The 57,671-nt window shown below is 41.7% G+C and carries 45 protein-coding genes (2 of these 45 running past the window's edge); 29 read left to right on the top strand and 16 right to left on the bottom strand.

Going from position 1 to position 57,671, the window contains the following annotated elements; translation table 11 throughout:
• The 4 genes in view from AB1A65_RS09875 to AB1A65_RS09890 are tightly spaced (each overlapping or abutting the next) and all read left to right on the top strand, a layout consistent with a single transcriptional unit that may run on beyond the window.
• Positions 1-1,026 carry the 3' portion of an AarF/UbiB family protein gene (locus AB1A65_RS09875; protein ID WP_366588427.1) on the top strand. It extends 288 nt beyond the left edge of the window, so 1,026 of the gene's 1,314 nt are visible here — the last part of the coding sequence; its start codon lies off the left edge, out of view; its stop codon occupies positions 1,024-1,026.
• On the top strand, positions 1,023-1,655 hold the full coding sequence (locus AB1A65_RS09880; protein ID WP_366588429.1) for a flavin reductase: 633 nt from the start codon (positions 1,023-1,025) through the stop codon (positions 1,653-1,655). The genes AB1A65_RS09875 and AB1A65_RS09880 overlap by 4 nt, the downstream gene beginning before the upstream one ends.
• Positions 1,656-3,074 carry an SDR family oxidoreductase gene (locus AB1A65_RS09885; protein ID WP_366588432.1) on the top strand — a complete coding sequence of 473 codons (1,419 nt, stop codon included), beginning with the start codon at positions 1,656-1,658 and terminating at the stop codon, positions 3,072-3,074.
• Positions 3,071-4,549 carry a cryptochrome/photolyase family protein gene (locus tag AB1A65_RS09890; protein ID WP_366588434.1) on the top strand — a complete coding sequence of 493 codons (1,479 nt, stop codon included), beginning with the start codon at positions 3,071-3,073 and terminating at the stop codon, positions 4,547-4,549. The genes AB1A65_RS09885 and AB1A65_RS09890 overlap by 4 nt, the downstream gene beginning before the upstream one ends.
• A gap of 100 nt (positions 4,550-4,649) precedes the next feature.
• Here AB1A65_RS09890 and AB1A65_RS09895 read toward each other — a convergent pair whose 3' ends face one another.
• Positions 4,650-6,521: a fasciclin domain-containing protein gene (locus AB1A65_RS09895; protein WP_366588436.1), complete on the bottom strand. Its 1,872-nt coding sequence runs from the start codon at positions 6,519-6,521 to the stop codon at positions 4,650-4,652.
• Positions 6,522-6,806: 285 nt separating this feature from the next.
• Between AB1A65_RS09895 and AB1A65_RS09900 the strand changes: the two genes are divergently transcribed.
• The 3 genes from AB1A65_RS09900 (at position 6,807) to AB1A65_RS09910 (ending at position 11,845) form a co-directional block, all read left to right on the top strand.
• Entirely contained in the window at positions 6,807-8,996 is a 2,190-nt protein-coding gene (locus AB1A65_RS09900; protein WP_366588438.1) for a PAS domain-containing protein, read from the top strand.
• 413 nt (positions 8,997-9,409) lie between these two features.
• Positions 9,410-11,128, top strand: coding sequence for a GMC family oxidoreductase (locus tag AB1A65_RS09905; protein WP_366588440.1), 1,719 nt, complete (start codon positions 9,410-9,412; stop codon positions 11,126-11,128).
• A 3-nt stretch (positions 11,129-11,131) separates the two neighbouring features.
• On the top strand, positions 11,132-11,845 hold the full coding sequence (locus tag AB1A65_RS09910) for a gluconate 2-dehydrogenase subunit 3 family protein (RefSeq protein WP_366588442.1): 714 nt from the start codon (positions 11,132-11,134) through the stop codon (positions 11,843-11,845).
• Between the two features lie 47 nt (positions 11,846-11,892).
• On the opposite strand, the gene AB1A65_RS09915 is transcribed toward AB1A65_RS09910, so the two are convergent.
• Together AB1A65_RS09915 and AB1A65_RS09920 are read right to left on the bottom strand one after the other, a co-directional pair.
• Positions 11,893-12,621: a response regulator transcription factor gene (locus AB1A65_RS09915; RefSeq protein ID WP_366588444.1), complete on the bottom strand. Its 729-nt coding sequence runs from the start codon at positions 12,619-12,621 to the stop codon at positions 11,893-11,895.
• Positions 12,618-13,700: a histidine kinase gene (locus tag AB1A65_RS09920; protein ID WP_366588446.1), complete on the bottom strand. Its 1,083-nt coding sequence runs from the start codon at positions 13,698-13,700 to the stop codon at positions 12,618-12,620. Before AB1A65_RS09920 ends, AB1A65_RS09915 begins: the two co-directional genes overlap by 4 nt.
• A 191-nt stretch (positions 13,701-13,891) precedes the next feature.
• Between AB1A65_RS09920 and AB1A65_RS09925 the strand changes: the two genes are divergently transcribed.
• The 5 genes from AB1A65_RS09925 (at position 13,892) to AB1A65_RS09945 (ending at position 22,570) form a co-directional block, all read left to right on the top strand.
• A complete protein-coding gene (locus AB1A65_RS09925; RefSeq protein ID WP_366588448.1) occupies positions 13,892-14,962 on the top strand; it encodes a carbohydrate-binding family 9-like protein in 1,071 nt (356 codons plus the stop codon).
• A gap of 9 nt (positions 14,963-14,971) precedes the next feature.
• A complete protein-coding gene (locus AB1A65_RS09930) occupies positions 14,972-15,379 on the top strand; it encodes a hypothetical protein (protein WP_366588450.1) in 408 nt (135 codons plus the stop codon).
• Positions 15,380-15,737: 358 nt separating this feature from the next.
• Complete coding sequence (locus AB1A65_RS09935; RefSeq protein WP_366588453.1) at positions 15,738-18,857, top strand: SusC/RagA family TonB-linked outer membrane protein; 3,120 nt, start codon at positions 15,738-15,740, stop codon at positions 18,855-18,857.
• 12 nt (positions 18,858-18,869) lie between these two features.
• On the top strand, positions 18,870-20,558 hold the full coding sequence (locus tag AB1A65_RS09940; RefSeq protein ID WP_366588456.1) for a SusD/RagB family nutrient-binding outer membrane lipoprotein: 1,689 nt from the start codon (positions 18,870-18,872) through the stop codon (positions 20,556-20,558).
• 200 nt (positions 20,559-20,758) lie between these two features.
• Positions 20,759-22,570 carry a sodium:solute symporter family protein gene (locus tag AB1A65_RS09945; protein ID WP_366588458.1) on the top strand — a complete coding sequence of 604 codons (1,812 nt, stop codon included), beginning with the start codon at positions 20,759-20,761 and terminating at the stop codon, positions 22,568-22,570.
• Between the two features lie 44 nt (positions 22,571-22,614).
• On the opposite strand, the gene AB1A65_RS09950 is transcribed toward AB1A65_RS09945, so the two are convergent.
• The 6 genes from AB1A65_RS09950 to AB1A65_RS09975 form a co-directional block, all read right to left on the bottom strand.
• Positions 22,615-23,697, bottom strand: a complete 1,083-nt coding sequence (locus tag AB1A65_RS09950) for a serine hydrolase (RefSeq protein WP_366588461.1) — start codon at positions 23,695-23,697, stop codon at positions 22,615-22,617.
• A 1-nt stretch (position 23,698) separates the two neighbouring features.
• The gene (locus AB1A65_RS09955) at positions 23,699-25,321 is read right to left on the bottom strand and encodes a serine hydrolase domain-containing protein (protein ID WP_366588464.1); all 1,623 of its coding nucleotides are present in this window, start codon (positions 25,319-25,321) and stop codon (positions 23,699-23,701) included.
• Between the two features lie 3 nt (positions 25,322-25,324).
• Entirely contained in the window at positions 25,325-26,623 is a 1,299-nt protein-coding gene (locus AB1A65_RS09960; protein WP_366588466.1) for a M20/M25/M40 family metallo-hydrolase, read from the bottom strand.
• A gap of 11 nt (positions 26,624-26,634) precedes the next feature.
• Positions 26,635-28,224, bottom strand: coding sequence for a D-aminoacylase (locus AB1A65_RS09965; RefSeq protein ID WP_366588468.1), 1,590 nt, complete (start codon positions 28,222-28,224; stop codon positions 26,635-26,637).
• On the bottom strand, positions 28,224-29,102 hold the full coding sequence (locus AB1A65_RS09970; protein ID WP_366588470.1) for an aminotransferase class IV: 879 nt from the start codon (positions 29,100-29,102) through the stop codon (positions 28,224-28,226). Before AB1A65_RS09970 ends, AB1A65_RS09965 begins: the two co-directional genes overlap by 1 nt.
• A 153-nt stretch (positions 29,103-29,255) precedes the next feature.
• Positions 29,256-30,218 (bottom strand): YafY family protein, encoded by a 963-nt coding sequence (locus AB1A65_RS09975; protein ID WP_366590189.1) that lies wholly within the window; start codon positions 30,216-30,218, stop codon positions 29,256-29,258.
• A gap of 219 nt (positions 30,219-30,437) precedes the next feature.
• Between AB1A65_RS09975 and AB1A65_RS09980 the strand changes: the two genes are divergently transcribed.
• Genes AB1A65_RS09980 through AB1A65_RS10005 form a run of 6 tightly spaced genes read left to right on the top strand, consistent with a single transcriptional unit; the run spans position 30,438 to position 34,146 of the window.
• Positions 30,438-30,938: a DinB family protein gene (locus AB1A65_RS09980; protein WP_366588473.1), complete on the top strand. Its 501-nt coding sequence runs from the start codon at positions 30,438-30,440 to the stop codon at positions 30,936-30,938.
• A 13-nt stretch (positions 30,939-30,951) separates the two neighbouring features.
• Positions 30,952-31,170, top strand: a complete 219-nt coding sequence (locus AB1A65_RS09985) for a hypothetical protein (RefSeq protein ID WP_366588475.1) — start codon at positions 30,952-30,954, stop codon at positions 31,168-31,170.
• A gap of 59 nt (positions 31,171-31,229) precedes the next feature.
• On the top strand, positions 31,230-31,751 hold the full coding sequence (locus AB1A65_RS09990) for a 5'(3')-deoxyribonucleotidase (RefSeq protein ID WP_366588478.1): 522 nt from the start codon (positions 31,230-31,232) through the stop codon (positions 31,749-31,751).
• A gap of 8 nt (positions 31,752-31,759) precedes the next feature.
• On the top strand, positions 31,760-32,488 hold the full coding sequence (locus tag AB1A65_RS09995) for a PHB depolymerase family esterase (RefSeq protein WP_366588480.1): 729 nt from the start codon (positions 31,760-31,762) through the stop codon (positions 32,486-32,488).
• A 5-nt stretch (positions 32,489-32,493) separates the two neighbouring features.
• Complete coding sequence (locus tag AB1A65_RS10000; protein WP_366588482.1) at positions 32,494-33,201, top strand: M15 family metallopeptidase; 708 nt, start codon at positions 32,494-32,496, stop codon at positions 33,199-33,201.
• Between the two features lie 15 nt (positions 33,202-33,216).
• On the top strand, positions 33,217-34,146 hold the full coding sequence (locus tag AB1A65_RS10005; protein ID WP_366588484.1) for an alpha/beta hydrolase: 930 nt from the start codon (positions 33,217-33,219) through the stop codon (positions 34,144-34,146).
• Between the two features lies 1 nt (position 34,147).
• Here AB1A65_RS10005 and AB1A65_RS10010 read toward each other — a convergent pair whose 3' ends face one another.
• From AB1A65_RS10010 to AB1A65_RS10020, 3 genes are all read right to left on the bottom strand, one after another.
• Positions 34,148-35,263 carry a class I SAM-dependent methyltransferase gene (locus AB1A65_RS10010; RefSeq protein ID WP_366588487.1) on the bottom strand — a complete coding sequence of 372 codons (1,116 nt, stop codon included), beginning with the start codon at positions 35,261-35,263 and terminating at the stop codon, positions 34,148-34,150.
• Positions 35,264-35,336: 73 nt separating this feature from the next.
• Entirely contained in the window at positions 35,337-36,437 is a 1,101-nt protein-coding gene (locus AB1A65_RS10015; RefSeq protein WP_366588490.1) for an AI-2E family transporter, read from the bottom strand.
• Between the two features lie 3 nt (positions 36,438-36,440).
• Positions 36,441-37,091, bottom strand: coding sequence for a DUF4159 domain-containing protein (locus AB1A65_RS10020; RefSeq protein ID WP_366588493.1), 651 nt, complete (start codon positions 37,089-37,091; stop codon positions 36,441-36,443).
• A gap of 39 nt (positions 37,092-37,130) precedes the next feature.
• Here AB1A65_RS10020 and AB1A65_RS10025 point away from each other — a divergent pair, with 39 nt between their 5' ends.
• Positions 37,131-37,907: a DUF1223 domain-containing protein gene (locus AB1A65_RS10025; protein WP_366588495.1), complete on the top strand. Its 777-nt coding sequence runs from the start codon at positions 37,131-37,133 to the stop codon at positions 37,905-37,907.
• On the opposite strand, the gene AB1A65_RS10030 is transcribed toward AB1A65_RS10025, so the two are convergent.
• Entirely contained in the window at positions 37,904-38,608 is a 705-nt protein-coding gene (locus AB1A65_RS10030) for a 16S rRNA (uracil(1498)-N(3))-methyltransferase (RefSeq protein WP_366588497.1), read from the bottom strand. The two genes, AB1A65_RS10025 and AB1A65_RS10030, sit on opposite strands and share 4 nt — an antisense overlap.
• Before the next feature lie 27 nt (positions 38,609-38,635).
• The gene (gene tsaD / locus AB1A65_RS10035; protein WP_366588499.1) at positions 38,636-39,667 is read right to left on the bottom strand and encodes a tRNA (adenosine(37)-N6)-threonylcarbamoyltransferase complex transferase subunit TsaD; all 1,032 of its coding nucleotides are present in this window, start codon (positions 39,665-39,667) and stop codon (positions 38,636-38,638) included.
• 101 nt (positions 39,668-39,768) lie between these two features.
• Between tsaD and AB1A65_RS10040 the strand changes: the two genes are divergently transcribed.
• The 4 genes from AB1A65_RS10040 to AB1A65_RS10055 all read left to right on the top strand — a co-directional run bounded on the left by AB1A65_RS10040 (position 39,769) and on the right by AB1A65_RS10055 (position 47,279).
• Positions 39,769-44,205: a translocation/assembly module TamB domain-containing protein gene (locus AB1A65_RS10040; protein WP_366588502.1), complete on the top strand. Its 4,437-nt coding sequence runs from the start codon at positions 39,769-39,771 to the stop codon at positions 44,203-44,205.
• 134 nt (positions 44,206-44,339) lie between these two features.
• A complete protein-coding gene (gene pfkA / locus AB1A65_RS10045) occupies positions 44,340-45,326 on the top strand; it encodes a 6-phosphofructokinase (protein WP_366588504.1) in 987 nt (328 codons plus the stop codon).
• 22 nt (positions 45,327-45,348) lie between these two features.
• The gene (gap, locus tag AB1A65_RS10050; protein WP_366588505.1) at positions 45,349-46,350 is read left to right on the top strand and encodes a type I glyceraldehyde-3-phosphate dehydrogenase; all 1,002 of its coding nucleotides are present in this window, start codon (positions 45,349-45,351) and stop codon (positions 46,348-46,350) included.
• A 77-nt stretch (positions 46,351-46,427) separates the two neighbouring features.
• On the top strand, positions 46,428-47,279 hold the full coding sequence (locus AB1A65_RS10055; RefSeq protein WP_366588508.1) for an N-acetylglucosamine kinase: 852 nt from the start codon (positions 46,428-46,430) through the stop codon (positions 47,277-47,279).
• Here the strand turns inward: AB1A65_RS10055 and AB1A65_RS10060 are convergent.
• The gene (locus AB1A65_RS10060; RefSeq protein WP_366588511.1) at positions 47,272-47,652 is read right to left on the bottom strand and encodes a RidA family protein; all 381 of its coding nucleotides are present in this window, start codon (positions 47,650-47,652) and stop codon (positions 47,272-47,274) included. The two genes, AB1A65_RS10055 and AB1A65_RS10060, sit on opposite strands and share 8 nt — an antisense overlap.
• Before the next feature lie 39 nt (positions 47,653-47,691).
• Entirely contained in the window at positions 47,692-50,391 is a 2,700-nt protein-coding gene (locus AB1A65_RS10065; protein WP_366588514.1) for a putative LPS assembly protein LptD, read from the bottom strand.
• Between the two features lie 130 nt (positions 50,392-50,521).
• On the opposite strand from AB1A65_RS10065, the gene AB1A65_RS10070 reads away from it, so the two are divergent.
• From AB1A65_RS10070 to AB1A65_RS10095, 6 genes are all read left to right on the top strand, one after another.
• Positions 50,522-51,739 carry an N-acetylmuramoyl-L-alanine amidase gene (locus AB1A65_RS10070; RefSeq protein WP_366588516.1) on the top strand — a complete coding sequence of 406 codons (1,218 nt, stop codon included), beginning with the start codon at positions 50,522-50,524 and terminating at the stop codon, positions 51,737-51,739.
• Positions 51,740-51,803: 64 nt separating this feature from the next.
• On the top strand, positions 51,804-52,775 hold the full coding sequence (locus AB1A65_RS10075) for an MlaD family protein (RefSeq protein ID WP_366588519.1): 972 nt from the start codon (positions 51,804-51,806) through the stop codon (positions 52,773-52,775).
• Positions 52,776-52,781: 6 nt separating this feature from the next.
• Positions 52,782-54,110 carry a (Fe-S)-binding protein gene (locus AB1A65_RS10080; protein WP_366590191.1) on the top strand — a complete coding sequence of 443 codons (1,329 nt, stop codon included), beginning with the start codon at positions 52,782-52,784 and terminating at the stop codon, positions 54,108-54,110.
• Positions 54,111-54,120: 10 nt separating this feature from the next.
• Positions 54,121-54,912, top strand: coding sequence for a (Fe-S)-binding protein (locus tag AB1A65_RS10085; protein ID WP_366588521.1), 792 nt, complete (start codon positions 54,121-54,123; stop codon positions 54,910-54,912).
• A 74-nt stretch (positions 54,913-54,986) separates the two neighbouring features.
• A complete protein-coding gene (locus AB1A65_RS10090) occupies positions 54,987-55,469 on the top strand; it encodes an ABC transporter ATPase (protein WP_366588524.1) in 483 nt (160 codons plus the stop codon).
• Between the two features lie 297 nt (positions 55,470-55,766).
• A protein-coding gene (locus tag AB1A65_RS10095; RefSeq protein WP_366588526.1) for a glycoside hydrolase family 3 N-terminal domain-containing protein crosses the window boundary here: on the top strand, positions 55,767-57,671 show its 5' portion. 957 nt of this gene lie beyond the right edge of the window; only the first 1,905 of its 2,862 coding nucleotides appear in the window; it begins with the start codon at positions 55,767-55,769; its stop codon lies beyond the right edge, outside the window.

Genomic DNA, 57,671 nt, shown 5'->3' on the forward strand with positions numbered 1-57,671 from the left:
CCACCACTTTCAGGACCTTTGGTGAACAAGACCTTCCGAAAGTATTTTGGAAAATCCCCATCAGAAGTTTTTGATTCCTTCAACCCTGAAGCTGTTCATGGTGCCAGTATTGGGCAAGTACACCAAGCCACAAAAAATGGAAAGAAACTTGCCGTAAAGATTCAATATCCAGGTGTATCCGATAGTATAGCCACGGATTTGGCCCTTGTAAAGCCCATCGCTCTAAAAATGTTCAATATAAAAGGAAAGGACAGCGACAAATATTTTAAGGAAGTACGGGATAAATTGATGGAAGAGACCAATTACCTATTGGAAATTGAGCAAAGCCAAAATATGGTAGATGCTTGTAGTCACTTGCCCAATCTTAAATTCCCGACCTATTACAAAGACCTTTCTTCGGAAAAAATCATAACCATGGATTGGATGGAGGGGGAGCATTTGTCTGAATTCACCGCGTACAACCAAGACAGCATCGTATCCAACATTTTGGGCCAAGCGTTGTGGGATTTTTACATGTTCCAAATCCATAAGTTGAAAAAAGTACATGCAGACCCTCACCCTGGCAATTTTTTGGTATCGAAGGACAACCAACTTGTAGTTTTGGATTTTGGCTGTATCAAGTCGATTCCCGATTCGTTTTATGTTCCCTATTTTGAATTGGCCAAAAAAGAGAATATTTCCAATCCGGAATTCTTTAAAAAGAAACTTTTTGAGCTGGAAATTTTACGACCTGAAGATTCCCCAGAGGAAATTCAATTCTTCACCAACATGTTTAGGGAAATGCTGAGCCTTTTTACCCAACCGTTCCATAATGAGGTATTTGATTTTTCAGACACTGTCTTTTTTGGAAAAATAGCCGAGTTGGGCAAAAAATATGCACAAAATACTGAGTTGAGACGAATGGATGCCAACAGGGGCTCCAAACACTTTATCTACATCAACCGAACATTCTTCGGTCTGTATAATCTCTTGCACGACCTCAAGGCAAATCAGGTCAAGGCGGGCAATTTCAACACCTTGGTATGAGATGTTTTACACAAAGGGACTTGGGCTCTCTGGACAAGCTGTACCGCATCAATTTAATCAATAGCTTGTCCGGGTTTAAATCGGCCAATCTTATTGCAACCGTCGATGATCACGGTAATGAAAATGTAGCCGTTTTCAGTTCGGTGATTCATTTGGGTTCCGATCCTGCCGTGTTGGGATTTATTTTGAGGCCGACTACCGTGGCCAGAAATTCCTATGACAACCTAAAACAGACTGGTTTTTATACTATAAATCACATATCCCAAGAAATCATGGAGGATGGACACCATACTTCGGCAAAGTATCCAAAAGAAGTATCAGAGTTTAAAATGACCAACCTCAAATCTGAATATATCAACAATTTTAAAGCCCCTTTCGTGACCCAATCACCCATAAAGCTGGCTATGAAATTTGTGGAAGAATACCCCATAAAGCTGAATGGGACAATTCTTGTAGTGGGTGAAATACTTTCTGCGTATATTCAAGATGATTTGTTGGAAAAAGATGGTTTTGTGAACCTTTCCAAAGGAAATATCGTCAGTATCAACGGTCTGGATGGCTATGTTTTACCCAAATTGCAGACGAGATACCCATACCAACGCCCGAAAAACACAAGCAAAACGGTTTAAATGCGGATTCTCATCACAGGAACAACAGGATATATAGCCAAACGTTTGGTGATGAACCTATTATCTGAAAAACATGAACTTATCTGTTGTGTCCGGGATTTGAACCGCATTCCCGATGAAATTGAATCCAAGGAAGGTATTGAGTTTATCAAGGTGGATTTTTTGGATACCGAAGATGTTGTTTTTCCCAATAACATTGATGTGGCCTACTACTTAATTCATTCCATGACCGCCACAGGAGACGATTTTGAAGAATTGGAAAAACAATGCGCAGAAAATTTTAAGAATCTAATTGAGGAAACTACGTGCAACCAAGTTATTTATTTGAGCGGCATTGTGAATGATGAATCACTGTCCAAGCACCTTAAATCCCGTTTGGCTGTTGAGAACACCTTAAAATCGGATTCGTATGACTTAACCACCTTTAGAGCAGGCATTATTGTGGGTAGCGGCAGTGCTTCCTTTGAAATTATCAGGGATATTGTGGAGAAACTACCGGTAATGGTAGCACCTAGATGGCTCAACACCCGAACGCAACCTCTAGCTATTCGCGATGTGCTCCGCTTCTTGCAACGTGCAGCGGGAAAAGAAGAAGTAAGGAACCAATCCTTTGACATTTGTGGTCCCGAGATTCTAACGTATAAGCAAATGCTGTATCAATTTGGTGAGGTTCGGGGATTAAAAAGATACATTTTGACGCTCCCAGTGCTTACCCCGAGATTATCATCGTATTGGCTGTATTTTGTGACCTCAACCTCCTTCAATCTGGCCAAGGCATTGGTAGATAGTATGAAGGTTGAGGTTATAGCCAAACCCAGCCAAATCAATGAAATTCTTAACGTAAAACCGATGCCGTATAAGGAAGCCGTTAGGTTCGCCTTTCAAAAAATTGAACAGAACTCTGTCATTTCCAGTTGGAAGGATGCCATTAGTAGCGGGGTGTTCCATGACCAGTTGTCCGATCACATTCAAGTGCCCAATCACGGTTGCTTTAAAGATGTGCGTTCCAAAATTGTAAAGGATGAAACGTATACCCTTAACAGAATCTGGTCCATCGGCGGGAAAAACGGTTGGTACGGTTTTAACCTGTTGTGGCGCATTCGGGGATATCTGGATAAATTATTTGGCGGAGTGGGACTGCGTCGTGGACGTAGGCACGATACCAATCTGGAAGCTGGCGACCCCTTGGATTTTTGGCGTGTATTGCTTGCAGACAAAAAACAAAAGCGATTGCTTCTTTTTGCCGAAATGAAACTACCGGGCGAAGCTTGGTTGGAGTTCAAAATAATAGATAACACCTTGTTCCAAAGAGCGGTATTTAGGCCCAAAGGACTTTGGGGCCGCTTGTATTGGTATATGGTGCTGCCTTTTCATGCCTTTGTATTTAAAGGGATGATCAATTCCCTAACAAAAAAATGAGAAAAGTAAGCCTACGTTTTCCGCATCAGCTTTTTCAAAATCTGGATTTGCTTCCAGAGGGTGTTCCTGTGTTTTTGGTGGAAGAAACCTTGTTTTTTAATCAATATAATTTTCATAAACAGAAAATTTTGTTTCATCGGGCTACGATGAAATTCTATGCAGATTTTCTTTCCGAAAAAGGATATGATGTCCATTACGTTGATGCGAAGGAAGAACGCGCCGATATCCGGATATTATTGAAGGAATTGGTTGCCGAAGGATGGGAAGAGTTCCACATAATTGACCCAACGGATAATTGGTTGGAAAAGCGAATTAAGTCTTGTGCCTCAGGGGCTACCGTAAAGTGGTATGACTCCCCGCTTTTTTTGAATTCAACAGATGATTTGAAGCATTTCTTCAAACCAGACAAGAAGAACTTTTTTCAAACGACATTTTACAAACAGCAGCGGAGAAAACGGGAAATCTTACTGGAGGGTGATAATCCAAAAGGAGGGAAGTGGACCTACGATGTTGACAATCGAAAAAAGTATCCAAAAAACAGAACCCCACCGTCCATTTCCTTTCCTGATGCCGATGCTTATTTTGAAGAAGCAAAAAGCTATGTGGAATCCCATTTTGCAGACAATCTTGGGTCGCTTTCCCAATCCCCTTTGTATCCCATGAACTTTGAATCAGCGGACCGGTGGTTCATGGATTTCTTGGAAAACCGGTTTCATAAGTTTGGGGATTATGAAGATGCACTTGTCAAAGATGCTTCATATTTACACCACAGTGTATTGACACCTATGCTCAACGTGGGTTTGATTTCTGTAGAAGATGTGCTACATGAGTCCATATCATTTGCTGAAGAAAATAAGGTGCCCATTAATTCCTTGGAAGGTTTTGTACGACAGATTATGGGCTGGCGTGAGTTTATCCGCGGGATTTATCAGGTAAAAGGTACGGAGGAACGTACCCGTAACTTTTGGGGCTATTCCCGAAAGATTCCAAAATCATTTTATGATGGCACAACCGGAATAACCCCAGTGGATATCACTATCAAAAAAGTATTGAAAACTGGGTATGCCCACCATATTGAACGTTTAATGGTACTCTGCAATTTTATGCTATTGTGCGAATTTCACCCAGATGACATCTACCAATGGTTCATGGAACTTTTCATTGACGCTTATGATTGGGTCATGGTGCCCAATGTGTATGGCATGGGGCTCTTTGCCGATGGCGGACTTATGAGTACCAAACCCTATATCAGTAGTAGCAACTACATCAACAAAATGGGGGATTATGATGGTGGTGAATGGGAGGAAATTTGGGATGGACTCTTCTGGAATTTCATGGATAAGAATCGAGATTTCTTTGAACAGAATCCTAGACTTGCAATGTTGCTACGCAATTTTGACAAAATGAATCCGGATACCAAAGCGGGCCATCTGCAAAACGCACAGAAATTTTTGGAAGAATTGGATGCTTCATAAATTTTAAAAGCACAACTATTTAAATTGAAAAGCTCCCAAGAAATTAATCTTGGGAGCTTTCTTATTAACTATAAACTAAACAAACTTAACGGAATCTATATTAATTCGTAGTATCAGGAATCAATATGGCATCCAGTACATGGATAACACCGTTTATGGCCTGAACGTCCACTGCATCGATACCGATTCCTGTATTTCCAGCGCCGTCGGTTACATCTGCAATGTTGTCTCCAGTTCCAGGTAGATTTATGGTAATGGCATCACCTTCAAGAGTTGTGGCCGTAATACCATCAGAAAGATCACCAGAACGGACATTGGCTCCTGCCACTACATGGTGTTGTAATACGGGTATTAAGTCATCCTCAGCTGGAATGGCCGCAAGGGCTTCAAATGCAGCGTTGGTTGGAGCAAATACGGTGAAGGGGTCATCTCCAGCACCACCTTGGGCAGACAAGACGCTTACAAAGTCCGTGCTTGGGGTAAGCTCGGTCAATGTCTGAACCAGAGTGGAGAAATTAGGGTCAGCTACAGCGAATGTTACAACAGTTGGCAAATCAATTACGGCATCTACGGCATGGATTACACCGTTGGTCGCCACAATATCAGCGATGGCTACGTTGCTCACGCCATTTAGGGTTACCCCATCATCTGTATTAATATATAGGCTCAGATTCTCATCGGTATCAAATTCAGCAGCTGTGTTCACGTATGAGTTCATCAATCCTGATGAGAAGGCTGCTGCTCCAACAACTACATGGTTGGACAAGATAGCATTGATATCGTTGGAATTCGGATTTGTAAATGCAGCGAAGGCATCATTAACTGGTGCAAAAACGGTAAACTCTTCCTCTTCATTGGAAAGAAGGTCCGTGAATGTAGTGTTGCCTCCGTCTGTAAGGGCGGCCACCAAAGAAGTAAGATTAGGATTGGCCACAGCATGATCTACAATATTGGGCAAATCAATCACGACATCCACAACATGAATTACGCCATTCAATGCTTTTACATCTGGAGTAACTACAGAAGATACACCGTTAAAGGTAACTCCGTCCGACGTATCAAAGAAGATGCTGATATTGGCATCCTGCACTCCTCTTGCTAAAGTTGAGGTATATCCAGCGCCCAAACTTTGCAAATCTGTACTGTACAATTCACCTTCAATTACATGGTTCAATAAAACCTGTGTTAATACTTCAGTTGGAATGTCATCAAGTGAGGCACCATCCAAAAAGGTTTCAAAGGCTTCATCAGTAGGAGCCAATACAGTAAATGGACCATCACCTCGCAAAGCGGTCGGTAAGTCGCCATCAGCGGCTACAAGGGCAGCCACCAAATTTTCAAGATTCTCGTTGCCCAATGCCAAGTCGGTGATGGGTACAAGAATAACATCTGCCAAGGCATCTAAAATGGCTTGTGGTAAGAGTACTTTGTCAATAATATGAACAACGCCGTTGGATGTTTCCACGTCTGCTGTGGTTACTTGCGCAGCAACATCTGTGGCATCACTTATAAAAACCCCTCCGGTGGTGCTCACCTCTAAGGAGGAACCTTGCAAGGTGGTCAGCGTTTGTCCATTACTTAAATCTGTGGACATTGCAGCTGCACCCGGCACAACGTGGTAGGTTAGGATAACGGCCAAAAGGTCTTGAAGTTCTTGTGAACTGAAATCATCAAGGGAATCATATCCGTCCAATTGCGCCAATAGGTCTGCAAAGGCTTGATTAGTTGGGGCAAATACGGTGAAAGGTCCATCACCACTAAGTGCAGTGATCAAATCATTGTTGGCACTTTCATCAGCTTTCTGTAGTGCGGCCACCAATGTGCTCAAATCTGAGGTGGCTTGGGCCGCCTCTACAATGTTGGCTGTAGGTTCTGGTGGTGGTGCCATTCCATTGTCATCATCTGAACAAGATGCAAGAGTAAATAGCATAACCAGTGAAGCAAGTTTGGTTATTCTCAGTAGTGTTTTCATGTGACTGTTGTTTTAAAATGTTTAAGAAATACATGGTAAACTTAAACAAAAATATTTTTGTTTAACTTATTTTTTTAAAAGTTTAACAAAATAAAGTGCAATTTGGTTTTGCAACTGACGTTGTAGCTAGGATATTGAACACAAAAGGGTTATACTTTAAACAAAACAACTATGGGTCAGTGTCCGGTACTAAGCTTTTTAAATTATCGTTATTAGCTAAGCGCCTGAAATATTCTTATAGGGTTTTAGTTACTTTTGCCCTCAACAATAATCGAACTGAACTGGATGACAATTGATCAATCTCTTTGCCACAAAGCTCCAATCTCCTTTGCGTTTTTGGATGCAGAGTTGAACTTGGTGGATTTTACGGATGCTTGGTTAGAGCAGTTCAAGCAATCTAGAGACATAAAAGGGGAGCCTTTTTATCAATCCATGCCTACGCTGCCAGACGAATTGAAAATGGACATCAACTATTGCTTGGAAGGCGTGGACCAGCGGTCTGATATGATGCGCGTGGTTCTGGAAAATGGCGATGCTGTGTGGTACGAATGGAAAATCAATTCCATTTCTGATAAAAATGGTGCTGTAGAGGGATTGATCCTTTTTCTAGAGGACATAACCGATAAAAAAGTTGAAGAGTCACTTTTAATAAAGGCCCAAGACGTAGCGCGTATAGGAGGATGGGAAGTAGACTTGGTAAAAAATAGAATATTCTGGTCCAAGATCACACGAGAAATTCACGAAGTACCTGAGGATTATGTTCCCAATCTTGAGCAGGGCATTCTCTTTTATAAGGAAGGTCATAGCCGGAAAACCATATCCAAGTTAGTCCAAAATGCAATTGATCATGGAACTTCTTGGGATGTGGAACTTCAAATTGTTACTGCAAAAAAAAAGGAGGTATGGGTAAGGGCCATTGGGGAACCTGAAATCATAAATGGCAGGTGTGTTCGACTAACGGGAACTTTTCAAGACATAGATGTTCGAAAAAAAGCTGAATTTGAATATAAACGCGTAAGCGAAAGATTGGCCCTGGCTACCAAAACAGCGGGTATAGGTATTTGGGAGTATAATATTCCAGAAAACCAGGTACTATGGGATCATAACATGTACGAACTCTACGGCCTTGAAGAATCGGATTTTGATGGGGTGTATGAAGCCTGGGAGTCTTGCATTCTTCCAGAGGATAAAGAAAGATCTGCTCAAGAGGTAAAGGACGCCGTTGAAGGGAAAAAAGATTTCAATACCACTTTCCGAATAAAAAGACCCAATGGGGAAATACGATGGATAAAAGCAGAGGCAGGAATTATTTGGGACGATGATGGACAGCCGTTGAAAATGATAGGGGCCAACGAAGATGTTACCGAATTGAAGACCACCCAAATGCAACTTGTTAAGAGTGAAGAATCACATCAAGGGGCTTTTGAGAATTCTTCCATTGGAATGGCCTTGGTAGGACTGGACGGTAAGTTCATGCAAGTGAACCGAAGCCTATGCAATAGTTTGGGATATACAACCGACGAACTATTGAACCTTACATTTCAAGATATAACCCATCCCGATGACTTGGAAATTGATTTAACCCTCCTCGGCGAACTTGTTGACGGAAAACGGTCCACCTATCAAATTGAAAAACGATATTTTGACAAGGAGGGGCAGTTGGTCTATGTTTTTCTGACGGTTACCGCGGTACTTAAAATAGATGGTACAATCTCTCATTTTATATCTCAGATTGTAGATATCTCATCCCGAATCATTGCGGAGAAAAAATTAAAGAGTCTGTTGGAATTGACCACTAATCAGAACAGTGGACTTTTAAATTTTGCCCATATTGTTTCCCATAATCTAAGATCCCATGCCGCCAACCTCACCATGATAAGTGGGTTTCTTTTGGATGATACCTTGGAAGATAAAGAACGAAAAGATACCTTGGATATGTTGGGTAGGGCATCCAACGGTCTCAATGAGACCATTGCCCATCTAAACGAGGTGGTTCAAGTAAAATTGGAGACGGAAAAGGAATTGGATACCATCCCGCTTCGTAAAACCATTACTAAAGTTTTGCAAGACATCAATGCCTTGATCAATGAGAATAAGGTTGAGGTTATAGTAGAGGTTTCTTCTCAACTAAAAATAAAAGGAGTCCCCGCGTATATAGAAAGCATCATCCTAAATTTGGTCACCAATGGTATTAAGTATAGAGATATAAAAAAGAAGTGCCATATTATCCTTACAGTCTCTGAAGAGGACCAACATCATGTATTGTCAGTTGAGGACAATGGCAAAGGAATAGACTTGGCCAGACATGGTGAAAAAATCTTCGGCATGTACAAAACGTTCCATGGTAACAAAGATGCCCGCGGAATTGGACTATTCATTACCAAAAACCAGATTGAATCCATGGGGGGAACCATCTCGGTGGAGAGTCAGATTGGCGAAGGGTCTACGTTTAGGGTTAAGCTTTTAAAAGCTTAATTTTTTGAGGACCCCATTATATTTTCTACAAAAATAGAGCGCCAATCCCCGTCGTTTTTAAATTTTAACGATATTTAGCTGCACAGCGGAATTTCCCAGCTTAGAGATAGTTTTTTTGATATAATCAAGATACGTTTCAGAGAATAATCGATAAGGAGGAAATGAAACTTTCATTCATTCTGAATCAAAAAAAGGTAGGCTTACAAGTATTTTATCCTTTAGCTTTTTTGTTGTTATTAAGCTTCGTAAGAGGGTCGTTGGTCTAAAAATTACGGATTCTAATTTGAAAATTTTGAATATTCATCATTTACCCAAAACGAATCAAATAGTGTAAGGGACCCATAAAGGTTCAATTTCGCTTTTTTGGGTTCAATGAAAATAGAATCAGTGTTAAATAAGAATTTAAGAACACAATGCAGATAATTGAAAATTCAACGGTCTATGATGCCATTATTGTTGGCTCTGGAGCCGGTGGAGGAATGGCCACAAAAGTATTGGCCGATGCAGGTCTAAAAGTGGCTGTTGTTGAAGCAGGTCCATTTTTTGACCCAGCAGACCCAGAACAGCGAACCCAACTACGATGGCCATACGAGTCCCCACGAAGAGGGGCAGGAACCGTTAGGCCATTTGGTGATTTTGATGCTGCTTACGGTGGCTGGGAAATTGAAGGGGAGCCCTATACTCATGCAGAAGGTACAAAGTTCGATTGGTTCCGTTCCCACATGCTGGGTGGGCGTACCAACCACTGGGGGCGTATTTCGCTTCGTTTTGGACCAGATGACTTTAAGCATAAAAGTATTGATGGTTACGGTGACGATTGGCCCATTGGTTATGACGATGTAAAACCCTACTATGACAAGGTCGATAAATTAATTGGAGTCTTCGGTACCAATGAGGGGCTTCCTAATGATCCAGACGGTTATTTTCTACCGCCGCCCAAACCTAGGTTGCATGAACTTTTCTACATAAAAGGAGCAAGAAAATCTGGCATTCCGGTGTATCCATCACGGATGTCCATGCTAACCAAAAGAATAAACAATGAAAGGGGGGTCTGCTTTTATTGTGGACAGTGTTCAAGGGCCTGCCAGGTGTATGCCGATTTTTCAGCCGGTACCTGTTTAATATTCCCTGCCCAAAAAAGTAAAGGTCAGGTAGACCTGTTTGTCAATTGTATGGTGCGCGAAGTCACGGTTAATGATGAAGGTAAGGCTACCGGGGTGTCGTATATCAACAAAGAGGACAGAAAAGAATATAAGCTCAAAGGAAGAGTAGTGATATTGGGTGCTTCGGCCTGTAGCACCGCACGAATTCTTATGAACTCCAAAAGTGCTCAGCACCCCAATGGTCTGGGGAACAGTAGTGACCATGTGGGTAAATATCTACATGATTCCACAGGGGCGGACCGAATGGCCTTCATTCCAGATTTGATGAACCGCGATATGTCCTACAATGAAGATGGTGTAGGTGGCATCCATGTGTATTCACCATGGTGGAACGATAAAGGAAGTGATTTTCCCAGAGGATATCACATTGAACCATGGGGCGGGGGTGGAATGCCCAGCTATGGTACCGGGTTCAACGTCAACGATTTCAATAAGTTCTTTGGCACTAAGGCAGGAGGTTACGGAGACGTACTCAGAAAAGATTTGAAGAAGTACTACGGTGCCGTTGTGGGCATGAGTGGTAGGGGAGAATCCGTTGCCCGTAAGGAAAATTATTGTGAAATAGACCCCAGCACCGTTGATGAATGGGGTATTCCGGTATTGCGCTTCCGCTACAAATGGTCAGATTTGGAACGTAAACAGGCTAAGCACATGCACGATACTTTTGAAGAGATATTGACCAACATGGGCGGAGAGCTCATTGGTGAGAAACCAGGTCCCGAAGCTGATTATGGACTTCATGCACCCGGCCGTATTATTCATGAGGTGGGTACTACCCGAATGGGCGATGATGCAAAAACATCGGTCACCAATAAATACCAACAATTGCATGATGTTGAGAATGTTTTTGTTGTGGATGCAGGGGTTTTTACCTCACAAGCCGATAAAAACTGTACATGGACCATCTTGGCGCTCTCTTGGAGGGCATCGGATTATATCGTAGATCAATTGAAAAAGCAAAATTTATAGGCAATGGATAGAAGGAAAAGTTTAAAATCAATTGTGTTGGGTTCTGTGGCTGGAGGTCTGGCCCTAAATGGTTGTAAACCTGGAACCGAAGTTACCATTGATGAAAAGACAATTGAGAGCACTGCGGTAAAATGGCGAACCGAAAAAGAGAATGAGCACGTTGCCGAACTGTATGATGAGCAATTTTTTAATGAACATGAATTGGCCACCATGACCGTTCTGTGCGATTTAATATTGCCAGGCAGCGAAGAGTTCAAAAGTGCTTCGGATGCCGATGTGGTTTCTTTTATTGAATTCATGGCGAAAGACATTCCTGAAATGCAGACCGACCTTAGGGGAGGGTTAATGTGGTTGGATCACAAGAGCAATACCGAGTTTGAGGTGGAATTCAAGTCAGCCGCCGAAGCGCAACAGAAAACCATTTTGGATGAAATTGCCTATTATGATGCTAATATTCCAGAGAGTGAACGACCCTTTGAGGTCAATTTTTTCTCATTGGTCCGTAATCTCACCATGACCGGATTCTACACCACAAAAATTGGAATTGAGGAACTGGGCTACAAAGGTAATATGCCCAATGTATGGGACGGTGTGCCCGATGATGTCTTAAAGAAGCACGGGGTTTCCTATGACCCGGAATGGGTGGCTAAATGTGTGGACCAGAGCAAACGTAATGACATTGCTGAATGGGATGAGAATGGAAATCTCATCACATAATTTATCAAGTACATAGACAAAAAAGCTTGCCATTACGGCAAGCTTTTTTAATCTGAATTTTTGCTTCCTGTTGAAGAGATGGAACGTTCTAAAATAATACCCTTTACATCTTCAAGATAGCTACGGCCAATAACGTACCGTTTTCCAGCAATTTCAACACTGTTGCCTTCCAGGGCATCTATTTTATCCAAAGAAACAGTATGAGATCTATGAATTCTTATAAACCTGTCACCTGAAAGTTCGTCTGTGAAAGCACTCAAGGTTTTATGCACTATATGGTTTCCCTTGGTGGTAATGATTTTGATGTAATCTTTTAGACTTTCCACCAAAATAATCTCATCCAAATAGATTTTTTTCATTTTCTTTTTGTCCACCTTCACAAAGATATGGTCTCGGGTGGTATCCCATTTAGGGTGTTCCTTGCATTTGGCAATGGCTTTGTTCACCGCTTTTATGAATCGGGGCAAGGAAATGGGCTTTACCAGATAGTCCAAAACCTCTTGATCAAACCCTTTGGCCGCATGCTCCGCATGAGCAGAAGTTATGATGACCATGGGCTTTTCATCCAAACTGTCAAGGAAACTGAAGCCATCAATGATAGGCATGTTCACATCCAAAAAAAGAAGGTCTGGTTTATTCTCGCGCAAAAAGGCAAGGCTGTCAATGGCATTATTGAACACGGCCATTTCCTCTAGTTCTTTGATTTGTTCAATATAATTTTGAATAACCTTTACCGCCAAGGGTTCGTCATCAATAATTACACATTTAATATTCATCTGAGTTTGAGCTTTAAGTTCACAATATATTCATCCAATTCCTCATGTATGTCAAGTTTGTACTCATCTTCACCATACCGTAATTTCAATCTTTTCTCAACATTCAAAAGCCCTATACCACCGGCATATTTTTCTTTGGTGTGTAAGTGGTTTTTTGGTTTGGTGTTCCTGATCTCAAAATAAAGAAACTTTTCTTCAATTCTTATATTTATGCTTATCCTAACCTTGCGTATATTTTGATTTGCCCCATGTTTAAAGGCATTTTCAATAAATTGGACCAATAACATTGGTGCGATTTTCTTTCCCTTTGGATTTCCGATTATCCTAAATTCAAGTTGAAGATTCTCATTGTACCGAATCTTCTCAAGGTCTAGGTAATTCTGTATAAAGACCAGTTCTTTTCGTAAACTTTGATTCTTGTCCTTGGTTTCATAGAGGACATAACGCATCAAATCTGAGAGTTTAATAATGGTCTCGGGTGTTTTGTCCGATTTTTCTAGACTAAGCGAATATATATTGTTCAAGGTGTTGAAGAAAAAATGAGGAGAGATTTGAGCCCGCAAAAACCGAAGTTCGCTTTCCAGTTGTTCCTTTTCCAATCGGGCGGCCCTTCCGGTTTCCCTGAGCCAATCAATGGTCAATTTTATGGAGGCCACAAAGGTGATTACATAGAGTTCGCCTAACATCATTACAACAGTATAGTTAAGGGTAAGGCTATGGGTTTCTGGACCTTCTGGCCAAACATCCTCTCTGATCAAGAAATAAGTGAGAAGATATTTGATGACCACCATAACAAAAATGGAGGAAAATAGGATGACAATGAACTGTATGATTTTCCGCTTAAAAATAAAACGTGGAATCAAATAATAAATGGTAAAATAAGTCAGAAAAATATGTATGGGAAACCCCAAAAGATTGGACTTCAAAGAATACACATAATCATTGAAATAACTGCCCCATCGCAAAAAATTGAAGGTAAAATAGATAAGCCAGAATATTACATGATGCAAGGGGGTAATCTTGAACTGTGTTGCAGCATTTACCAAGAACCTATTTTTGACCTTTTTTTGAAGTTGCATCTGGCTAATGATTACATTTTTTGAACATTTGGCTTCGCTTAGCTGTCATTGGTCTAATAAAGCGCATAAATCCCGATGAAATTAGGAATTTTTACAAATAACTAAATATTGAACGGATTTATATCGACTTAAACAGCTTTCAAATGTAACCAAAGCAATCGTTATAAATCCTTGAAATAGATTTCGGTCAAATGTCAAAAATATTTCAAATAGTAGTGTTGTGTCTATTCTTGGTAATGGGAGTCTCCTGTTCTGGACAACAAATTGAAAGACCGCAATCCATTATTGTGTACAAAACCAATGAGGCCATTAAAGTTGATGGGCTGGCCAATGAAACCTCTTGGGGCAAGGCGGATGTATCCCATGATTTTATTGATATTGAAGGTGTAAAAACGCCAAGGTATAAGACCAATGTACGGATGTTATGGGACGAAAACTACCTATACTTCTATGCTGAAATGGAAGAACCCCACGTTTGGGCCAACCTAAAGCAAAGGGATACGGTTATTTTCTATAACAACGATTTTGAAATCTTCATTGACCCCGATGGTGACACCCATAATTATTATGAGTTTGAAATGAATGCCCTCAACACCGTTTGGGATTTACTTCTGGTTAAACCCTATAGGGAAAGTGCTCCTGTGGTAGACAGTTGGGAAATTTTGGGATTGAAGTCCGCTGTGCATGTCAATGGCACTTTAAATGATGCTTCGGATACAGATACTGGATGGAGTGTTGAAGTGGCTATGCCGTGGGAGGTGTTGAAAGAAGCGAGTGGCAGCAATATGATTCCTGAAGATGATTTCTGGCGTATTAATTTTTCTAGGGTAAACTGGGATTTTGACCTGATTGACGGGAAATATTCCCGAAAAAAGGACGAAAACGGCAAATTTCTTCCTGAATACAATTGGGTGTGGTCTCCACAAGGGGTGATTAATATGCATGAACCCGAACATTGGGGATACGCTTATTTTTCGCCAAAAGTGGCTGGGGAAGTAGATAGTTTTATGATTCCAGAGGATGAACAAATCCGATGGATGTTGTATGGACTTTATCGAGCACAGAAGAAATATCATTCTCAGAATGGTTCATGGGCAAACCAATTGGATGCGCTTGGGAAGGAATCTATTTTAAAGGATGGTACCAAAGTGAATCTTGATATGGAAGTACATCGGATGGGGTGGTCCATTCAAGCAAAGAGCCCATTTACCGGCAAAATATATGCCATAACACAAGATGGAAAATACCATGAGATTAATTAAAAAGACAAGATGAGAGGATTTCATGTTATCATATTACTCCTTTCCATTTCCCTGTTTTCCTGCATGGACAATATTGGTATGAAACCCAATGCAAAAATTGTGGCAAAGGGTGGTAACGATTTTGTCTATTGGGTATGTATCGCGGTGGATTCAGAAAAAGAAACTGACGCTTACATAGCTGAATTTAAGCGGTATCGGTCCAATGGGTTAAACATTATTTTGGTTAATAACAACGAAGATTCTGTATTCCTGAACCATTTAATTGCTAGGGCAGAGACTGAAGACTTGGAAGTCCATACTGCCCATAACGTTTCTGAAATGACCTCCGACAAACTAAGCGAGGCTGTGGAGCAGGCCAAGAAAAATGGTACTAAGAAAGCCTTTTTCTTTGATTATTCTGTTTTGCAGGACCAGTAGGCAATTACCCCCTTTGAGTGTGCTTGGCTGGACGTAGAAATTTATCAACCATTAAACTGTTCATCTTACCGCCATTCTGATTGCTTGGTTTTTTGTCAAAAATCACTCCTTATTGCATTTTTTTTGGTCAAACTTGGAGTCTGGTTAAAATCCAATAAAAAAAACAAACCTATTTTATGTATCTCACTTTTTGCACGGCTACTTTAGGAGTTATTCATAAACAAAACCTCCCTTCGGCTTTTCACCATTGTTGTTGGTCGAAATTTTTTCTACAATGCCTAACAAATAAGGATTTTCACTACATATGTTAACTTTAAATTAACGTATTTCTTAATTACTAACTGTCAAATAAACTAACATGATTCAAAAACTTAAGTATGTATTTGTTTTTGTTGCTTTGGTATCTATCCATGGTGCTATGGCGCAAACAATTACCGGAACGGTTTCTGACGAAGCTGGTGTGCCGTTACCTGGGGTCAACATTGTTGAAAAAGGAACCAGCAACGGGGTTACATCCGATTTCGATGGAAATTATGGTATTACTGTATCCGACAGCAATGCCACTTTGGTATTTTCCTATTTAGGCTACCAAACCTTAGAGATCCAGGTTTCGGGAAGAACAACTATTGATCTGACCTTACAAGAAGATACTGAGCTTCTTGATGAGGTGGTGGTAACCGCCTTGGGTATCAGTCGAGAGAAAAAATCACTAGGTTACGCCGTAACCGAGGTGCAAGGAGATGAGGTTTCCTTGGTTAAGGAGCCCAACGTGGTAAACTCCCTTGCTGGTAAAGTGGCTGGGGTTGTGGTTTCCAGAACCACTTCTGGTCCTGCTGGTGGTACCCGTGTGGTTATTAGGGGTAACAACTCCATTAGTGGAAACAACCAACCTTTATATGTTGTGGATGGGGTGCCAATTGATAACAGTGCCCTAAGTGCTCCTGAAGGTGCAGGGGAATTCAGTATTCCCGATTTAGGTACTGGTATCTCGGATATAAACCCTGATGATATTGAGTCCATTTCTGTGTTGAAAGGTCCAAACGCAGCGGCATTGTACGGTTCAAGAGCTAGTAACGGTGTTGTGATTATCACTACAAAGAGAGGATCCATGAAGAAAGGATTGGGTATTTCCTTTACTTCTAGTGCTACATTCGAGAATCCTTTTGTTTTGCCAGAATACCAAAATGAATATGGTAGAGGAACTGATGGAATTTTTCCACAGGTAAACGCCAATGATCCTTTGGTTACCCAAGTAAATACAGTAACAAGTACCAACTCATGGGGTCCCCGCTTTGATGGAACCCAACAATTGGAGTTCAATGGACAACAAAGGGCTTATGTTGCCCAGCCTGATAACGTAAAGGATTTCTTCGAAACAGGTACAAGCTTTATCAATACACTGGCCTTGAGCTCAGGTAATGATAACGCTTCCGTACGGTTTTCCTATACCAACTCTGATTTGGATGCTATTTTGCCCAATTCAAGTGTGGATAGGGATAACTTTAACCTTCGTGCTTTTTCCAAGCTTTCAGATAAATTAAGTTTGGATACCAGGGTGACCTATTTCCTTCAAAAGGCTAAAAACAGACCAACACAAGGTACCGAAGGTGTAATGGCCTATCTATGGCCTTTGGAAAGAAATGTAAGTATTGAGGATCTTATGGTTTTTCAAGATATTGAAAACCCAATTGATCCGGCCAACCCGTATCGTGTAATTGCACCATCATCTGCAGGAGGTAACCCATACTGGATTTTGAACAATGACTCCAATATGGACAGAAGGACCAGAGTGTCTGGTTTCGCGAAACTACAATATGAGTTCACGGATTATCTTTCCGCTTTTGTGCGGGTAGGTACTGATGCCATTACCCAGGACACGGAGGCAATCACAAGAACTGGACATCACTTTTTTCCTTCAGGTAGGGTGAACTATGGTCAGAACAAGAGAACGGAAACCAACTACGATTTTCTTTTGATGTTCAATAAGGACCTTAGTGATAAGTTCAATCTTAACGCAAACGTAGGTGGAAATGCATTGCGTTTTTCTACCATTAGCTCCAGCACACGAGGTGAAAACATAAAAATTCCAGGAAGACCTTTCTTGGACAATACCGAAGAATTGTTTGCCGAGCAGAGCGCATTGATAAAGAAAAATGTGAACTCCTTGTATGGAGCCGTCTCATTGGCTTATGATAATATGATCTACCTGGACTTTACAGGAAGAAACGATTGGTCATCAGCTCTAGCCGCAGAGAATCGTTCCTATTTCTACAGCTCTGCAAGTTTGAGTGTTTTGTTGAACGAAGCATTTGATCTAGGAAACAAAATTGATTTGTTTAAATTGAGAGGTAGTGTTGCCAGTGTTGGTAACGATACGGACCCACAGCAATTGGTGAATCTATTCAGAATTGCAGCCAATGGCTTTTTGGATAATGTAACCGTAAGCCGAGAAAGAACTCTTTTTAGCCAAAGCTTGCGTCCAGAGGATGTTAAGTCAACAGAATTTGGTTTAGAGCTAAGAGCATTCAACAATAGATTCTTTACTGATATCTCTTATTATGATATTAGTTCAAAGGATTTGATTTTTGATGTGCCGTTAGATCCAGGTGCAGGTTTTGATAATTTCAGGACCAACGTAGGGGAGATCACCAACCAAGGTTTTGAAATATTGGTCGGAGGTAGACCTATTCAAACCCAAAACTTCTCATGGGATGTCTCTGCCAATGTTTCCAGAAACAAGAACAAGCTGGAAAGCTTGATTGATGGTCAGGACTTCTTCGAATTTAGTAGCAGTAACTCAGGAACTGTTTCCACAGTGGCTAGAGTAGGCGAAGGATTCGGGGATATTGAGGCTACTACTTGGCTGCGAAATGATGCCGGGGAAATTGTAGTAACCGCAGAAGGTAGGCCGCAAGCCACTTCAGAACGTGTTAAGGTTGGAAATTACCAACCTGATGCCGTGGGTGGTTTTACCAATACCTTCCGTTATAAGAACCTTACCCTGAATACTCTTATTGATTTTAGAATTGGTGGAGAAGTCTATTCAGGTACCGATGCCGGTTTGGATGCCCAAGGGGTTTCAACAAGATCTTTGGAGTTCCGCGAAGGTGGGGTTTTGGTTGATGGTGTTGTGGATAATGGTGATGGAACTTTCTCTCCGAATACCACTACAATAAGTGCTCAGGATTACTGGGGGTCAGTAAGTGGTATTGGGTCTGAATATGTGTACGATCAAACCAACTTTAGGTTGAGAGAGGTAAGCCTTACCTATAATTTCCCTAAGAAACTCCTGGATAAAACATTCCTAACGGGAGCTTCATTGAGTGCAGTTGGAAGAAACTTGTTATTTTTATATAAGAAGGTCGATAATTTTGACCCAGAGTCAAGTTACTCCACGTCAAACTTTAGTCAAGGGGTACTTTTTTATGCCTTGCCTACTACACGAAGTTTTGGACTTACTCTAAACGTAAACTTTTAAAAACTTGCTACGATGAAAAAAATTAAATTTTTAGTATTTGGCCTTCTATGCATGGTCACAATACTTTCCTGTACAAAGAATTTTGATGAGATCAATACCGATCAAAATGGATTCCTTCCCTCTGAGGTAAGTGCTAAATTCTTTTTGACGGATACACAGTACAAATTGTACTCCCCGGACCGTTTCCCATATTGGAGGGCACATTTAATCCATGCCGATAGATTTGCAGGCCACTTTACTTTCGGATTCAGTGGTTGCTGGTGGGCTGATGATTTGGGATATAACTATAATGCCGGATATACAGATGCCGCTTACGGATGGCTTGCCGGATATTTGGGTAATATCAAGGGATTCACAGACTTTGTAAAAGAAGGTGGAGAACTTGAGAATGAGTACATGTATGCCATGGCACTTATAATTAAAGGTCTGTATTATCAAATGTATACGGAAACCTTTGGTATGGTACCTTACAGCGAAGCAGGTGTTGACGGTATTCTGACCCCAAAATATGACACCCAACAAGAAGTTTATAAAGGAGTGATCGCCGAGTTGGAGGAAGCCATAGCAATTATTGGTTCCACCGAAAGAACCGGTGTAGGTGTGGATGATGCCGGTGAGAACGATGTGTATTGTGGCGGAGACCTACAAAAATGGAAGCGTTTGGCCAACACCCTAAAATTGCGAATCGGAATGAGAGCCTTGGGCGCACCAGGGGATGATTTTGCAGCAACTGCAATTAGTGAGGCTTTGGCAGCTCCTTTATTGGACGAAACCACTGGAAGTGTGGTCATGAACAAGGATTTTGTGATAAGCCAGTGGGCCGCTGCCGCCTATGGTGATGTTTGGTATAACTTTGGAACAGGCTCAGATTGGACCGTAAGTAGTACTTTGGTTAATCTGTTGCAGGATAATAATGATCCTAGATTGGATGCATATGTGAAACCAGCTAAAGGAGGAACCTTTACTTTTTCCAATAATCCTGACACACCAGACCCTAATTATCAAGAAAGACTAGACTTTATCATCTCCGCCCTTGATGGAGCAGGTGCAGAGTACACGCTTTCTACTGTGGGTGATGAAACCATAATTGAAATGCCTGCAGGGCAATACGTAGGACAACCCTCTAGGATAAATGGCGACACGTACCCTTATGTTCGTTATGATCTTTTTAGCACGCCAAGTGAGCAAGTAATTCAAGCTAAGGGTGCCCAAGTGGATGCTTATCCAGAAATTATTTTGACCAGTGCTGAAGCGTATTTTTTACAAGCTGAAGCTGTCTTAAAAGGATTGCAAGGAGCCACTGGTGATGCACAAGAGTTGTTTGCCTTGGGTATTAAAGAGGCTATGAGGCTTTGGGATGTTCCTGATGGTGATGCCGATACGTACATCGCTAATGAAGCAGCTGCGGATATTACCGTAGGAACCTTGGATGAAAAACTTGAAAAGATAGCCCATCAAAGATGGTTGATGAGCTATACAGATGGATTTGAAGCTTGGGCCGTGGTTCGCGACACAGGCTATCCAGCGGAATTAGCCGCAGGGGTGTCAAATCAGACCATCTTTGCTTTGGGTACCTTGAACGGAGCTTACCCACAACGTTTACGTTATGGTTCCGGAGCTCAGGACAATCCCAACTTCTCAGCGGTTGAACCCGTACAAGGAGCAGATATGCAAGGAACTACCCTTTGGTTTGCGCAATAGGCCAAAGATTTATGAAAACAATCCAAGTGATTACTTCATAATTTGAGTTAGTTTAATTTTGAGTTAAGTAAGGTAAAGGAAGAGTTGCTCTTCCTTTACTTTTTTACGTGTACAAATCTTGGCTATCATTTCTATTTTGATATGTCATTTTTGTTGTACTTTACTTTTCTAACCTAATCCAATAAATAAAGCAGTATAGTATGATATCATTGAATACATGGGATATACTCATCATCTTCGGCTTTTTTGCCATAACCTTGGGCATTGGCATCTATGTGTCAAAAAGCTCAGGAAAGAACAGTTCCGAGTTTTTCTTATCGGGTAAATCCATGCCTTGGTGGTTGCTGGGAATCTCTATGGTGGCCACAACGTTTTCTACCGATACACCCAATTTGGTGACCGATATTGTCCGGACCAATGGGGTTTCCGGAAACTGGGTCTGGTGGGCCTTTTTATTGACAGGTCTGCTTACTGTTTTTATTTATGCACGCCTCTGGCGGAAATCCAACGTAAATACGGATCTCGAATTTTATGAATTGCGATATGGCGGAAAACCAGCTCGTTTTCTTAGAGGTTTTCGAGCCATTTATTTAGGTGTGATTTTCAATGTCATTACCATGTCCGCGGTGACATTGGCTGCCATAAAAATAGGTGGTATCATGCTTGGGCTGGAACCATGGCAAACGGTTGTAAGTGCCGGACTCATTACGGTTATCTTCAGTGCCGTGGGAGGATTTAAAGGAGTTGTCTATACCGATTTTCTCCTGTTCTTCGTGGCAATGGGCGGCGCTATTGGTGCAGCCTATTATTTGGTGAACATCCCAGAAGTTGGTGGATTGGAAGCTTTACTATCCAACGAAAACGTAAAGGATAAGCTGGATATCTTACCCGATACCAGCAATACCCATACTTTAATAACCTTATTAATTATTCCATTGGCAGTGCAGTGGTGGAGTTCGTGGTATCCGGGTTCAGAACCTGGAGGGGGTGGATATATTGCCCAGCGGATGCTTTCGGCCAAAAATGAAAAGCACGCCATTGGTGCGACCTTCTTTTTCAATATCATGCATTATGCCTTGCGTCCATGGCCTTGGATTTTGGTCGCACTTGCATCTTTGGTGGTATTTCCCGATTTGGAGAGCCTACAACAAGCCTTTCCTATTGTAGCGGATGATAAGTTGGGGCATGATTTGGCGTATTCCGCCATGTTGACCAAACTACCTGCTGGATTGTTGGGATTGGTTTTGGCCTCTTTGGTGGCTGCCTACATGTCAACAATATCAACACAGCTCAATTGGGGCTCCTCCTATATTGTGTATGATTTTTACAAGCAACGCATCAATCCAGAAGCATCTGAAAAACGATTGGTGGCCGTAGGCCGTATTTCCACGGTTGGCCTGATGGTCTTGAGTGCACTCTTGGCCCTTTTGTTGCAAAATGCCCTTCAACTTTTTGAGGTGTTATTGGTTTTTGGAGCTGGTACCGGATTGATTTTTATCTTGAGATGGTTTTGGTGGCGTATCAACGCGTGGAGCGAGATTACCGCGATGTTCGTATCTGGAATACTATCCTTGCTGTTCAAATTGACTCCATTGGGAGATTATTTGTTTGCTACGGAGACAGGACTTTTACCCGATTGGATGGAATATCCCACCGTGGTAATCGTGACTACAGTGGCTTGGTTGATCGCGACCTACAGCACTTCTCCAGAAAGTACCGAAGTATTGAACAGCTTTTATAAAAAGATAAATCCCGGTGGTCCCGGTTGGAAAAAGGTTGTACAAGAGGCCAAAGCGGAGGGCACTGAACTGGATACAGGTGAAAAATGGAGCGTGCCTAAGGGTATTCAGGCTATGCTATATGGTACCGTGTTGATTTATAGCCTTTTATTCGCCACTGGATATTGGATTTATGGAAGGTGGACTGGAGCATTGATATTGACGGCTGTGGCCCTAATTTCGGGTTCAGTTTTAATATTGAAATGGCGACAAATCAAAGCTACGATTACCTAACAGCACAGCCAATTAAATAAATTCTAGAGCGACCCAAAAGACGGTTAGTTTTCCATAGTGAAGATTTCTGCCGATTTTTGGGCCACTTTTATGCGTACAGCAGAAGGATTTACGCGACCATAGGCCGCCTTGGTCTTAAATACCAAAACGGTTTCAATGGCAGGATACACCGTAATATTTTGACCCATGGCACCTTTTCCAGAATAAGCACCTTCAAAACGCGGGTCGCTCACATCTTGCCATAACCACCACATATAACCATACCCATAATTGACCCCTGTGCCTTCAAAAACAGGAACATTTTTGTTCAACTCGATATGGGAAGTGCGGGATTTCAACATCTCATCCACCCAAGCTTCACTAATAACCTGAACATCTTTCCACTTTCCTTTGTTCAACATTAAAAGACCTAGACGGGCCATATCACGTGTTGAAAACCACATGGGGTACGCCAAGTATTTAGAGATGGAGGTGTTACCTTGTTTGTGCTGTAGCGAACGGTCCCAATCTTGCATATGCAACGGATTGGCCAGTTGTCGTTCTACTTCGTCATAAATGTTTTTTCCGGTTTCTTGTTCAAAAATGTATCCAGCAACGTTGAAATCCCAGTTGCTGTACAACCAATAGCTTCCCGGTTGAACCGAACCACGCTTTGGCGCATATTCCTGCATCCCTCCGCCATACCCTTCTGGGTGGTACACCCCGGACCTAGCAGAGATAATATCCTGGATGGTGGCCGACTGCTCAATGGGAAGAATCCCCTCAACATCATCAATGCCCAGTTCTTTTATGGTTTTATTGAGACGAATTGTGCCATCTTCAACATATTGGCCGTACAGCATCGAGAGCACGTTTTTTCGGATGGAGGCAATGTAACTGACTTCTTCAAGGTCCCCATAATCAAAAACAACTTTGCCTTTATGGATAATCATAAGCCCGGTGATTTTTGTACTGTCCACCAAATACTCATGAAAGGCTTCTTTTTTGGGATTGTTCCATGCTTTGGCCTCAGCTTCGGAAGCCCAATGCCAGACCCGGTCTGGAAAGACCTGTGCTTTTGTCCCAATAAAACAAAGGAGAAACAATAGCGTAAAAAGTAAAGATGAGCGTTGTGAAATAGATTTCATATTAATTTGTTTTTTTGAACCAAAGATTGCGTACTCTTCCATTGGAAATCCACATCCCTGTGATTTTACCATCCTCTCGTTTAAATTTCAAAACCTCCAGGGGATAATCACCTACAATTAGATCCTTGAACTTTTGCTTTACTGCCAATTCACCGTGCCTAATGTGAAACGCATATAACTTTTCTTTTTTGATGAATAGGGAATACGCGGTATGGATTTCTGGACTGTAGTACGAACCAACATATTCATGTATAGATTCTTCTGTAAGTGGTTCTTCCTTAAATTTTTTAAAAGTCTGGGGCTTACCGCTATGGGGAATATAGGTGAACTGGTCGCCCTTAAACTGAATTCTGATATCTCGTTTTAAGGCTTCAAACTCATTTTCCTGAACCGGAAAAAAAGGGGTTTCTGATTTGCCAACGAGCAGGGTGTCCCCTCGAATACCAAGTTCCAGTTCTTCGTAGGTTTCGTTGTCCCAATAGCTTCCCCGATACAATTCCATGGTGCTTTTTTCGACTTTGATGGTTTTTAGCTGTTTGCCGGTAAGCTTTACATCAAACAAAATACCGGCCACCTGATTGGATTTATCCGAGGGACCAGAAGATGAAAAATTGGTGATGATGGCAATACTGGTCTTAGCTTCAGGGTAAACCGCAATATTGGACCTAAACCCACCAATGGACCCGCCATGGGTTATCCTTTTTTTGCCATACATCTCTTCAATGTTTACACCAAACGCATATTGATTGTAACTTCTATCATTCAATGGGTCCAATGTCAACATGGTTTCAAAGACCTTTTCCCAATTTGGTAATGGCGCATAGTAATTCCTCAGATATTTTAGCAAATCCCCAGTAGTTGTATGCATGTTGCCAGAACCAATATAGCCCCAATATTCCACGGCACGGGTAAACCCATTTTCTTTGGTATAATAGGATGTGGCATTATTTGGAACGATGGCATCATAATGGGGTTCAACATAGGTGTTTTTCATCCCAAGGGGCTCAAACACCTCCTTTTTCATGTAGTCCACAAAGCTTTGGCCAGTGACTTTTTCAATGATGTCAGCCAAAAACATATACCCAGTATTGCAATACATGTATTCAGAACCGGGTTCAAAATTCAGGTCAGTCTGCATGGCAATAATCCGATTTAGATCAGTATTGCTCCTTGCATCATCATTTCGCCATCCTGCTAAGGCAAACAAAGCATGGAGACTGCGAAGCCCACTGGTATGGTGCAACATTTGCCGAATGGTAATCTTATTTCCAAATTCTGGAAGACCATCTATATAGGTATCGATGGTTTCGTCCACAGAAAGTTTTCCTTGCAGGTGAAGCAGCACAATTCCCAAAGCACTGAACTGTTTGGATACCGAAGCCACATTAAATAGGGTTTCTGTAGTATTGGGGATCAAGTATTCCATACTGGCCAAGCCATACGCTTTGGAGAAGATAACTTCATCGCCTTGCATTATGGCCACGGCACCCCCTGGGTGGTTTGGACGGTCCCAATCCAAAAACAAGCTATCGATTTGGGAAATTTTAGCTTCTAATTGGGCTGAAACGAGACTCGCCCATAAAAGTGCAACTGAGAAGAGCAGGTTGGCAAAAGTCTTTGTCATAAATTAGTTTTGAAGTCCGGCTTGGGCCAATGTGATCAGTAAGGCCAGTTGAATGGATTCTGCGCCAGTCTCGTCATTCATATACCATTCATGAAGGGAGTGTGCACCTCCTCCTTGTCCGCCGCGACCAATACAGACCGATGGAATTCCTTTGGAAACCGGGATATTGATATTGGTAGAACCTCTTCCCAAAGAGGGTTCCACGCCAAAATACTGTGTGGCGGCCATAGCTCTTTGAATCAAGGGCAAGGAAGCGGGAAGCTCCCCGGAAGGGCGATCACCAATTTTTATAAGTTCATAGGTTACTTCTCCTTTTACACCACTGGTATTGTAATCTGAAATGGCTTTTTCGACGGATTTTATGAAGATGTCTTCAATCCTGTCCAAATTTTTGGGGTCGATGGCGCGCATGTCCACTTCCATCCACGATTCAAACGGAATGGAATTGACTGAGGTTCCGCCTCCAATTCTGCCCACGTTAAAGCTGGTTTTGGAAATATCCCCTGCAGTGAAGGCCCAAGCATCTTTTGAGAACACATCAATAGCTTTGCCTAGGGCGTGATGCGGATTGGCCAACTCAAAATCGCCCCACGAATGCCCTCCTTTTCCACTGATTACCAGTTTATAACGTTTAGAACCTAAACCGGCATTGCTGATTCTTCCAATACTACCACCATCAATCGCAATCCAAGAATCGATTTTGAGACCAGATTCGTTGAACATATATTTCATACCACGAAGGTCCCCAAGGCCTTCTTCGCCCACCGTTCCAACGATAAGCACATCTTTTTCGGTCTTAATATCTGCTTTGTTCATGGCCTTGAGCATACTGAGGAGCATGGTGAGTCCCCGTGTGTTGTCCCCTATGCCCGGGGCTTTTAAGGTGTCGCCGACCTTTTTAACGGTTACATCGGTTCCTTCAGGGAAAACTACATCCATGTGTGCATCAACGCCAACGTAGCCCGGCGTGCCTGAGGTTCCTTTCCGCAAAGCGATGACATTCCCTACTTTATCGGTCCAAATGCTATCGACACCAGCATCCACTAGCATCGAAGCAAAGACTTTCCCTCTTTTATCTTCTCCGAAGGGTGGCGCCAATACTTCGGTTAAGGTGACCAAATCCTTCATGGTCTGGTCCTCTTGTTCGATAATGTGGTCAAAAGCGGCTTGAACTTTCTTGGCCTTGGCCAATTTGTCAATTTCTTTGGTATACTTCTTTTCAATAGCTTGATTTCCTTGAGCGATGATTAAAGTTGGCATTAGGAAAACAGCCCATACCAAGATTGAAATAACTTGTTTCATATTTATTGCATCTATTTTTTTCGTAATATCATTCCAGACCTTAGGTCGTGAAATTCCCCATTATCCACAGCAAAAAAACCATTTACAATCACAAAATCAATTCCTTCGGGATATTGATGGGGTTTTTCAAAAGTGGCCTTGTCTATTATCGTTTCTGGGTTGAAAATGGTGATATCAGCTCGCATTCCTTCTTTAATTAAACCTCTGTCCCTTAGGTTTAGGCTTTGGGCGGGCAATAGGGTCATTTTACGAATAGCTTCGGTCAATTCCAAAGTCTTTCTTTCTCTTACATAATGCCCTAAAACCCTTGGAAAAGTACCATACCAACGTGGATGGGGATGACCCATGCCAGGTTCTACCAATCGGCCATCGGAGCCAATCATGGTTTGTGGATGTTGCATGATTCGGGTTACGTCTTCTTCGGCCATAGCATGGAAGACGCAGGATGCACCACCATTTAATTGTGCTTCAATGACCAAATCAGCCCCATTTTCTACGGTAGGTTCCAAACCTTTCTGTTCAGCCCAATATTTTAAGGTTTTACCCTCCAATTCGGGTTGCCATTCCACTTTGGCAAATTGAATTCGGTCCAAATCGGAACCACCGCGATCATTCAAAATGTTAAAAACGATTCCGTTTTTGATGCTGTCCCTCAAAGCAGGGTCAGTGGTTCTTTCGTCAAAGGCCTCTTGACCCCCCGCCATGGACCAACTGGGAATGAGCACGGAAATTCCAGTATAGCTAGCTGCGTAGGGGTATTGGTCCATTTTTATATCGAGATCTTTGGCCCGGGCAGAATCGACCATGGCCAATGTGCGAACACTTTTCCCCCACATGGGTTTGCCGATGCCTTTATGATGGGTCAACACCACGGGAATTTCTGCTTCGGCCGAAATTTGTATGGCTTCTTTAACCGCATCGAACAAACCTAAACCCTCTTCCCTAAGATGTGAGGTATAAATTCCACCGTGTTTTGACGCTACTTTGGACAGGGCAATGACTTCATCTACCTCAGAAAACGCCCCTGGCAGATACTTGAGTCCGGTTGAAATTCCAAAGGCTCCCTCTTTCATGGCACTATCAATCTGAGCTTCCATGGATTGCAGTTCATCTTGGGTTGGTGCCCGATTTTCCAGTCCCATAACATTCTTCCGAACGGTATTATGACCTATGAGATAGGCCACATTCATGCCGACTCCTTTTGCTTGGAGACTGTCCAAATAAGCTTTCAAAGGCCAAGGAGAACTTCCGTCAGGTCCACCTAAAGCAGTGGTTACACCTTGCCGAACATGACTTTCACATGATGGCAATTCCATGATAGGCTCTAAATGGGTGTGCATATCAATGAATCCTGGGGAAACGGCAAGACCGTCGACTTTAAGTATTCGAGCGGCTTTAGATTCGTCCAAATCACCTATCGCCACAATCATGGAATCCTTTATGGCAATATCAGTTTCAATCGGTGCATTTCCGGAGCCGTCATATACCGTTCCATTTAGGATAAGAATATCATATTCCGGGCCACCACAAGAAAAAATGACTATGAAAGAAAAGCTCAAAAATAGTTTGATCAGGAAGTCGGTGTTTAAATTTAGTTGCATTACAATACTAATTTTTCGGGTTCCAATTTTTTAAGCTCTGCAAATGCTTCCTGTAATTTTTTTGTAACCGGTCCGATGGTATCAGGAGCATGGTAGGTATGGTCCCCGAGTTGTGCAATTGAGGCAATTTGGGTGGTGGTTCCCGTGAGGAATGCTTCATCCATTCCATCAATTTGGTCCACACCGATGGCTTTTTCCATTACGGGAATGTCCAAATCTTCACAGAGTTTCAGTACAATTTTTCGGGTAATGCCATCCAAAATCAATTGATTGGCTGGATGCGTATAAACTTTTCCTGATTTTACAAAGAAAATATTAGTGTGGGAGCCTTCCGTAATGAACCCATCCCGGACCAAAACGGCCTCTTCCGCATTTTCCTCCATGGCTCTTTCATTGGCCATGACATTCCCTAAAAGGGAGATTGATTTTATATCGCACCTAAGCCATCTGTTATCGGAACGTAGAATGGCGTACACATTTTTTGTGTTGATATGGGGAAGCGAATAGGGTAGGGCGTACATCATGGTCGTTGGTGGTACGTCTTTTGGAAAAGAGTGCTTCCTCGGTGCCACCCCTCGCGTCACCTGTATGTATATGAGACAAGGTTTGTTTAAAAGGTTGCCGGCCATCAAAAGTGGATTCAGATAAGCTTCCATTTCAGCAACATTATAGCCAATTCCAATTTTTTCCAGATTTTGCTGAAGCCTTTGCCAATGAGCATCACTGTAAAAAAGCCCATTCTCTAATTGCACCATAACCTCGTAAATGCCATCTCCAAAAAGAAAACCACGGTCAAAAACGGAAATGGCGGCATCAACACCGGAAATCACTTTACCATTCAAAAAGATTTTTTCAGGAAAATTACCTTTAAGCAGCATATTTTAGGGTTGGTTTAAAACACGAAAAAAGTCTCGAAACGACTCTGTACGACTGTCTGTGAAGGTAAAGGATATTTTTCTAAATAGAAACCTTGCGCCCTATTTCCTGAGAGGTTTTTTACCCTATTAAAAAAGTGTTTTCAACTTAGAGAATTATGCTGAAAGCATATCTTGGTTTTTTTGCAAGAGTTCTGCAATTCGTTTTTTGAGGTCTTCTGGTTCCATAATTTTGGCGTAATCCCCGAACATGAGGTACCAACGGGCAAAACCATTTGCCAAATCTGTGGTCATAAACGTCATTTCCACTTCTCCATCTTTTGGTTTTTCAGATACAAAGCCATAATGTTTTTTGCTTCCCTGAATATATTTGGCCACCGTTTTGTTTACCAAAATGATGACCTTTGTTTTTTGGATTTCGTCGTTCTTGCTCCGATGCTCATCAATGGTGCCGTGTTCCAGGGCAAAACTATGCGGGGTGCGTTTTATTTGCAGTATTCTATCCGTCCGGAAGTGTCTGTAGTCTTTTCTGAGGTGGCAATAGCCAAGGATGTACCAAAAATTGTTCTCGTGGAAGACCCCAACGGGTTCAATGTTTCTTTCTGAAGGGGCATCCTCCCGAAGTGATTCATATTTTAAAAAGACCTGTGTTTTTTCGGCAATACTTTCAAAAAGAATTTCAAGGGCATTGGGAATAGATGCATTGAACAACTCTTGACCAGGAAAAATGGATACTTGCGATTCCAAAGCTTCTACCCAAGCTTTTTCTTTACCGCGCAGCACCGATTTCAGTTTAAACATGGCAGATTCATAATACGTTCCCAGCGATTTATCGGTGAATTTTTGCATCAGCTTTTCGGCAGCCACAAAGCTCCCAGCCTCTTCCCTGGTGAACATAACCGGAGGTAAGCGATACCCCTCCATTATGGAATAGCCCACCCCGGCTTCACTAACAATGGGAACCCCTGATGCTTCCAAGGTTCGTATGTCGCGATAGATGGTTCTTAAGCTCACATCAAAGCGGTCGGCCAGTTCTTGGGCCTTAACAATGCGTTTGGATTGCAGCTGGATTAAGATGGCCACAATCCTATCAAAACGTTTAGCGGTATCCATTCCCATAATTGAGCGACCTATTTCCCAAAGATAGGATTTCAATCCAAGGTAGATAGGCCATTTTTGGTTCATTCTTTCAGTTGTTAAACTTCAAAATTATGATGGGTCACTGACAACGTATTGTCAACAAAGAAAATTTATCTGCCATTTTTTACTACTGACACGCCGTTGTCACACCCCCCATTTACCTTTGGTTTCAGAAACAAAATCCAAAAACAATGTATCATGAAAAACACAGTGGAACAACAAAAAGAATCAGCACAAGTCATTACACCTTCCCAACTTTTGGAGCACTGGCAAGGACACCGAAGAGTGACCCGAAGGGCAATCGAAGCCTTTCCAGAAAAGGAATTCTTTACCCACTCCATTGGCGGAATGCGTCCATTTTCAGCAATGGTTTGCGAACTGCTAGCCATAGCTGTTCCAGGGCTTCAGGAAATAGTGTCGGGAGAACCCGCAACATTTAATGAGGACCTCGATCATGGCAATAGTAAGGCCAAAATCTTGGAATGGTGGGATGAGGCCACAGAGCAAATCAATGCATTATGGGCCAAGATTCCAGCGGATCAGTTTCAGAAGCATGTAAAATTGTTTGGACAGTATGAAGGTCCTGTTCAATCCCAGATTTTCTATTTCATGGATAATGAAATCCATCACCGGGGCCAAGGTTATGTGTATTTGCGTTCATTGGGTGTAGAGCCTCCACTTTTTTATGACCGAAGCTAAATTAATTTTAGAAATGAAAAACGTATTGGTATTTAAAACATCAGTTACCGGTAAAAGCGAAGTGAAAAAACTAAAACCTTTGCTGAACCGATTGGTCAACCAACACGGCTATTGGAATTTCGACCTGGAGGATTGTGATAATATCCTCCGGGTCGAGACCCAAAGTCTGAGTGCACCTTCCATATCATCCCTTTTGCAAAAAAGTGGTTTTAGTTGTGAGGAATTGCATTGATTGAATAACTTTTTTTGACCTTTTGTTGGGATTTTCCGTACTTCACAAAAACAAATACAATGACCATTTTTGTGGATATGGATGAGGTGATGGCCGATGCTTACGGTGCCCACCTTGAGCTATATAATGCCGAGTTCAATGCAAACTTGACTTTGGAGGATTGTTATGGTAAAGAAGCATGGCAATGTGTTCCGGAAGAGCACCAAGATACCGTTAGAGGGCATAATTGGCGAATAGGATATTTTAGAAATCTAAAGGTAATTCCAGATAGTCAAGAAGTACTTCGTGAGTTAAGTAAAAAGCATGATGTCTATATAGCTTCTGCGGCCATGGAATTTCCCAATTCGCTCAAGGAAAAGTCAGACTGGTTGGATGAATTCTTTCCCTTCATCACTTGGAAAAAGCGAATCCTGTGTGGCGATAAAAACATCTTAAAAGGGGATGTACTTATTGATGACCGCAGCAAAAACCTTACCTATTTTGACGGAAGAAGCATCATGTTTACCTCACCCCACAATACCAACACCACAGATTTTGAACGTGCCAATAATTGGATGGAAATCGCGGACAAACTTTTGTAACTTACGGCATGTTAATTCGCCAACTGATTTCCCATTTACTTCTACTGGGGACTGTTTTTTTATTTCAGGCATGCTCTGCACAATCCCATTTGGTGGAAGATGAGGCCCGGACGGTTACTAAAGAAAACCTTCGGTATTATTTATACTATCCAGAGAATTATTTTGATGAACCAAATAAAGACTTCGGTTTATTACTTTTTTTGCATGGAGGAGGAGAATCGGGCCAAGAGCTTCTGCATGTCAAGAAAAATGGGCCACCCAAACTGCTGATTGAAGGGAAGCAATTTCCGTTTTTGATTTTGGCGCCGCAGAATCCTCATGAAAAAATGTGGTGGAACACACAGGCGGTTAACCAATTATTGGATTCCGTTATTGATGCAAATCGGGTGGACAAGAAGAGAATCTATTTAACGGGCCTTAGTCGGGGAGGTAGTGCGGCTTGGGAAATGGCCACACAGTATCCAGATAAATTTGCCGCTATGGCCGTAGTCTGTGGGATGGCGCCGGTGCCTTATGCGCATTGGATTGACAGGAACATGCCCATTTGGGTCTTTCATGGGGATAAAGACGAAATCATTGATGTGGAAGAATCGGATAAAATGGTGAGTAAGCTCAAAGAAATGAATTATGATGTAAGATACACCAGATACCAAGATGTTGGTCATAATGCTTGGGACAGGGCATACACTACCGATTCATTGTACACATGGATGGCCAAGCAGAAACGCATAAATTGATTCAAATGAGATATTTGTTGCTTAGTTTGATTGCACTTACCTTTTTCAATTGTCAGGAAAAACCAAAGGAAGAGAAGGTAGTGGAACAAAAACGCATTGTTGTTAAGGAAGTTGATACTGTGGTTGAGCCTGTTAAAAAGCTAAAATCTTTTGAAGGTCTCGCCGATACCACTTTTGTACGTTTGGCGGATTTTAGTGATGATTTTGCGTATGATATGCGGTACGCCACTGAAAACAATTTTTTAAAGGCAAAGGTGTATGATTGTGCCGAATGCTATACCCGGGTAAAAACTGCAAGAGCACTGATAGAGGCTAATAAAGACTTTTTGGAAAAGGGTGTCAAAATTAAATTTTTCGACTGTTATCGACCTAATTCAGTGCAATACAAGATGTGGGAAATAGTTCCCAATCCCCAATATGTGGCTAATCCTGTAAAGGGATCAATTCATAACAAGGGTGGGGCCGTGGACATCACTTTGGTTGATTTAGAGGGCAACGAACTGAACATGGGTACCGATTTTGATTTCTTCGGAAAAAGGGCATACCACGATAATTTGGACCTTCCCCAGGAAATTTTGGACAACCGTAAATTGTTGAAGGAAACCATGGAGAAGCATGGGTTCTGGTCCATCCGAACAGAATGGTGGCATTATAATCTATCAGCTGCTTCCAATGATAAGGTGGCTAATTTTAAATGGGACTGTAAAGAATAACTAAAAACAAACAGAGTGAAATATTCAAAACACACATCAATTTTCGTGACGCTCATTGGCCTATTCACCATGAGTCTCTCGGCACAAGACACCATTATGCCCTTGTGGTCCAAGAAAATTCCAAATCAGAAACCATCAAATGAAAAGGAAAAAATAGAGACTGAACGATTCAAATGGATAAGCAATGTTCAAGAACCCACCATTGAAGTGTATTTGCCCACAAAGAGCAATGCCAATGGACAGGCGATGGTCATTTTTCCGGGCGGTGGTTATTATGGACTGGCGTACGATTGGGAGGGAATTGACATGGCCAAGGCATTAAACTCTAGGGGAGTCGCTGGGATTGTTGTGAAATATCGTCTGCCATTGTCCAAATCCATTGTAAAGGAGAAAGAAGTGGTTCCCTTGCAAGATGCCCAAAGAGCCATTCGTTTGGTGAGAAGCAAAGCCGCTGAGTGGAATATTTCGGAAGAAAAGATTGGAATCATGGGCTTTTCTGCAGGTGGACACCTAGCCTCCACACTTGGTACCCATTACGAGGACGAGGTTTATGAAAAACAGGATGAAGCTGATGATGTAAGTGCACGACCCAATTTTATGGCCTTAATCTACCCCGTGATTTCCATGGAGAAATCCACGACCCATACAGGATCAAGAGGAGCATTGTTGGGAGATAACCCTTCAGATGAGATGTCTGACCGATTTTCAGCAAACAAAAATGTCACCAAGGATACTCCACCCACTTTTTTGTTGCATGCTCAGGATGATGAAGGTGTCCCGGTTGAAAACAGTATTTTGATGTTCAGTGCGCTTAAAAAGGAAAATGTTCCGGTGACTATGCATATTTATCCGAAGGGTGGGCATGGATTTTCGTTGGCTCTGCAGGATAAACGCCTGAACAATTGGATGACTCTATTATATGAATGGTTGGATAATCTGGAATAGGTCATTCCCATTTTTTGCATTCCAGTACCATTAGATCATCAGGGAAAGTTTTCGTGAAGAATAGATAGGTTTCGCCTCCCTCCTTGATTTTATGTTTTTTTCGAATTTCAGCTACGGACATGGGGAAATTCCGCGTTGTGATGTTTGCTTTTTGCTGTGAAAATTCCTTTACGGTGCTTTTGGAATAGGGTAGTGCCCTTATTATGGAAAACCGTCTTCCAGGAAAGTTTATTGGGCCATTTGACGTATATAGATGTGAATGTTGGTGTAATTTTTTTAGGCCGTAGGCATTCGCCACCGATTTAAATCCTCCTGATTTTAAAATAGCAGAATTGGGTTCATAGAGATAGTTTTCAGGTGAGCCGAAATCCACTTTAATATGCGGTTCATCCTCATGTTTGAAATTGAAAGTCACTTCTTCTTCATGAACCAGATTGATGGTTTTGATTCTTACTGAGCCGTCATAATCTTGCTCCAAGAGAAAGAGCAGTTCCTTCACCTCATTTTGAATGGCAACGACATGAACCTCCTTTACGAAATCGAGTTCTTCGATACCTTGTTTGATGTCCAAAAGAGGAGAGGCTTTTGCCAAAACATTTTTGGATTTTTTGAAAAGGAGAGGAAGGTGTTTTGGAAGATTGGGGAGACAGTCTTTGAACAAAAACACTTTTCCAATTTCGTCGTGTCGTCGTGAAGGGTCCACAAATATCCAATCAAATTTTTTGCCGGTTTCGTTCAAAAAATCAATACCATTTTGTGAAAGACAAACGATGTTTTTTTGACCCAAAACTTCGAAATTGTGCTGGGCAATTTCACTCAGATTTGTATTGATTTCACAATGAAAAACCGTGTCAATTTTTTTAGAAAAATAATAGGTGTCAACGCCCAATCCTCCGGTTAGATCCAACAGTGTTTTTCCATCCACTAAACCTGATTTGTAACGTGCGGTTTCCTCCGAACTGGTTTGCTCAATATTGAGTTTGTTGGGATAATAAATGTTTGGGGTATTGAACCAAGAAGGTAACTTATCCTTGCACTTTTTCTTGGCTTCCAACTGTTCTGCAAGCTCTTTCTGGGAAATGCCCTCAAATACCGGCTTTTTGAGTAAGACTGACACGATGTCAGCACTCCAATTATTTTTTATAAATTCCTGTATACCAGTATTTAATATGAATTTATTCAAACGTATACTATAAGTTTTTCGTAAACTTTTTCACAAAGGAATTTTCGTCCATAAATTCCTTTAAAATTACTTTTATTGCAGTATATCCAGGTACGGCGACCACCATACCTACCACTCCAAAAAGTAAGCCTGCAATGATAATGACCAAGAAGATTTCCAGTGGGTGGGATTTAACACTGGTGGAAAAAATAAAGGGCTGTGAAAAGAAATTATCGATAAGCTGGCCAATCACCAAACCGATTAAAACATAGAAGGCTTTTGGTAAAATTACCGTACTGAAATCAGCTCCCAAATAGCTGGTCATGGTGAGGGTAATCATAATGGCTCCCCCGATGATTGGACCCACGTAAGGAATGATATTGAAAAGGGCACAAAGGAATGCAATTACGATGGCATTTTCTACACCAACAATCAACAGTGAAATGGTGTAAATAACAAATAGAATGAAAAGCTGCAACAGAATTCCGGCAAAGTATCTTGAGAGCAATCCGTTGATCTTGTCAATGGATTTCACCAGATTACTTTCCTTGTTGTCCGGCACAAAAGTGAGTAAACCGTTTTGGAAAAGTTTGCTGTCTTTAAGAAAGAAAAATGAGATAAATAGTACTGAGAAAAGACCAATGCTAAAATTGCTCAATGTGTTCACAAATGAGTTGAGGAAATTTGGGATAAAACCAAAGTTCAGGTCTTTGAGCATACTTTCCTCAAGTTGGGATTCCTCAATCAAATCTTCCACATTTCCCGAGGTAGCCCCAAAATATTCCAAAATTTGAACGTACAGGGTATTGATATCGGCCTTTAAAGCCTCAATGTCCAAAAGGGAAAGATTTTTACTTTGTTCCGTAATCAATGGAATGAAAAGTGCCAATATTCCAAGAAAAATACCGAGCATAAATACCATAGTGGCCACTACGGCCAAAGTATTGGGAAATTTTAGTTTTCTTCGCAGGAACAAAACAATTGGCCTGCCCAACAAGGCAATGACCACAGCTATAGCCAAATAGGCTATAACAGATTGAATTTTGTACAGGAAATAGCACAGAAGTACCACCGCTGCGATAATGGCTACGGCCCTTAAAATTCCGTTTGCTATGGTCTTTGATGTCATGGATTAACTTTTAAAGGCATATTCCAAGATATTTGCTCCCATTTGGAGAGCTTTTAACCGAACATCCTCGGGGTCGTTGTGCACGGAAGGGTCTTCCCAGCCATCTCCTAAATCGGATTCAAAAGTAAATAGGAGTATAAGTCTTCCGTTTTCAAAAATGCCAAGGGCCTGCGGCCTCTTACCATCATGTTCGTGTATTTTGGGAAGTCCATCTGGGAATTGATATTTTTGATTGAATACAGGATGGTCCGCTCCTAGTTCCTCCAACTGCTTTTCGGGAAATACTTTTTTCAGTTCCCGTTCTAAATATGGGGCCATGCCATAGTTGTCATCAATATGCAAAAATCCTCCGGAAAGAAGATAAGTTCTTAGATTCTCTGCTTCTTCATCGGTAAAAAAGACATTTCCGTGACCGGTCATGTGGAGAAATGGATATTTGAAAATGGTAACGCTGCCCGTTTCCACAGTTTCGGGTTCTGGAGCGATTCGTGTACCAATGTTGGCATTACAAAATTGAATGAGGTTGGGCAAAGCTGTTGGATTGGAATACCAATCACCACCACCGCCATATTTAAGGATGGCAATTTCCTGTGCGTGGACCATGGCCATCATAAAAAACGTTAAAATACAGCTGTACAGGGTAAGTTGCCTCATGTAAATCCGATTAACCAACTAGTCAAAAGTACAGTATTCATGATTAAAAAAATCATATTTCTCTCATTTGCCTTTTTTGGGATGTCGCTAATGGCCTTGTATACCGCCAATGTTGGTAAAAATCAAAAGCCAAAAATCAATTTAAAGCATGGGGATTCCTTTGTTGTGTTGGAACTTTTTACCTCACAGGGTTGTTCCAGTTGCCCACCTGCAGATGCACTATTGGAAAGGGTTCAGAAAGAATTTCCCAAATCGGTTTTTGCCTTGTCATACCATGTGGATTATTGGGATTATATTGGTTGGAAGGACCCTTTTGCCAAATCGGCCTATACCAAAAAGCAAAGTGCTTATAATAGAAAATTTCGTTCTCCAAACAATTATACACCGCAAATAGTGGTCAATGGAAAGGAACATTTTGTAGGGTCCAATTCAACTACGGCACATACCAAAATCAAATTCTATTCCTCGAGGAATACGGGGTATGGGATAAAGCTAGAGTCTGTAAAAACTACCGATGACCAAGTTAATTTTGAATATTCCACTATTGGGGATATAAACCATAAATTATTGAGAGCTGTTTTGGTGATTGACGAGCGGACAACTCTGGTGAAAAGAGGTGAAAATAGAAATAGGACGCTTCGCAATACAAATATTGTGGTTGCAGAACAATATATCGATTTGGAGCGTCAATCTGGAACAGCTTCAATCAATATTCCAGATTTGGTATCCCCAACGGATGACCTGACTCTTGTATTAGTGATGGAGTCTGAAAATCTGGATATTATCGCTGCTGCCAAAACTGCGATAAACAACTAACCATTGATTATGGCTACGGTAGTACAGGCTACTACAGCAGCGGTTTCGGTACGCAAACGCGTGTTGCCCAACGATATGGGGACAAAGCCTTTTTCCCGGGCTAAATCTATTTCCTCCTTAGAGAAATCTCCCTCAGGTCCAATGAGAATGGTGATATCCATATCAGCGATTACCCGTCGTTTCAATTCCATTTTATCCCCATTATCACAATGACCTATAAATTTGAGTCCGGTATGCGGCTCTTCCACAAAAGTTTTAAGCGGTGTAACCGGATTGAGTTTTGGAAGAATGGTTTGTAAGGATTGTTTCATGGCCGATTGGAGCATGCGTTCCATCCGTTCCAGTTTTAGGGTCTTTCGTTCGGAGTTGTCACAAATGATAGGAGTGATTTCATCAACCCCAATTTCCGTAGCTTTTTCAAGGAACCACTCATAACGATCGTTCATTTTGGTTGGTGCCACGGCTAGGTGTACATGGTACCGCTTAGGAATCGACTTTTTGGTTGAAATGATTCGGGCTTTGCATTTCTTCTGGTCGGCCTTCAATATTTCTGCCTCAAACAAATACCCCTTTCCATTGGTGATGAGCAAAACATCACCTTCCTTTTTACGTAACACCCGTACAATATGTTTGCTTTCCTCTGCTGAAAAGACAAACTGTGTGGCACTATGATCCAGGCTGGGGTCGTAAAAGAGCTGCATTGATTTAGTTTCGTTGTTTTGGCCTAATTATTTGCTTCCAATGGCATAGCGCGCCTTAGCAGCTACACTCTGGTCCGTAAAATCACCTTCCATAAATTTAAGATACCCAACAATACCGATCATAGCGGCATTATCGGTGCAATATTCAAATTTAGGGATATAGGTTGTCCAGCCAAGGGATTTCTCGGCTTCTTTTAAACGAGTTCGTATGCCAGAATTGGCCGCAACCCCACCGCCTATGGCAATTTGTTTGATTCCGGTCTGTTCAACGGCAAGTTGTAGCTTTTCCATTAAGATTTCTAGAATGGTATACTGCACCGAGGCACAAATATCATCGATATTTTCTGAAACAAAATCGGGATTCTTTTGGGTCTCCCTTTGCAGAAAATAAAGGATGCTGGTCTTTAATCCACTAAAACTGAAGTTGAGTCCATCTACCTTCGGCTTTGGAAAATCATAGGCCAACGAGTTGCCCTGCCGTGCATGCTTATCAACCAATGGTCCACCGGGATAGGGCAGTCCCATGAGTTTGGCACTTTTATCAAAAGCTTCGCCAACGGCATCGTCCAAGGTTTCACCTAACACTTCCATGGTAAAATAATCGGTAACCTTCACAATTTGGGTATGTCCACCGCTTATGGTCATGGCCAAAAATGGAAATGTAGGAGGTGTCCGGGTTTCATCCTCAATAAAATGGGCCAAAATATGGGCCTCCATATGGTTTACCTCTATTAAGGGAATGTTTAGGCCGAGCGCCAACGATTTGGCAAATGAGGTACCCACCAGCAGTGAACCCATGAGTCCGGGGCCGCGCGTAAAGGCTATGGCAGATAGTTGTTTTTTGTCGATATTTGCCTTGGCCAAGGCTTGGTGTACCACAGGGACAATGTTTTGTTGATGGGCCCGCGATGCCAACTCTGGGACAACACCTCCATATTGCTTGTGGATTTCTTGTGTGGCCACCACATTGCTCAGTACTTTTGTATTGCAGAGAATGGCGGCAGAAGTATCATCACAGGATGATTCAATTGCAAGAATATAATTTTTTGAATTTACCACAGGCTTTGGAACAAAAATTGGACATCAAAGGTAAAACATAAAGCCCTATCAAAAAACTTCGGAAAATACTACTTCGTTTCCTGTTGGCAATTTTGCTGATTATGGTACTGGGCTCGTTGATTTTATCCATGCCGGCCGTGCAGACCAAAATGGCAAAATATGCCATGGAATCCATTAACAGTGAATTTGGCACAAATATCCAGATAGATCAAGTAAGCTTATCGCTTTTTAATTTAAATGCCGGCATAAAGGGTATTTATGTGGAAGATTATAAAAAGGATACGCTGGCGTATATTAATAAGTTGACCACTTCTGTCTTGAACATACGAAATATGGTCAACGGGAAAATGGAATTTGGGGACATTGAGGTTGATGGCCTCTTTTTCAACCTAAAAACCTACAAAGGAGAATCCGATACCAATTTGGACGTGTTTGTGGCCAAACTTGATGATGGTAAACCAAGACCTCCCGGAACCCCTCCTTTTTTTATGTCTTCTGATCAGATTGAAATCAATGAAGGCCGATTTATACTCAGTGATGAAAATTTGGAATCTCCAGGAATACTAAATTTTACCGAACTGAAGATTCTGGCCAACGACTTTCAAATTTTAGGGCCGCAGGTTACCTTGAACATTGAAGATCTTTCCTTAGACGCAAAACGGGGGCTTCGACTTAAAAAATTGGCCACAAACTTCAAGTATACCAAAGAACAAATGCGGTTTGATGAACTTCTCATTGATACTGAACAATCTGAACTTAAAGGTAATTTGGTGTTCAATTACAATCGCGAGGATTTTGCGCAATTTGTGGACCGTGTTCAGGTTGATGCCACTTTTACGGAATCTACTGTAGCACTCAACGAAGTGAATGCCTTTTATGATGAATTTGGGCAAGATAGGATTGTTACGCTTTCGGGTGATTTTTCAGGTGTGCTCAATAAACTTATTGTAGATAATCTTTTCCTCTTCACAGACAACACAGGCGTTCGGGGGGACTTTGAGTTTGACAATATGTTCACGGACCAAGCACCGTTTGTCATTCGTGGCGATATAGACAACCTAACCTCCAGTTATTATCAATTAAGGGCATTATTGCCCAATATTTTAGGCAGGAACATACCAGAAACTGTGCAAAAGTTGGGGCAATTTACGGTTCGGGGTGATGTTGAGGTTACGGAGACCTCCCTCGACGTAAAAATAAACCTCAATACAGCGGTGGGTAGCAGCTATATGGATGTACAAATGACAAATCTCCAAGCAAAAAATGACGCTTCCTACATTGGTTTTATATCCCTTATTGATTTTGACTTGGGAGAATTCACCAATGACGATGAATTGGGCCTCACTTCTTTGGACGTTAATGTGGAAGGAAAAGGCTTTGCTGCAGAGAATTTGAATACCGAGGTCATTGGTGATGTATACAAGCTGCAGTTCAACAAATACGAATACAACAATATTAAGGTTTCAGGTATCTTAAAAGATCAGCTTTTTGATGGTTCCCTGTTGTGCAATGACGAAAATTTCCGGTTCGATTTTAAAGGATTGGCCGATTTTGGTGGAAGGGAGAACAAGTTCAATTTTATTGCCGCAGTGGATTATGCCGATTTAAAGCAGCTCAACTTTATTGATGATAGCATCTCCATTTTCAAAGGTCATGTAAATATGGATATTGAAGGTAGAACTCTTGATGATATGGCAGGTCAGATGCGATTCTCGAACACCACCTATCAAAATCAGAACTCCACGTACTATTTTGAGGATTTTTCGGTGTACTCCTCGTTTAACCAAGATACAGTGCGGACGGTTGAGATCAATTCACCCGACATCATTACAGGATATGTGAGAGGAAAGTTCAGGGTCAATGAAATTGGAAAATTGGTACAGAACTCCATCGGTAGCATTTACACCAATTATAAACCCCACGAAATTTCAGAAGGGCAACATTTGGACTTCAATTTTAAAATTTACAACAAGATTGTAGATGTTTTCTTTCCAGAAGTGGCCTTTGATCCCAATACGTTTATAAGAGGAAATATTGTATCTGATGAAGGTGATTTTAAACTCACTTTTAAATCGCCCAGTATTGAAGCTTTCGGTAATAAGTTTGATAATATTGAACTTAAAATAGACAATAAGAATCCGCTCTTCAACACCTTCGTATCCGTAGAGGACATGTCTACAAATTATTATGACATAAAGGATTTTAGTTTGATCAATACCACCTTAAAGGATACACTGTTCTTTAGAACAGAATTTAAGGGAGGTAGCGAGTACAATGACAGTTACAACCTCAATTTCTATCACACCTTCAATGAGAACAATAGATCTGTTATAGGATTAAAGAAATCTGATGTTAGTTTTAAAGGCAACACTTGGGTGCTTAACAAGGACGGGAACAGTCAGAACAAGGTCATCATTAACAGAACTCTGGACAGTATCCGAATTGAGGATGTGGTGATGGACAACAAAAATAGAGAGCAAATTCGCTTGAGAGGTGAGATTGCTGATTCAACCTATAAGGATTTGGACCTTCAATTTAAAATTGTTTCCCTCAATAAGATTACTCCGGCTATAGACAGTCTTAAATTGAATGGCTCAGTAGATGGCTTTCTGAACATCCTCCAAAAAGATGGCAAGTATTTGCCCACCTCAAGTTTGAATATCAGCAACTTTAGTGTCAATGATATTCGGTTAGGAGATTTGGAGCTGGGCATATTCGGAAACAATGATTTAACCGAATTTGGAGTGAGCACTTGGCTCAATGACAATGGAAAGGAGAAAATGAGTATAAATGGTAAGGTTACCAATTATAATAATAAACAGGAATTGGATCTCTCCGCAAATTTCACCGATTTTAGTTTGGAACCGTTTGCTCCTTTGGGAGAAGACGTCATATCCAATATCAGGGGGAGTATCATAGGGAGTGCAAAAGTTACTGGAAGTGTCAGTAACCCTTCCATTAATGGGTCACTGAGCCTTGTTAATGCCGGTATTGGGATTCCCTACCTTAATGTGGACTATAATTTTGCCCAGTATTCCCGTGTTCGCTTATTTGATCAGAGTTTCTATTTTGAAAATATAGGCCTCTCAGATGTTGCTGAAGGCACAACGGCTACACTAGATGGTACCATCAGTCATACCGGGTTTGAAGATTGGTATCTGGGATTGGATGTGGATACCAAAAACAATCGGTTTATGATTCTCAACACCGAGTTTGATGAAGAGTCCCTATACTATGGACAAGGATTTATCAATGGTACTGGAAGCATTTACGGTCCCACCGATGCACTTACCATTAAAGTGGACGCCACCACGGCTAGGGGAACTTCGCTAAAGATTCCATTAAGTGACGTGACGAGTGTTGGGGATTATTCGTTTATCAATTTTATTGAAAAAGGAGGGTCGGAATCGTTTACCGAAGAACGAGTACTGCAAGATTACCAAGGACTGGAAATGGAATTTGACCTTGCTGTTACCCCGGAGGCCGAAGTGGAAATTGTGGTGGATCAAAGCTCCGGGAGTTCACTGAAAGGTACAGGGGAAGGAATCTTGTTGATAGAGATCAATACCAACGGCAAGTTCAATATGTATGGTGAATTTGTTGCGGTTACCGGAGAATACAACTTTAAGTATGGGGGGGTGATTGACAAAAAGTTCAAAGTTCGCCCCGGAGGTACCATTCTATGGGAACGAGATCCCTTGGCAGCACAGTTGAACTTGGAAGCGGTATATTCACTCAATGCCAACCCAGCCCCACTTTTGGATAATCCAGGATACACCGGAAGGATTCCAACTGAGGTGGTTGTACGTTTGGATGGCGAATTGGAAAGCCCAAACATTAATTTTGATATTGATTTTCCGGGTACAAACTCTGTGGTGCAGTCCGAATTGGAGTATAGGTTGCAAGACCCAACCGTAAAAGAACGGAATGCCTTTTTCCTTCTGGCACAAGGGACCTTTGTAAATGCCCAGACCGGAATCAATCAACAAGCGGTTACTGGAAATCTTATACAAACGGCTTCGGGCTTACTCAATCAAATCTTGGCAGGCAACAATGACAAATTAAATCTGGGACTTTCCTATGAGCAAGGGCTCTTAGATCCCAATGCAGACATAAGAACTGAAGATAGGATTGGTGTTACCTTATCCACCCAAATCTCAGACCGAATCCTTATAAATGGTAGGGTAGGTGTTCCGGTAGGAGGCGTTTCAGAAACTGTGGTAGCAGGTGATGTTGAGGTTCAGGTATTGTTGAATGAACAAGGAACCCTGAGTGCTAAAATATTCAACAGGGAAAATCAGATACAACAATTTTTGATAGAGCGTCAAGGCTACACCCAAGGTGTGGGTCTTTCCTATCAGGTAGACTTCAACAGCTTCAAGGAGTTGATGCAAAGAGTATTCAATAAAAAGCAGGAGAGTGAAGAGGCTCCAGAACAAGAAGATTTAGAGGAACAGGCAGTGCCTTTGGAAACTATGGGCAAGGATAGTTTGATTCGATTTAGGCCGAAAAAGGAGTCACCCCTAAAACAACCGTAACAAGGTTATATTTTTTCACTGTTTTTGATGAATTTCTTACGAAAACGTTTGAGGATTTCCCAGAAAACAAATAAATTATTAAGGCATTCATATTTTGAATAAAGTTTCCTAGTTTTGACCCTTTAAAATTTTGAATGGCCTCAGAAATAAAGAAAATAGGAGTTTTTACCTCCGGTGGAGACTCTCCGGGGATGAATGCGGCAATTCGCTCTGTGGTGCGTACTTGCGCGTACATGAAAATTGAGTGTGTGGGTATTTACCGAGGGTACCAAGGAATGATTGAAGGTGATTTCAAGACATTGGATGCCCGTAGCGTAAACAATATTATCAATAAAGGAGGGACAATCCTTAAATCTGCTCGCTGCCAGGAATTTAGAACAAAGGAAGGAAGGAAGAAAGCTTACGACCAATTGGTTAAGGAAGGTATTGATGCCTTTGTGGTGATTGGAGGTAATGGAAGCTTTGCCGGTGCCATGCTTTTTAATCAAGAGTTCAACTTTCCCATCATGGGAATTCCAGGCACTATAGACAATGATATTCTAGGTTCTTCCTATACCATTGGATTTGATACCGCCATTAATACGGTTGTGGATGCCATCGATAAAATTAGGGATACCGCAAGTTCGCATAACCGACTCTTCTTCGTGGAAGTAATGGGTCGAGATGTGGGCCATATTGCATTGAACGCAGGGGTAGGGGCTGGTGCCGAAGAAATATTGATACCTGAACAGAACTTAGGTTTGGAGCGTTTGTTGGATTCCCTAAAACGTAGTAAAAAATCTGGTAAATCATCCAGTATTGTTATTGTGGCCGAAGGGGATAAAACCGGTAAGAATGTTTTTGAGCTTAAAGAATATGTAGAGGAACACCTTCCTATCTATGATGTAAGAGTGTCTGTTTTGGGACACATGCAACGTGGAGGGAATCCGAGTTGTTTTGACCGGGTTTTGGCCAGTAGAATGGGAGTAAAGGCCGTTGAAAGCTTATTGGAGGGCAAATCCAATTATATGGTAGGGATACGAGATACCAAATTGGTGTTGACACCTATCGATGAAGCCATCAAGGCCCACACAGAGATAGATAAAGAACTCATACGAGTTTCTGATATAATGACAACTTAATGTAAAAACTAAAAAAGAGAACATGTCAAATTTAAAAATAGGAATCAACGGATTCGGTAGGATTGGAAGGTTGGTATTTCGCGCAACCGTAAAGAGAGACAATGTGGATGTTGTTGCCATCAATGATTTGTTGGATGTTGAACATCTTGCTTATTTGTTGGAGTACGACTCTGTACATGGAAAGTTCGATGGTACCATTGAAGTAAAGGACGGTAACTTGGTCGTAAATGGAAAAACCATCAGAATTACAGCCGAACGTGATCCTAAAAATCTAAAATGGGATGCAGTTGGCGCTGATATCGTTGCGGAATGCACCGGTATTTTCACCACCTTGGAAACTGCCCAGTACCACATTGATGGGGGTGCTAAAAAAGTGGTTATCTCTGCTCCATCCAAAGATGCTCCCATGTTCGTTATGGGTGTAAACCATAAAGATGTAAAAGCATCGGACAACATTATTTCCAATGCTTCTTGTACCACAAACTGTCTTGCGCCTTTGGCCAAGGTGTTGAACGATGAGTTCGGTATTGAAGAAGGATTGATGACCACAGTCCACGCTACCACAGCCACTCAACTAACAGTGGATGGTCCTTCTAGAAAAGATTACAGAGGAGGTAGAAGTGCACTTTTGAACATTATTCCAGCTGCCACTGGTGCGGCTAAGGCGGTTACCAAAGTTATCCCTTCCTTGGAAGGAAAATTGACAGGAATGGCCTTTAGGGTGCCCACTGCTGATGTTTCTGTAGTGGATTTGACCGTAAAACTTCAAAAAGAAACGTCTTACGAAGGCATTAAGGCTGCGATGAAAAAAGCTTCTGAAGGTGAATTGGCAGGTATTTTGGGTTACACTGAGGAATTAGTGGTTTCACAAGATTTTGTTGGAGACGTAAGAACCTCCATCTTTGATGCTGATGCTGGAATTGAGTTAAATTCCAAGTTTTTCAAAGTGGTTTCATGGTACGACAATGAGACCGGATATTCCAACAAATTGGTCGACTTGGCAGAGCACGCCGCCAGTCTTTAATTTTTATTTTACCATACTATATATTTCCTGAAAGGGGTTTTGGCCCCTTTCAGGATTCACTCACTAAACTCAGACGTATGATATTAATTGTGGATAGTGGCGCCACCAAATCCGATTGGATTGCGCTGGACGATAAAGGGGAACAATTGTTCCTTACCCAAACTTTGGGACTTAGTCCAGAGGTTCTTACCCGTGAGGTAATCGAAGATCGTTTGGCGAATAATTTTGAGCTTTCCAAAAACAAAGAAGAAGTACGTCAGTTATATTTTTACGGCGCCGGTTGCGGTACCGATAGAATGAAGAAATTCTTGAAAGAAATCTTCAAGGATTTTTTTCCTAATGCCAAGACCGAGGTCCGCGAAGATACTTATGCGGCAATTTACTCCACAACCAAGATTGGTAGACAGGGTATTGTCTGCATTTTGGGAACAGGATCTAACTGCAGTTATTATGACGGTCACCAATTGTTCCAAAAAGTAACGTCTTTGGGATATATATTAATGGATGATGGTAGTGGTAATTTCTTCGGAAGAAAATTGTTGCGGGATTATTATTTCCACAAAATGCCTCAAGATTTGGGGATAAAGTTTGCCAAGGAATACAATCTGGATGCGGATGTTATCAAAGAAAACCTTTACAAACAACCCAACCCCAATACCTATTTGGCCACATTTGCCCGATTTATCATTGAAAACAAAGAGCATCCCTACTGCAAGGGAGTCATTGAAAAAGGGTTCCAGCAGTTTGTGAACAACTACATCATGCAATTTGAGCTGGCCACCAAGGTACCCATTAGTTTTGTGGGCAGTATTGCACACTTCCTTCAGGATGAGCTTACCGCTTGTTTGGAACGAAATGATCTGATTTTAGGTGTAATCCGCAGAAGACCCATTGAAGGGTTGGTTGAGTTTCACAAAGAAACTATTTAACCGCAATCATTGAAATTTCAACATTTACAAACTTTGGAAGGTTGGCAACCTCTACAGTTTCCCTAGCCGGAGCGGTTTCAGGGTTAAAGTAAGTACCGTATACCTCATTGATTTGGGAAAATTGGTTCATGTCCTTGATGAAAATCGAAGTTTTCACCACGTTTTCAAAAGTCATGTCAGCAGCTTCAAGAATGGCTTTTAGGTTTTCCAAAGACTGTTTGGTCTCTGCTTTAACATCCCCTTTCAACAATTCACCCGTTGCAGGGTCTAACGCAATTTGTCCTGAAATGTAGAGCGTATCCTTTACCAACACTGCTTGGTTATAAGGACCTATGGGGGCTGGAGCATTAGAGGTATTAACTATTTTTTTCATTGATGATAGTTTTTTTGCTGGGTGTTAAAGTATTTAAAATTATCGTCGGCCACTAAAAGGTTGGCTTCTATTTTCCCATTTAAGATCACTAAGCAGAGAACTCTTTATCCCAATAAAGAAGTACCAACGCTCAAAACGGCCAAAGGGAGTCCAATCAAAACTTAGTCTAAAACTGCTCAAGTCTCGCTGAAAGTTAAATCGAGTATCAGCAAAACCTTTGTTCTTAAAGTCGTATCCAGAATTAAATCCAACCTCCCATTTTGGCGAAAGCTGAATATTTCCACTGAACATTAAGGAGTGGTTGGTAATTTCTTTTTCTCGGTTTCGGTTGTTATAAGTAGCAACATAGGTCAAACGCATGTCCCATGGAATCTTTGTGCCATAAATTGGATTGTCTTTATCGCCTCCTCCATCTTGATTACCCTTGTTAAAATGAGGTTGGGCATCTCGTACGCCTTTAAGTTCAAAGGGGTTGGCGCCATAATCCGGATCTTGGTTAGACTGGTCACCTTCTTTCTTTTTTGCCCCTCCTTTTTGGAACATTTCACTATTAATGGAGAAGCCGGTATTCAATCGTGCTGAGGTCAGTCGTAATAGTCCGCCACCATTTTTTACGTTCAGCGTGTTTATTCGTCTGCCATTATTGTCTATGGCATAGGGATCCAGGGTTGCCGAGAAATTAATGGGTACATTTTTAATGATTTCGGTGGCCCCACTAAGACTCACAGGACTTAATTTTAGCGAATCCGCCTCAAAGTTATAACTGGTCGATAAGCTTAGGTTACTAAGGATGCTCACTTTTTTGGGTTCCGTGGCCGTAGAATCCTTGTCCCGCACTTTGGCTTCAAGCGTGTTCTGCAATGAAAAGTTTAGCGAGCTTCCACGGTTCAATGAAGGTCTTCCGTAGATACTGGTTTCAAATGGGGTGTATTGCACATCTTCTCCATCCCCATCTGTATAGGTCTCATAAAATTGTTCAAAGGAAGGCGCGTAACTATATCCAATGGAAGGTCGCATAACATGCCGTATGGCCTGAATTTTTTTATCCTCCCCAAAATTAAAAGTACCATAAACCACGGTTCCCACACTTGCCCCAAGATTATATCTGTTGAAGCGGTCGAATCCAGGAATGGTGTCGGTGACCACCGCTTCTTGTTCAGTATCGTATCTTCGACGTATCGTTTCCAAGGTCCAAACATCCTCATAGCTACCATTCAAACTGACACTGAGGTATTTTGCTACCTTAAAGTTGGTTCCGATGGGGATTCGGTGGCGAGCACCAATTCGCGCATCCTCAAACATCTTACTTGTAAAGAAATCCTCCTCCGTAGTGGTTATGCTGTTCTGTGCATTTACATCATATTGAAAGTTGATGTTTTGTATGATTCCCTTTTTTATGCCCTCTCTTTTGGCAAAAGGGAAGATTCGTTCCATACTGGCCTGTAAAGTTGGCAAGGACATGTTGATGGACTGCGTCCTTGAGTTTTGGGTATGACTCAGGGTCAAACTGGCATTCACTGAGGGGTATTCAGGAAACGTTTTGGAATAACTTATGGAAGAGGCAAAGGTGTTGGTCTGTGAATTGTTTCGGTTAACTTGGTTTAGCGAGTTGGTATAATATTGGCTGCTTCCCAAGTTTACTGAGGCCGAAAAGCGCGAATACGGACTGGCCTTTGGGTCTTGGGTGTGCGATATTCGAATGTTATAGTTGCTTGTTCTGCTGTAATCATCAAAACCTCTTTGACTTCGGATTAAGTTTTCATAACTGACGTTGACATTCCCTCTAAATTTATAGCGTTTAGCATAAATGGATTGCCCTCTGAAACCGTAACTGCCATTGGTATAGAAGTCTCCCATCACACTAAGGTCCACATTATCACTTATGGGGAGATAGTATCCACCATTTTGAAGAAAATAGCCGCGCTGCGGGTCATTCCCAAAGGTTGGGAAAAGCAATCCGGCCACTCGTCCACTGGATAAGGGAAAATAAGCAAAGGGCAAGGCAATGGGAGTGGGAACATCCACAATGTACATGTTGCTATAACCCGCAATAATTTTCTTTTTGGGCACAAACTTAGCTTTCCGCACACGAATGTAATAATCTGGGTCTGCCGTATCCTTTGAAGTGGTCAATTTACCTTCACTTAAAAAGTAAACAGAATCGTTTTCCTTTTTGGTGATTTCAGCATAAACGTTCATGGCGTCACTCCCCAGTTGGCCTACACCAGCTTGTTGCTCCGTCCTTGAATTCCAAATCAGGGCCTTTTGGGTATCAAAATTAAAACGGATGGAATCCGGTGTTACTTCATTGTCGCCCTGTTTGAAAAAGGGGAGCTGCGAATAAACTCCATTTTCATCCTTTATTCGGCCTGCATACACCTCGTTCTTCACATAGTCCATTACAATAACACCTGCCTTTAGTTCGGTATCTTGATAATAGATTTCTGCCTCATCGTATAAATAAATTTTGTTATCTTTCTGGCTAAGTTTTACGTAGTCCTTGGCCTTATATTTGATTTTGTCCAGCAATAAAGGCTGTTTTTGGGATGCGGAATCTACCTCGACAGAATCAACCTCATTGGGACTTTTAAGAAAATCGGCAGGCAGCAATGGAGCCGTGATACTATCCTGTACAGCTTTGATGGGCAAAGGTGTAATAGGGTCTTCCTGAGCTGTTAAGGTGAGTCTGCCACATAGAAGAACAAATAGGAAAACTAAAAGATGTTTGTTTGATTGCAACGTGATAAATCCTATTTTTGTGCTGGTTTGGCTCAGTTTTTGGGCTCAAACTTACATATATTTTTTGTTCCGCTTATGGGGGATTACGATATTTTTAACCAATAGAGAATACCATAATTAGTAAGTTCTTATGAATAAAAGTCGGTTTGCATTTTTAGTTTTTCTTTTCGTAGTCCTTCCCTTGACTTCTTTCACCAAAAATGATACCGAAGTACAACAGAAGGATAAGTTTATTGTAGTCTTGGACGCCGGACACGGCGGACATGACCCTGGAAATATAGGAAATGGCTTTCTAGAGAAGGATATTGCCCTGAAAGTGGTGCTTGCAGCCGGTAAGGAATTGGAGAAAGACCCATCCATAAAAGTTATCTATACTCGGGATAATGACACGTTTGTGGACCTCTTTAAAAGAGGTGAGATTGCAAATGAGGCCAATGCCGATCTTTTCGTCTCCGTGCATTGCAATGCCCACAATTCAGATGCTGATGGGGCCGAGACTTTTGTTTTGGGACTCCATGCGAACCAGCGAAACTTTGAGGTGGCCAAAAAAGAGAACTCCGTTATTTATTTGGAAGATGATTACGCACAACGCTACGCCGAGTACGACATCAATTCACCGGAGTCTGTAATTGGACTCACCATTATGCAGGAAGAATTTTTGGACCAAAGCATTCTGCTTGGCAAAAAGCTTCAGGATAATTTTACCGTAAAGCTGAAGAGAAAAGACCGAAAGGTAAAACAAGCAGGGTTTATTGTGCTCCATCAAACTTTTATGCCAAGCGTTTTAGTGGAAACTGGTTTTCTGACCAATAAAAGCGAAGGAACCTACTTAAATTCAAAAAAAGGTCAGAATGAAATGGGAAAGGCCATTGCCGATGCTGTTTTGGCCTATAAATCTGAGTTGAACACGGGAGCCGACCTCAGTTCCATTTCCAAAGAAGTAGAGAATACGGAGGTAGTTGTTGACCTTCCAGAAGAAACCAAAGAGGAAGAAAAAACTCTGGAAAATACAAACGATATACCCAATAAGGAAAAAACCACCGTGGTGTCAACACCTGAAAAAGAAGTTGTAAAAACTATCGTGCCCACCAATAATGGTATTGTATTTAAGGTGCAACTTTTGGCCAGTGCCAAAAATATCCCTTTAAGAGGTGAGAACTTTAAAGGGTTGGACATTTTGTCCAGAGAACCCTATAACAACCTATATAGATATATGTATGGCAATGCAACAACCATGGAAGAGGCAAGAAAGCTGAAAGCCAATGCAGATGCCAAGGGCTATACCACGTCGTATATAGTGGCTTACAAGAATGGAGAACGTGTGCCATTGTCGCAAGCCACGAACTAATGGACATCTTTACCTGCCTTGTCAAAATTATTCCTAATTTTGTTTAAACCATAAACCGAATCCTTTGAAGCTATCCAGGGAAGTTAAAACGGGGGTTATCGTACTTGTAGGAATTTTTGCCTTTGTTTTTGGGCTTAGCTATTTAAAATCCTCCCCACTGTTCGACAATAATAAAACATTTTATGCCGTATACGAATCCGTAGGCGGTCTACAATCGGGCACACAGGTTTCCATAAATGGATACAGTGTGGGCAACGTGACCAATATTGGTTTTAAGGACAGCTCAGGGAAGTTGCTGGTGACGTTTTCGGTGAGTAATGAGTTTGACTTTTCCCAAAATAGTGTGGCAGAGCTTTTTGATACCGGAATCATTGGAGGTAAAGGAATACAGATTGTTCCTGTTTTTGATGGGGCCCCTATTGCCCAATCAGGAGACACCCTTCAGTCTAAAATAAAGCCAGGTATTACGGAATTGGTCCAACAAAAGTTGACACCATTGCAGATGAAGGTAGAAGGTGCTGTGTCCCATGCCGACACTTTGTTGATGAACGTGAATCAGATACTGGACGACCCCACGAAAAGGGAATTGAAGGAAACCATTGTCTCACTGAATCAATTGGTTAAAGCATTCAAGGGTAGTGCGGATAAAATAAATGTACTCTTGGAAAACAACCAAGCACAACTGGACAATTCGCTTAAAAATGTAGATAAGATTACTTCCAATTTCTCCAAACTTTCCGATTCGTTGGCAAATGTGGATATCGCAGGAACCCTTACCAACTTCCAGACCACAGTGGATAAATTAAATGTCATCCTAGGAAAAATTGAAAAAGGCGAGGGGTCTTTGGGCAAGCTCAGCAAAGACGAGGTGTTGTACAACAATTTGGCTGAAGCTTCCAGAGAATTGGATTTGCTGCTACAAGACTTTAGGTTGAATCCCAAACGATATGTCAACGTATCCGTATTTGGAAAAAAACAAAAGGATTATACGCTTCCAGAGAATGATCCTGCCGATTCAACACAGACCCAGAACTAGGACATGATGGAATATTTGCCCAATATACTCTTTGCTATCGCCCTGATTGTGGGCATTGGTTTCTTTACCAAGAACGTTAAAAAATTGTCGCGAAACATAAAACTGGGCAAAGATGTGGACGTAAGCGACAATAAACCCCAACGTTGGAAAAACATGGTCCGTATTGCTTTAGGGCAAACCAAAATGGTGGTTCGGCCCATTGCGGGACTCATGCACATTATTGTCTATGTTGGTTTTATCATCATCAATATTGAGGTATTGGAGATTATTTTGGACGGGATCTTAGGTACCCATCGATTATTTGCTCCACTTGGCGCACTGTACGATTTTCTAATAGGTTCTTTTGAAGTTCTGGCCTTATTGGTCATTGTGGCTGTTGTGGTTTTTTGGATTAGACGAAATATCATCAAGCTGAAGCGGTTCATTAAACCCGAAATGAAAGGATGGCCAAAAACCGATGGAAACCTAATTCTTTATATTGAATTGGTGTTGATGCTGTTGTTTTTGACTATGAATGCTGCCGATTACCAGTTGCAACAATTAGGAGCGGCACATTATACCAAGGCAGGCGCATTTCCTATCAGTCAGTTTATAACCCCTTTGTTTGATGGTCTTTCCGTTTCAACACTTATACTGATTGAACGTAGCGCATGGTGGCTTCACATTTTGGGCATCTTGGCCTTTTTGAATTATCTATATTATTCCAAGCATTTACATATTTTATTGGCATTCCCCAACACCTATTATGGTCGAGTAAAGCCCCAGGGTCAGTTTACGAATTTGGAGTCTGTTACCAATGAGGTAAAATTGATGATGGACCCTTCCGTTGATCCGTATGCAGCTCCAGCAGAGGGCGATGGTGCAGGTGAACCAGAAAAATTTGGTGCATCAGACGTAATGGATTTAAACTGGGTACAGCTGTTGAATGCGTACACCTGTACGGAGTGTGGTCGATGTACCTCGGAATGTCCCGCCAACCAAACCGGGAAGAAATTATCGCCCCGAAAAATAATGATGGATACCCGTGACCGATTGGAAGAAGTAGGGAAGGTCATAGATGCCAATAAAGGTGAATTCGTGGACGATGGCAAACAATTGTTGAATGACTATATCACCCCAGAAGAACTCTGGGCGTGCACTACGTGCAATGCCTGTGTTGAGGCATGTCCCGTAAGTATTGACCCGTTGTCCATTATTGTGGAAATGCGGCGCTATTTGGTCATGGAGCAATCCGCAGCTCCGATGGAGTTGAACAATATGATGTCCAATATTGAAAACAACGGTGCACCTTGGCCCTATAATCAAATGGACCGTTTAAATTGGGTGAACGAATAAATCAAAAACTATGAGCGAGCAATTAAAGGTCAAGACCATGCAGGAATTTATGGCAGAGGGTAAGCAGCCAGAAATATTGTTTTGGGTAGGCTCTGCCGGCAGTTATGATGATCGCGCTAAAAAGATTTCACGGGCTTTTGTGAAGTTATTGAACAAAGCCAATGTGGACTTTGCGGTTTTGGGCACCGAAGAAAGCTCCACTGGAGATGTTGCCAAACGCGCCGGTAATGAATTTTTGTTTCAGATGCAGGCCATGATGAATATTGAGTTGTTGAACGGTTATGAAATAAAACGAATTGTAACCTGCGACCCACATTCCTTCAATACCTTAAAAAATGAGTACCCAAGTTTGGGGGGTAAATATGAAGTTGTCCACCATACGCAATATCTTAAAGAATTGATAGATAATGGTCGGTTGACCATTGAGGGGGAAGTATACAAGGGGAAACGCATCACTTTTCACGACCCTTGCTATTTAGGTAGGGCAAATTCTGTTTATGATGCCCCTAGGGAACTGCTTTCCAAGACCAATGCAGACGTGGTGGAAATGAAGCGTCACAAAAAAACTGCCCTATGTTGTGGTGCTGGTGGCGCACAAATGTTCAAGGAGCCGGAAAAAGGAGATATGGACATTAATGTGATGCGCACCAAAGAAGCATTGCAGACGCAACCAAGCATCATCGCCACAGGATGTCCGTATTGTAATACCATGATGACGGACGGAATTAAAGCACACGAAAAAGAAGATAGTGTTACGGTTTTGGATGTTGCTGAAGTATTGGCAAACTCCCAAGGATTATAAAATTTATGAAATGTCAGGTCGGGCCTACCTTTGTTGGCAGACAAGCGCAGTTGAGACCTTAATAGATAGATAGTATGCTAGTAGATTTCAATCAACTTCCAGATACATCCCGAATTTGGATTTATCAATCCAATCGTAGTTTCACTGAAGAAGAGCAACAGGAAATAGCCCAGAGTCTCTCCGAATTTTTGAAGGAATGGACCGCTCATGGTAGCGCATTGCAAGCCGGTTTTGAGATGAAGTATAATCGATTCATCGTTATTGGATTGGATCAGACCAATGCCAGTGCATCGGGTTGTTCCATTGACGCATCGGTACATTTTATCCAAAGCCTGGAACAAAAATATAATGTGGAACTTTTGGATCGAATGAACGTTTCCTTTAAACAGGGAGAATTCATTGCTTACAAGCCCTTAATAGACTTCAAAAAGATGGCCAAGGCGAAAGCGGTCTCTAAAAACACTGTGGTTTTCAATAATTTAGTGGCTACCAAACAGGAATATTTGGAAAATTGGGAAGTACCTGCCAGTGAGAGTTGGCATTCCCGATTTGTTTAGCTTTAAGAAGGAAAGACCGTCAATTCGAGTGATTTTTTGAGATTAATTGAAGAAAAATAGTATCGAAAATAGGTTTGGATCTCTTGCAATATCAGTTCTCGATACAAAATTCTTTTAGAATTCCACTTGAACTGACAACTACCCTTAAAAATTGATTTACTCTTAAATAATCCTAATTTCTGTACATTCTTCGATGAAAAGCAATATTTTTATGTGCTGTAAGTTGATGTCATAGACAAGATATTTATGCGCATAAAGTTCTATCTCCCCATATTCCTATTCTTTTATTTGCATGCAATGGGCCAAAATCATCCATTGGTCACTAAAGATTCCCTTGTTCAAGCCAATTGGGTGAAGGGGCAATACAACAGAATGACCTTGGAAGAACGTATTGGACAGCTGTTCATGGTGAGTATTGCTTCCAATCAAGATCAGGCATCAAAGGATAGGGTGAAAAAATTGATTGAGGACGAGGGCATTGGTGGGGTTATTTTCTTGGCCGGGGGTCCAGTGCAACAAGCAAAATTGACTAACGAATATCAAGCTGCTTCCAAAATGCCTTTATTGATTGGTTCTGACGCAGAGTGGGGAATGGCCATGCGGTTGGATTCCACCTATGCCTTCCCCTGGAATATGACTTTGGGGGCCATTCAGGATAATGCCATTGTGGAGAAAGTTGGGTATCAAATTGGCAAACATGCCAAACGTTTGGGCGTACACATCAATTTTGCTCCAGATTTGGATGTGAACAATAACCCACAAAATCCCATCATAGGCAATCGCTCTTTTGGAGAAGATCCCATAAATGTTGCCGAAAAGGGAATCGCCTTAGTAAAAGGAATGGAAAAGGCCGGAGTCTTATCCTGTGGGAAACATTTTCCAGGACATGGGGATACCGCTACGGACTCGCATAAAGCATTGCCCATAATTAATTCTACCCTGGAGCAATTGGATTCCATTGAACTGTACCCTTTCAAAAGAACCATGGAAAATGGGTTGAGCTCAATAATGATAGCGCACTTGGATGTTCCCAGTTTGGAAAGTAGGGAAGGCTACCCTTCTTCACTTTCCAATGCTATTGTTTACCAACTCCTTCAAGATGAGATGGACTTTAAGGGTTTGGTTTTTACAGATGCCCTTAATATGAAGGCGGTATCGGAATTTGCCCCCGATGGTGAAGTTGAATTACAAGCTTTTTTGGCAGGAAACGATATGCTTTTAATGCCCATAAATGTACTCAGTGCCAAGAAAAAGCTGATTGAAGCATACAACACCGGGGTCATTTCTGAAGAGCGATTGGCACATTCGGTAAAGAAAGTATTGATGGCCAAGTACAAAGCTGGTCTGTTCGATTATCGTCCTGTTGAACTCAAAAACTTGTATGAAGATTTAAATGACATTGAAAATGATGTGGTCTATGAAGAGGCGATTGAAGGTGCAATTACCGTAGCCAAGAATAATTTTTCCTTGATGCCCATTAAAAAATTGGACAATAAGAAAATTGCCTATGTGCAATTTGGGGACGATTCAGGCTCCAAGTTTCACGAAACACTTAACCAGTATTTTAAGGTTACAAAAATTGAAGCTAGAGATATTGCCGGGTACAAAAAGGAATTGGCCAATTACAACCTGGTGATCATCGGCTTTCACAAAAGCAATGAAAGTCCATGGAAAGGCTATAAATTTTCCAAAAACGAGCTGTTTTGGCTCGAAGAGATTTCAAGGTTACGGACAAGCAACACCATATTGACGGTATTTGCCAAGCCGTATGCACTCTTGGACATCCTTAATTTTGATACGATGGATGGGGTGGTTATTGGATATCAGAACAGTGAAATAGCCCAAGAAAAGGCGGCCGAAGTAATTTTTGGGGCGATTGGTGCAACGGGGAAACTCCCTGTATCCGCCCATGGGGAGTTTCCAGTCAACACCGGTGTTAATTTAAAACCTATTCAACGGTTGGGATATAGCATCCCTGAACGCGTTGGGATGAGTTCTTCTCAATTGGCCATGGTGGATACTTTGGTTCAGAATGGCTTGGATTCACTGATGTATCCCGGAGCACAGGTCCTTGTGGCCAGAAAGGGTAAAGTTATTTATCATAAGAGTTTTGGGAAACCTACCTACAATTCCCAAGAACAAGTCACAGCAGAATCCATTTACGATTTGGCCTCGTTAACTAAGATTTTATCGACACTGCCC

Origin of the sequence: Allomuricauda sp. ANG21 (assembly GCF_040705235.1) — a bacterium.
In the GTDB taxonomy this organism is placed as follows: domain Bacteria; phylum Bacteroidota; class Bacteroidia; order Flavobacteriales; family Flavobacteriaceae; genus Flagellimonas; species Flagellimonas marina.

Bases quoted from the DNA above. Each gene is read 5' to 3' on its own strand.
- AB1A65_RS09895 (WP_366588436.1), bottom strand. From the start codon at position 6,521: ATGAAAACACTACTGAGAATAACCAAACTTGCTTCACTGGTTATGCTA.
- AB1A65_RS09960 (WP_366588466.1), bottom strand. From the start codon at position 26,623: ATGAAACAAGTTATTTCAATCTTGGTATGGGCTGTTTTCCTAATGCCA.
- AB1A65_RS09965 (WP_366588468.1), bottom strand. From the start codon at position 28,224: ATGCAACTAAATTTAAACACCGACTTCCTGATCAAACTATTTTTGAGC.
- AB1A65_RS10070 (WP_366588516.1), top strand. From the start codon at position 50,522: ATGAATAAAAGTCGGTTTGCATTTTTAGTTTTTCTTTTCGTAGTCCTT.
- AB1A65_RS09885 (WP_366588432.1), top strand. From the start codon at position 1,656: ATGCGGATTCTCATCACAGGAACAACAGGATATATAGCCAAACGTTTG.
- AB1A65_RS10060 (WP_366588511.1), bottom strand. From the start codon at position 47,652: ATGAAAAAAATAGTTAATACCTCTAATGCTCCAGCCCCCATAGGTCCT.
- AB1A65_RS09945 (WP_366588458.1), top strand. From the start codon at position 20,759: ATGATATCATTGAATACATGGGATATACTCATCATCTTCGGCTTTTTT.
- AB1A65_RS09905 (WP_366588440.1), top strand. From the start codon at position 9,410: ATGCAGATAATTGAAAATTCAACGGTCTATGATGCCATTATTGTTGGC.
- AB1A65_RS09915 (WP_366588444.1), bottom strand. From the start codon at position 12,621: ATGAATATTAAATGTGTAATTATTGATGACGAACCCTTGGCGGTAAAG.
- AB1A65_RS10085 (WP_366588521.1), top strand. From the start codon at position 54,121: ATGAGCGAGCAATTAAAGGTCAAGACCATGCAGGAATTTATGGCAGAG.
- AB1A65_RS09950 (WP_366588461.1), bottom strand. From the start codon at position 23,697: ATGAAATCTATTTCACAACGCTCATCTTTACTTTTTACGCTATTGTTT.
- AB1A65_RS09975 (WP_366590189.1), bottom strand. From the start codon at position 30,218: ATGGGAATGGATACCGCTAAACGTTTTGATAGGATTGTGGCCATCTTA.
- AB1A65_RS09880 (WP_366588429.1), top strand. From the start codon at position 1,023: ATGAGATGTTTTACACAAAGGGACTTGGGCTCTCTGGACAAGCTGTAC.
- AB1A65_RS09910 (WP_366588442.1), top strand. From the start codon at position 11,132: ATGGATAGAAGGAAAAGTTTAAAATCAATTGTGTTGGGTTCTGTGGCT.
- AB1A65_RS10090 (WP_366588524.1), top strand. From the start codon at position 54,987: ATGCTAGTAGATTTCAATCAACTTCCAGATACATCCCGAATTTGGATT.
- AB1A65_RS09925 (WP_366588448.1), top strand. From the start codon at position 13,892: ATGTCAAAAATATTTCAAATAGTAGTGTTGTGTCTATTCTTGGTAATG.
- AB1A65_RS10055 (WP_366588508.1), top strand. From the start codon at position 46,428: ATGATATTAATTGTGGATAGTGGCGCCACCAAATCCGATTGGATTGCG.
- AB1A65_RS10015 (WP_366588490.1), bottom strand. From the start codon at position 36,437: ATGACATCAAAGACCATAGCAAACGGAATTTTAAGGGCCGTAGCCATT.
- AB1A65_RS09955 (WP_366588464.1), bottom strand. From the start codon at position 25,321: ATGACAAAGACTTTTGCCAACCTGCTCTTCTCAGTTGCACTTTTATGG.
- AB1A65_RS10040 (WP_366588502.1), top strand. From the start codon at position 39,769: ATGGTACTGGGCTCGTTGATTTTATCCATGCCGGCCGTGCAGACCAAA.
- AB1A65_RS09940 (WP_366588456.1), top strand. From the start codon at position 18,870: ATGAAAAAAATTAAATTTTTAGTATTTGGCCTTCTATGCATGGTCACA.
- AB1A65_RS10080 (WP_366590191.1), top strand. From the start codon at position 52,782: ATGGAATATTTGCCCAATATACTCTTTGCTATCGCCCTGATTGTGGGC.
- AB1A65_RS09995 (WP_366588480.1), top strand. From the start codon at position 31,760: ATGTTAATTCGCCAACTGATTTCCCATTTACTTCTACTGGGGACTGTT.
- AB1A65_RS10000 (WP_366588482.1), top strand. From the start codon at position 32,494: ATGAGATATTTGTTGCTTAGTTTGATTGCACTTACCTTTTTCAATTGT.
- AB1A65_RS09970 (WP_366588470.1), bottom strand. From the start codon at position 29,102: ATGCTGCTTAAAGGTAATTTTCCTGAAAAAATCTTTTTGAATGGTAAA.
- AB1A65_RS09920 (WP_366588446.1), bottom strand. From the start codon at position 13,700: ATGCAACTTCAAAAAAAGGTCAAAAATAGGTTCTTGGTAAATGCTGCA.
- AB1A65_RS09980 (WP_366588473.1), top strand. From the start codon at position 30,438: ATGAAAAACACAGTGGAACAACAAAAAGAATCAGCACAAGTCATTACA.
- AB1A65_RS10030 (WP_366588497.1), bottom strand. From the start codon at position 38,608: ATGCAGCTCTTTTACGACCCCAGCCTGGATCATAGTGCCACACAGTTT.
- AB1A65_RS10020 (WP_366588493.1), bottom strand. From the start codon at position 37,091: ATGAGGCAACTTACCCTGTACAGCTGTATTTTAACGTTTTTTATGATG.
- pfkA (WP_366588504.1), top strand. From the start codon at position 44,340: ATGGCCTCAGAAATAAAGAAAATAGGAGTTTTTACCTCCGGTGGAGAC.
- AB1A65_RS09935 (WP_366588453.1), top strand. From the start codon at position 15,738: ATGATTCAAAAACTTAAGTATGTATTTGTTTTTGTTGCTTTGGTATCT.
- AB1A65_RS09985 (WP_366588475.1), top strand. From the start codon at position 30,952: ATGAAAAACGTATTGGTATTTAAAACATCAGTTACCGGTAAAAGCGAA.
- AB1A65_RS09890 (WP_366588434.1), top strand. From the start codon at position 3,071: ATGAGAAAAGTAAGCCTACGTTTTCCGCATCAGCTTTTTCAAAATCTG.
- AB1A65_RS10025 (WP_366588495.1), top strand. From the start codon at position 37,131: ATGATTAAAAAAATCATATTTCTCTCATTTGCCTTTTTTGGGATGTCG.
- AB1A65_RS09930 (WP_366588450.1), top strand. From the start codon at position 14,972: ATGAGAGGATTTCATGTTATCATATTACTCCTTTCCATTTCCCTGTTT.
- AB1A65_RS09900 (WP_366588438.1), top strand. From the start codon at position 6,807: ATGACAATTGATCAATCTCTTTGCCACAAAGCTCCAATCTCCTTTGCG.
- AB1A65_RS09990 (WP_366588478.1), top strand. From the start codon at position 31,230: ATGACCATTTTTGTGGATATGGATGAGGTGATGGCCGATGCTTACGGT.
- gap (WP_366588505.1), top strand. From the start codon at position 45,349: ATGTCAAATTTAAAAATAGGAATCAACGGATTCGGTAGGATTGGAAGG.